Source organism: Streptomyces sp. NPDC059743 (assembly GCF_042732975.1).
In the GTDB taxonomy this organism is placed as follows: domain Bacteria; phylum Actinomycetota; class Actinomycetes; order Streptomycetales; family Streptomycetaceae; genus Streptomyces.
Window position 1 is genome coordinate 1 of record NZ_JBHWGS010000004.1, and the last position, 48384, is coordinate 48384.

Below are 48384 nucleotides of genomic sequence, written 5' to 3' on the forward strand. Positions count from 1 at the left end.
CCGGTGACACCACGAGAGCGGAACAGCCAGGAGGAATAATCCCGGCCGTTCACAGCGTCCTCGCTGTGTTTCTTCAAAGGAACCCAAACCCACCGAAACATTCCGGTCGGGCCCGGGGTATCAACATATCTGGCGTTGACTTTTGGCACGCTGTTGAGTTCTCAAGGAACGGACGCTTCCTTCGTACTCACCCTCTCGGGCTTTCCTCCGGGCTTTTCCCTTCGGTGTTGCTGTCTTGCGTCTCCGACTCTATCAGTCCTTTTCCCTCTCCCTGACCACCGATTCGCAGGCATGCGGATGCGGTGTCCGAAGAACGATCAAGAATTGATAGATGCCACCGGCCCCCGACTCAAAGTCGCACCGGGGCCAGGCAGGAGTACGACCCTACATGCCGTCCACCGACACAGGCAAATCGTTTCCGGTCTCCTCCATGGTCCGCCAACCGGCTGGTCTCCCGCGGAACCGGCACTTCCTATGACTTACCCTTCTGAACAGCACGTCGTCCCATCACAGGCGGTGACGGCGGCCTCGATCCCCCGCCCTCCTGGGAGGCTCCCCATGACCACCGTGACCGCCCCACTGTCCGGCCGTGCCATCGGGCTCGGCGCTGTACCCGATCCGGTTTTCGCCGGCGCGATGGTCGGACCCGGGATGGCCATCGATCCGGTCCGGGAGCCCGGCGAGGCTGTCTCTCCGGTCGACGGTGTCGTGGTGTCGCTGCATCCGCACGCCTTTGTCGTCGTCGACCCGGACGGTCGTGGAGTACTGACGCATCTGGGGATCGACACCGTCCAGCTGAACGGTGAGGGATTCGAGCTGCTCGTCAGCAAGGGAGACACGGTCACGCGCGGGCAGGGAGTCGTGCGCTGGAATCCGGTCGCCGTCGAAGAGGCCGGCAAGTCGCCGGTCTGCCCCGTCGTGGCGCTCGAAGCCACGGCCGACTCGCTCTCCGACGTCCGGGAGGACGGCGAAGTGAAGACCGGCGACACACTCTTCGGCTGGCAGTGACGCCGATGCCGTATGTCAGGGACGAGCGCGGAGCGCTTGTCGTACTTCCCTCGCGGCGATCGGATCGCCGCATAACCGGAGACGGGTGAGATGGAGACAACGCTGCGAGGCGTCGGGGTCAGCCATGGTGTGGCGATCGGCGAGGTCAGGCATATGGGAACCGCGGTGCTCGAACCGCCGGCCAAGCGGATTGCGCCGGAGGAGGCGGAGCGCGAGCAAGGGCGGGCCCGTCAGGCTGTCGACGCGGTGGCGGCCGATCTGATCGCTCGCGGCAATCTGGCCGGCGGAGAGGCCCAGGGCGTTCTTGAGGCCCAGGCGATGATGGCGCAGGACCCTGAGCTGATGGCCGATGTGGACCGGCGGATCGCGGTCGGGAGCACCGCCGAGCGCGGTGTGTACGACGCGTTCGCCTCGTACCGCGCGCTGCTCGCCAATGCCGGGGAGTATCTGGCCGGGCGGGTCGCGGATCTGGACGATGTGCGGAATCGTATCGTCGCCCGGCTGCTGGGCGTTCCGATGCCGGGTGTGCCGGACAGCGACGAGCCGTATGTACTGATCGCCCGCGATCTGGCCCCCGCGGACACGGCGTTGCTCGACCCGGCTCTGGTGCTGGGTTTTGTGACCGAGGAGGGCGGGCCGACGAGTCACAGTGCGATTCTGGCGCGTGCGCTCGGCGTGCCGGCCGTGGTCGCGCTGCCTGGTGCGCAGGAGCTGGCCGAGGGCACGGTGATCGCGGTCGACGGCAGTACCGGTGACATCTTCGTCGAGCCGAGCGCGGCGAAGCGGGCCGAGCTTGAGCAGGCCGCGATCGCGCGGAAGGCCGCGCTGTCCGCCTCCATCGGGCCCGGTGCGACATCGGACGGTCATACGGTGCCGCTGCTGGCGAACATCGGTGGTCCCGCGGATGTGCCGGCCGCCCTCGAAGCGGGTGCCGAGGGCGTCGGGCTGTTCCGTACCGAGTTTCTCTTCCTGGACGACAGCGAGCGGGCGCCGTCGGAGGAGAAGCAGATCGAGGCGTACCGCACAGTCCTCGAAGCGTTTCCCGAGGGCCGGGTGGTCGTGCGGGTGCTGGACGCGGGCGCGGACAAGCCGCTGGCCTTCCTCACTCCGGCCGACGAGCCGAACCCGGCGCTGGGAGTGCGTGGTCTGCGGAGTCTGCTGGACCATCCCGAGGTGCTGCGGACACAGTTGACTGCGCTGGCGAAGGCCGTCCAGGGGCTTCCGGTGCATCTGGAGGTCATGGCGCCGATGGTGGCGGACCGTACGGACGCGAAGGCGTTCGCGGACGCCTGCCGTGAGGCCGGGCTGAGCGCGAAGTTCGGTGCCATGGTGGAGATTCCGTCGGCCGCTCTGCGGTCGCGCTCCATTCTCCAAGAGGTGGAGTTCCTTTCGCTGGGAACCAATGATCTGGCGCAGTACACCTTCGCCGCCGACCGGCAGGTGGGCGCGGTGTCGCGGTTGCAGGATCCGTGGCAGCCCGCGCTGCTGGATCTGGTGGCGCTGTCGGCCGAGGGCGCCAGGGCCGAGGGCAAGAGCTGTGGTGTGTGCGGTGAGGCGGCCTCCGATCCGCTGCTCGCCTGTGTGCTCACCGGGCTCGGTGTGACCTCGCTGTCGATGGGCGCGGCGTCGATTCCGTATGTGCGGTCGGCGCTCGCGCAGCACACGCTGGCGCAGTGTGAGCGTGCCGCTGCCGCCGCGCGGGCCGCGGACACCGCCGACGAGGCCAGGACGGCCGCGCAGGCGGTGCTGTCCGGCGAGTGATCCGGGGAAGGGGCTTCGCGTCGTGGTGTGCGGCGGGAAGCCCCTTCCGCGTTCAGTGGTGGGTGCCGGTGTCGTCGAGGCCGAGGTCGAATCCCGCGCGGTACTCCACGCCCGGTTCCGGGGAGAGCGGCTCTCCGGTGTCCGCGTCGGTGCAGTAGGCGTTGAAGACCTCGGCCTCGGTGAGCGGGACGAGTTCGCCGCGGTCCAGTCGCCAGCCGTGCAGCCGGTCGGGCGTGCCGGTGCCGGGTCCTGTCGTACGCAGGACGACTCCGCCTGGGCTCTCCAGGGCGATGCCCAGGGCCAGCACGCTGACGAATTCGGCTCCTTCGGAGGAGCCGAGCAGCACGGGCGCTCCTTCGGGACTGTCGATGTGGAGGACGGCGAGGAGTTGTTCGCCGGCGGCGGGAACGCTGGAGACGAGATGGTGTGTGCCGGGTCCCGCCGCTTCGAGAAGCCTCAGCAGGATGTGGGAGGCACGGTCGAAGGCCGCGCGTCCGATGTCCTGTCCGCAGTCGGCGCACTCCCCGAGGTCGGCGAGGACCGTCGTCGCGTACTCCCAGGTCGCCCTGCGGACGGCGGTGCTGATCAGCAGTGGCACCAGATGGTCGATGGGCTGGCCCGCGTAGGCGACGGCGGCTCCGCTCCCTGGGAGCGTGGCCGTGAAGCGGCTGCGGCTGGCCGCGGAGTCCGGGTCGAGTCCTCTCTCCGCGCAGTACTCCGCGAACTCCTCGGGATCGAAGAGACCGACGGTGGTGTGCACGCCCCGGGACGCCAGGGATGTGAGCAGTCCGTCGATCTGCCGCAGGTAGGCGGCGTGGTCGTCGAAGGTGAAGGTGGCGTAGCGCCGCATCGCGGTGAAGTCCTGCTCGTCGGCGAGCAGGCCGACGGTGCTGGGGACTTCGCGGCGCAGTCTGCGCCGTGTGGTCCTGGCCGTCCGCCGTGGTCCTGGCCCGGCGGGCCCAGGCCTCTCTGTGCCACCGGTGCGCTGCCGCTGTCCGGTCTGCTGGTGCTGGTGCCGCTCGGTGTGCGCCATGTCTCCCCCTGAGTGCTGTCGGTCACTGCTCACTCACCGTAACCGGAGGGTCTGACAATGGTGATCCTGAATCGGTCGGCGGCCCGGCGACCGGGCAACGGTCGGTGTCAGTGGCGGGTGCGGGCGAGGTCCTCGTAGAAGCGCAGCAATTCGAGATTGTCGACGGAGCCCGCGTTGACGGCCTTGTCCAGTGCCGTGCCCTGGAGGAGGCGTTTGACCGGGACTTCGATGCGCTTGCCGGTCAAGGTGTGCGGGATGCCCGGGACTTCGATGATCTCGTCGGGAACATGGCGTGGCGAGAGCCGCTCACGGATTGTCTCCTTGACCCGTGCGCGCAGTGTGTCGTCGAGGACGGCGCCCGGTGCGAGATGGACGAAGAGCGGCATCCAGTATCCGCCGTCCGGCTCCTCCAGGCCGATGACCAGGGATTCACGGATCTCGGGGAGGCGTTCGACGGCTTCGTAGATATCGGCGGAGCCCATCCGGACTCCCTGGCGGTTCAAGGTGGAGTCGGAGCGGCCGTGGATGACGACCGAGCCGCGGTCGGTGAGGGTGATCCAGTCGCCGTGGCGCCAGATGCCGGGGAACATCTCGAAGTAGCTGTCGCGGTAGCGGCTGCCGTCGGGATCGTTCCAGAAGCGCACCGGCATGGACGGCAGCGGATTGGTGACGACCAGTTCGCCGACCTCGCCGATGAGCGGTTTGCCCTGTGGGTCCCAGGCCTGGAGGTCGGTGCCCAGGCAGGGCGCCTGGAGTTCACCGATCTCGACGGGAAGGGTGGGGACGGCTCCGGCGAAACAACTGCATACGTCGGTACCGCCGCTGACGGAGGCGATCCACAGATCCTCGGCCACATCGTCGTGGAGCCAGCGGAAGCCGTCGGGCGGCAGCGGTGAGCCGGTGGTGGCGACGCATTTGACGCGGGAGAGGTCATGGTCGCGGCCGGGATGCGCCTCCGCCTTGCGGCAGGCCATGACATACGCGGCGGAGGTGCCGAAGACCGTGGTGCCGGTCCGTTCAGCCACGCCCCACTGGGCGTCGACGGCGGGATAGCCCGGGCTGCCGTCGTACAGCACGATCGTGGTGCCGGTGAGCAGACCGGAGACGAGGAAGTTCCACATCATCCAGCCGGTGGAGGTGTACCAGAAGAAGCGGTCCTCGGGACCGAGGTCGAAGTGGAGGCCGATCTGTTTGAAGTGCTCCAGGAGGATGCCGCCCTGGGACTGGACGATCGCCTTGGGCAGTCCGGTGGTGCCGGAGGAGTAGAGGACCCACAGCGGATGGTCGAAGGGAACCTGCTCGAAGACGTCCCTGTCTCCCCTGTCCCCGCCCCCGTCCCCGTCACTGTCCTCGGCCCCGGCACTGTCGGCGGGCGCAGTGCCTGCAGTGAGGGCCGACCATTCGAGGGCTCCCTCCGGGGCCGGCGTGCCCAGGAGCGGGACATGGACGACGGCGCGCAGAGTGGGCAGCTCCCGGCGGAGCTCGGCAACCGTGCCCGTACGGTCGTGTTCCTTGCCGCCGTAGCGGTAGCCGTCGACGGTGATCAGCACGACGGGTTCGACCTGCTGGAAGCGGTCCAGAACACTGCGCGCGCCGAAGTCGGGCGCGCAGGAGGTCCAGACTCCGCCGACGGCGGCGGTGGCGAGCAGCGCGACGGCCGCCTGCGGAATGTTGGGGAGATAGCCGCTGACCCGGTCGCCCGGCCGCACACCGAGGGCGCGCAGTTCCCGGGCGAGGGAGATCACCTGGCGCCGTAGTTCGGACCAGCTCAACGCGATCTGTTCGTGTGTCTCGTCCACGTACAGGATGGCCGGCTCATGGGCGCGGGCCGGATCCTCGGCCGTACGCAAGGCGTGTTCGGCGTAGTTGAGGGTGGCGCCGGGAAACCACTCGGCGCCCGGCATGGTGCGATCGCCCAGGACACGGCTGTACGGAGTGGTGAAACGTACGTCGAACCAGTCGGCAACGGCTTTCCAGAAGGTGTCGAGCTCCTCGACGGACCAGCGGTGCAGCGCCGCGTAGCCGCCTTCGGCCGGAGCTCCGTACCGCTCGGCCGCCCAGGCCTGGAAGCGGGTGACACGCGCTGCGGCGATACGGCCGGGATCCGGCTGCCAGAGAGGGGCAGGGCTTGCTGCTGCTGCGGTCATGGGTCGGCTCCCGGCGGGCTCGGCACCGATGTACGGCGCTGGTGTACTCGTCGCTTCGTGCTCGACGCTGGTGTGCGCCGGTCGCGCGCACGTGCGGGGTGTGCGCGTGACGCGACTGACACGGACGATGCCATGTGATCGTCCCTCGCACCAGGTCTCGTCACCCATGGTCGGCAGGGCGGATATGTGCTCCGACCACGGGTGAACGGGAGTTGAACGATGCCCCACGCACCTAACCCGGATGGCAGGCTGAGCAGCATGGACGGTCGTGAACTGGTGCGTTCGATGAAAGTGGTCGGTTCGGTGCAGGGGCTGCGCGCCATACGGTCGGCGTGGCGCGGGCGGCGTACGGATGCCAGAGAGCTGGCACCGCGCGGCGCGGAGCGGGCCCGGGTGCCGGGACCGGTCAGCGGCGCTGAGCCGCTGCCGGGCGGCGGCACCGTACGGTTCGCGCGCGCGGAGCTGCATGTGTGTGTGACGGTGGGCGGCGCCGTGTTCTGGGGCTGGGACGGCGCCGAGCCCCTGCCCTCGTACGCGCTCGCCGACGCACCGCCCGAGCCGGACACCCGGGCCGGGCTGGAGCCGGACACCGACGGCGGCTGGCGGGTGGTGTCGGAGCGGGTGACGGTGGCGGTTTCACGCCACGGCGGGGTGGAGGTCCGTACACCGGGCGGTGTGGTGCTGCGCCGGGAGCTGCCGCCGCGCTGGTGGGAGCCGGTCGGCGGCGGTCCGGCGCGCTGGGTGCAGCGCAGCGAGGTGGCGGCGGACGCGCGGTTCTTCGGTCTGGGCGGGCGGGCGTCCGGGCCACGGCTGCGGGACGGTACGTACCGGTTGTGGAACACCGATCCCGGCGGTGGCTTCGGTCCGGAGGACGATCCGCTGTATGTGACGATGCCGGTCCAGCTCGTGGTGGCCGACGGCGGGACGCATCTCGCGTTCCACGACAACTCCTGGGACGGCCGGGTCACTCTGCGGGAGGGCGAGGAGGGCGCCGGCTCGGGACACGACCGGCCCGGCACGAGCGAGCTGCGGATGGACGGCGGGCCGCTGCGCTGCTGGGTGATGACCGGTACGCCCGCGCGGGTGCTGCACAGTTGGACGGCGCTGACCGGCGCGCCCACTCCCCCGCCGTCCTGGGCGCTCGGTCCGCAGCACGCGCGCTGGGGCTTCGGCAGTGAGCGGGAGGTGCGGCGGATCGTCGCCGGCTACCGGGAGCGTGGGCTGCCGCTCTCCGCGGTCCATCTCGACATCGATCACTATGACGCGCATCAGGTCTTCACCGTCGACCGTGAGCAGTTCCCGGATCTGCCGGGACTGGCGCGGGAGCTGCGCGCGGACGGCGTACGGCTGGTGTCGATCGTCGATCCCGCCGTGAAGGCGGAGCCCGGCAACGCGGTGTACGACAGCGGTGCCGCGGCCGGAGCGTTCGTACGGGACGCGCGGGAACGGGATGTCCAGGGCGTCGTATGGCCGGGCGAGTGCGTCTATCCGGACTTCACGGATCCGGAGGTGCGCGAGTGGTGGGGCGGTCTGTACGAGGAGCGGCTGGCGCAGGGCTTCGCCGGCGTGTGGCACGACATGAACGAGCCGGTGTCCTTCGCCCCGTTCGGTGACACAACGCTGCCGCGTTCGGCCAGGCATCGGCTGGAAGGTAGAGGCGGAGACCACCGTGAGGCCCACAATGTGTATGGACTCACCATGGCGCGGGCTGGTTTCGAGGGCCTGCGACGGCTGCGGCCGGACGAGCGTCCGTTCCTCTTCTCGCGTTCCGGCTGGGCCGGTATGCAGCGGTACGGAGGCACCTGGTCCGGCGATGTGTCGACGGGCTGGCCGGGACTGCGGGCCTCGCTCTCGCTGGTGCTGGGCCTCGGGCTCTGCGGAGTGCCGTACTCGGGCCCCGATGTGGGCGGTTTCGACGGCAGCCCGTCGCCCGAGCTGTATCTGCGCTGGTTCCAGCTCGGTGCGTATCTGCCGCTGTTCCGTACGCACGCGGCGATCGACGCGGGACGCAGGGAGCCGTGGGAGTTCGGTCCTGAGGTGCTGGCACACGCGCGGGCCGCGCTTGTCGAACGGGAGCGGCTGCGGCCGTACTTCGTGACTCTCGCCCAGCTCGCCCGGCTCACCGGCGCGCCGTACGCGCGTCCGCTGTGGTGGGGCGCTCCGGAGGACCGGGCGCTGCGTGACTGCGAGGACGCGTTCCTGCTCGGGGACGCGCTGCTGGTCGCACCGGTGCTGGAGCGCGGTGCGGACCGGCGGGCGGTGCGTCTGCCGCGCGGGCGGTGGTACGACACGGCCACGGAGCGGGCGTACGACGGGCCCGGTCAGGTGCTGCTGGACGCGCCGCGCTCCCGTATCCCGGTACTGGCGCGGGCCGGTGCGGTGATCCCCGTACAGGGCGCGGACGGCGGCCCGGAGCTGGAGGCATGGGCTCCGGCGGCGGGGCGCGCAGGCGGCGGTCTGGTGGTGCGGGATCCGGGCGACGGCTGGCGGAAGGCGGAGGTGGAGCGGTACACCTCGCGGATGGTGAACGGTGAGGTCCGGGTATCACGGGTGACGGAGAACGGGCCGGTGGAGCCGGAGTGGCCGGTACGGGTCAAGGGACGGTGAGATGACGGTGAGGTGAGGGCGGGAAGGACGGTGCTGGGCACCAGGGTCCCTCGCCACCGGAGGTCCCTCATGTCAGGCGCCTCCGGCGGTGTCGTAGCGACCCCCAAACCAGGACCGTACGGCCTCGGTGTGCAGTGGGAACGCCAGCTGCGTCGGCGCGCGCAGAAGGTGCCAGCCCGATGTCTCCTCCGTGGGCCGGGAGGGCGGCAACTGACCGGCCCGTCGCTCCGGGAGCAGACCGAAGAGCAGCAGATGGCCGCCGGGCGAGCTGAGCGCGTCGGCCAGCCGTACGTCCGCGCTGTCCGCCTCGATCCCGGTCTCCTCGCGCAACTCCCGTACGACCGCGTGCCGCCAGTCCTCGCCGTGGTCGATAAATCCACCGGGCAGGGCGATCCCGCCGTACTCGGGCTCGATGGTGCGGGTGATGACGACCAGTCCGCCGCCGCTGTCGTCCGTCACCGGTACCAGGGCGATGGCGACGGGCAGCGGATTGCGGTAGGCGGTGGCGCCGCAGGCCGCGCAGACACGAGGCCAGCCGGCCGTCGACGGATAGGGCGTGCCACAGCTTCCGCAGTGGGAGTAAGGCACGGGCCTCTTCCTCGGTTCTGATACGTGCTTGTCTGATACGTGCTGGGGCTCGGACACGCGCGGACTGTATCCGATCACTCTTTCCCTTGGTCCCTGGAGCTGATAGACGAAGGTGCCCATGACAAGACTTCAGTCCGTGCTCCGTGTCCTGGCCGCCTCGGCCGCCGCCGCGCTGTTCACCGTCATCGCGCCCGCGCCCGCCGCCCAGGCCGTACCCGAGCTGTCCGTACCGGAGCCCTCCGCGCCGAAGGAGTTCGTGGCCCTGCGCTCGGTCGCGCCGACGATCATCCAGGAGATGCGCTATCTCACTCCGCACAACTTCCTGGGCGAGCCCGTGGACGGCTACCGGCAGCCGGTCTGTATCGTCACGCGCTCCACTGCCGAGGCGCTGCGCCGGGCGCAGTTCCGTCTGCTCAGGCAGGGCTACTCGCTGAAGGTGTACGACTGTTACCGGCCGCAGCGGGCCGTCGATCACTTCGTGCGATGGGCGAAGGACCTCCAGGACGAGCGGATGAAGGCGGAGTTCTATCCGCGCGTCGACAAGTCGCGGCTGTTCGAGGACGGTTACATCGCGGAGAAGTCGGGACACAGCAGAGGCAGCACGGTGGATCTCACGCTCGTGAAGCTGCCGGCGCTGCCGACCCGGCCGTACCTGCCGGGCGAGACGCTGGCTCCCTGCTACGGCCCGAAGGCCGAACGGTTCCCCGACAACTCGGTGGACATGGGCACCGGCTTCGACTGTTTCGACACGCTCAGCCACACCGACGATCCCCGGGTCGAGGGCGAGCAGCGGGCGAACCGGCAGCTTCTGAAGGCGGCGCTGGCCGAGGCCGGATTCACCAATCTGCCCGAGGAGTGGTGGCACTTCACCCATAAGCCGGAGACGTTCCCGGACACCTACTTCGACTTCCCGGTGGCCTGGCGCTCGGTCGTACGGAACTGACGTCAGGAATGAACGCAGCGGCGAAGGGCAGGGCGACGGAATGAGCGGCGACGGACGGCCGGGACCACCCCCGTGGGCTCCGGCCGCCCGTCTCCGAGATGGACGCGGGAGTACCCGTATCCGGTTCTCCCATAAGCGGTTACGGTGCCTTTATGGCGCAGCAGGAGTTTGATTCGTACGAGGAGTTCTGGCCCTACTACGTCGCCATGCACTCCAAGGCGGCGACCCGCTGGGTCCATCTGACCGGCACGCTCACCGGACTCGCGATCAGCGCCTATGGCCTGGCGCGCGGGCGGAAGCGGTATGCGGCGGCCCTGCCGCTGATCGGTTACGGGACGGCCTGGCCCGCGCACTTCTTCATCGAGAAGAACAATCCCGCCTCCTTCGGGCATCCGGCCTGGTCGCTGCGCGGCGATGTGCAGATGATCCGGATGATGCTGGCGGGCCGTGACCATGAGCTGGCCGAGATCGCCGAGAAGTGGCTCGCAGAGCATCGCTGAACAGCGCTTGCTGTCAATGACCTTGACGCTCCCTCACGAGCCGGTGAACACTTCCTCTTCGCCGTCAGCGCCACAGGTCGGCGCGCTCAGCACGCTCGTCGAGGAGATCCGGGGCGGACGGCCCCGGGCCAGGTCTAGGAGCCGCTTTGAGCAATGGGGACATATTCGTCGGTGAGTTCATCGGAACAGCCATACTTATCCTCTTCGGCGCGGGAGTCTGCGCCGCCGTCACACTGCACCATTCCAAGGCGAAGGCCGCCGGCTGGGTGGCGATCGCCTTCGGCTGGGGCTTCGGCGTACTGGCGGGCGCGTACACCTCCGCGCCGCTGTCGGGCGGCCATCTCAATCCGGCCGTGACCGTCGGTATCGCGGTCGACACGGGCGAGTGGGACAAGGTACCGCTCTATATTCTCGGGCAGATGACGGGCGCGATCCTCGGCGCGGTGCTGTGCTGGCTGACGTACTACGCGCAGTTCCGGGCCAACGCCGACGCCACGCTCGCGCAGCCGACGCTCGGTATCTTCGCGACGGCGCCGGAGGTCCGCAGCCCGGTGGCCAACGTTGTCACCGAGGTGATCGCCACGACCGCGCTGGTCCTGCCGATTCTCGCCTTCGGCAGGAACGCGGGCATCGGGATCGGCGAACTCCCAGGAAGCGCCGGCGTGTACGGCTCCGGGATCTCCGTCCTGCTGGTCTCGCTGCTGGTCGTGGGCATCGGTCTGTCGCTGGGCGGGCCCACCGGCTATGCCATCAATCCGGCCCGCGATCTGGGCCCGCGTATCGCGCACGCGCTGCTGCCGATCCCCAACAAGGGCAGTTCGGACTGGGGTTACGCATGGGTCCCGGTGGCCGGGCCGCTCATCGGCGGGCTTCTCGCCGGAGTCGTCTTCAACGTGGCGTTCTGAGGGCGGTCCCGATCGGCACCACTGCCGTACGCCACCTTACATACGCCGCTTCACGCACGCCGTTTTCCGACCGACCGATCAAGGGGACGTCATGACGGAGAAGTTCGTCGCCGCCATCGATCAGGGCACCACTTCGAGCCGCTGCATCATCTTCGGCCACGACGGCGCGATCGTCGCCGTCGACCAGCGCGAGCACCGCCAGATCTTTCCCAGGCCCGGCTGGGTGGAGCACGACGCCACCGAGATCTGGTCCAAGGTCCAGGCCGTGGTCGCCGGAGCCCTGGACAGGGCGGGACTGCGGGCCGATCAGCTCAGCGCGCTGGGCATCACCAACCAGCGCGAGACCACCGTCCTGTGGGACCGCGCGACCGGCAAACCCGTGCACAACGCGATCGTCTGGCAGGACACCCGTACCTCCGCGCTCTGCCATGAACTCGGCGGCGAGGACGGCCAGGACCGGTTCCGTGACACCACCGGACTTCCGCTGGCCAGCTACTTCTCCGGTCCCAAGGCGGCCTGGCTGCTGGACGAGGTGCCGGGTCTGCGGCTGCGCGCCGAGCGCGGTGAGATCGCCTTCAGAACGATCGACTCCTGGCTGATCTGGAATCTGACGGGCGGCACGGACGGCGGCGTACATGTCACGGATGTGACCAACGCGTCCCGCACCATGCTGATGAATCTGGAGACTCTCCAGTGGGATCCGTCGATCCTCGCGGCAATGCGTGTGCCCGAGGCCGTTCTGCCGGAGATCAGGTCCTCGGCCGAGGTGTACGGGACGGCCGTCGGCCGGCTCGCCGGAGTGCCGGTGGCGTCCGCGCTCGGCGACCAGCAGGCGGCGGTCTTCGGCCAGGCCTGCTACGACACGGGCACCGCGAAGAACACCTATGGGACGGGCAGTTTTCTGCTGCTCAACACCGGTGAGCGGCCCGTGCCGTCCAAGAGCGGGCTCATCACGACACTCGGCTACAAGATCGGCTCGGCGGCGCCCGTCTACTGCCTGGAGGGATCGATCGCGATCACCGGAGCCCTGGTGCAGTGGTTCCGTGACCAGCTCGGTCTCATCCGCAGCGCCGACGAGATCGAACCGCTCGCGGCGAGTGTGGACGACAACGGCGGCGCTTATGTCGTACCGGCCTTCTCCGGGCTGTTCGCACCGTACTGGCGCTCCGACGCGCGCGGAGTGATCACCGGTCTGACGGGCTATGTCACCAAGGCGCATCTGGCCCGCGCTGTGCTGGAGGCGACAAGCTGGCAGACGCGTGAGGTGGTCGACGCGATGTACCAGGACTCGGGCGTACGGATCACCACGCTGAAGGTGGACGGCGGGATGACCGCCAACAATCTGCTGATGCAGCATCAGGCGGATGTGCTGGGCGTACCGGTGATCCGGCCGAAGGTCTCGGAGACGACCTGTCTGGGCGCGGCGTACGCGGCAGGGCTCGCGACCGGTGTCTGGTCGGATCTGGACGAGCTGAAGGCGCACTGGCAGCGTGATGCCGAGTGGTCGCCGCGGATGGCGGCGGAGGTGCGCGAGCGCGAGTACGGCAACTGGCGCAAGGCGGTGGAGCGCAGCTTCGGCTGGCACGAGGAGGCGGCCCGGTAGACCGTCGCGCCCGCCCGCGGCAGACCGTACGGCCGCGGGCGGGACGTACCGTACCGGCCTGCGGGCGGGGCGTACGGCCGCAGCTGGAGCGTACGGCCGCAGCGGTACGAGACGGCCTCGGCCCGTACCGCTCCGTCCGCTCAGGTGGTGGCGGCGTGTGCGCGTTGCAGCGCCGCGCGCGTCATGGCGTGCTCGACGACCGTCACCAGGACTTCCTTGACGGACTCGCGCTCGCGCGCGTCGCACATCACCAGCGGGACCTCGGGATCCAGGTCGAGCGCCGCCCGTACGGTCTCGGCCGGGAACAGGCCCGCGCCCTCGAAACAGTTGACGGCGACGGTGAACGGGATCGCGCGCCGCTCGAAGTAGTCGACCGCCGCGAACGAGTCCGCCAGACGCCGGGTGTCGGCCAGTACGACCGCGCCCAGCGCGCCCTGGGCCAGTTCGTCCCAGAGGAACCAGAAGCGGTCCTGGCCCGGTGTGCCGAAGACGTACAGCACCAGATCCTCGCGCAGGGTGATCCGGCCGAAGTCCATGGCGACCGTGGTGGTCGTCTTGCCCTCGACGCCGTCGACATCGTCGACGGGCCGGCCGGCCTCGCTCAGCATCTCCTCGGTACGGAGCGGTCTGATCTCGCTGACCGCGCCCACCATGGTGGTCTTGCCCACGCCGAAGCCGCCCGCGACCAGAATCTTCAGCGTCACCGGCTCGACCGGACGCTGCCGCTGGCTAGAGCGCCCGTAGACCATTGATCACCTCGCGCAGAATGTTCACGTCCGGCAGCTCGGCCGGCGGAACGGGACGGGTTACATGCACGATCTCGCTCTCGACGAGATCGCCGACCAGTACCCTGACCACCCCGACGGGGAGGTCGAGGCTCGCCGCCAGTTCGGCGATCGACTGGGGGCTGGCGAGGCAGCGTTCCACGATCTCCACATGTTCGGGAGAGAGCGTCTGGTCCCGGGCGGGATCGTCGGCCGCGGGCTCGGGGACGACGATCGCGATCAGGTCGAGCCGGTGGCGCGTCGCGCTGCTGGTGCGGCCACGCGTCATCGCGTACGGGCGTACTACCGGTCCGGCCTCGCCGTCGAACCAGTGCTGCGGATCCTGACCTGCGTCACTCATCCCAGCCCACTCACCCTCCGGCGGGCAGACCGGTCCGGGGCGCCGTGCCGAGATGGACACCGACGCGCTTGACCATCAGCGTCATCTCATAGGCGACCTGACCGACGTCCGAGTCCGCGTCGGAGAGCACGGCCAGACAGCTTCCGTCGCCCGCCGCGGTGACGAAGAGGAACGCGTCGTCCAGTTCCACGACGGTCTGCCGGACACTGCCCGCCTCGAAGTGCCGGCCCACGCCCTTGGCGAGACTGTGGAATCCGGAGGCGACGGCCGCGAGATGCTCGCCGTCCTCACGGGTGAGGTCCTTGGACGTGCCGGTGGCGAGGCCGTCGCCGGAGAGGACCACGGCCTTGCGGATGCTGGCGACCCGCTCGACGAGTTCGTCGAGGAGCCAGTTCAGCTCTCCCGAGCCGTTGGGGTCGGTGGAGTTGCGTACTGCGGCGTTCGGTGCGGTCATCGACCGTCCCCCTCCGATGTGGTTCCTTGTGTATCGCCGGGGCCGGTGGAGTCCTCGGCATCGTTCTGCCGACGACCGCGCTGCCAGCCCCGTTGGAGCGAAGCCATACGGCTGCGTACTTCGTCCGCGTCCCGTTCGGTGTCATGGGACGCGGCCGACGCCTGATCAGAGGAGCGGTCCGGCGTGATGTCCCGCAACTGGGGAGCGAGGCTGGCCTGCCGGATACGGCGAGGCAGACCGTCAAGCAGAGGCAGGGCCTCTTCGGTGGTTCGCGAAGCACCCGAACCGGCAGGTCGCGAGGCGCCGGAAACGAACGGCTGTGCCGGTACGCCGGACCAGGTGCGGCCCGTGCCGCCGGCGGTCTGTTCCCGGGAGTCCCGCGCCTCCTGGGCGTCCCGTGCGGAAGACGCACGGCCCGGCTCGTCCAGGCGCCGACCGCGGTCCACGACCAGCGTCGGAGGCTTGCGGCGAGGCAGGCCCACCGGATCCCCGGAGTGCTGAGGCCCGGGATCGGCGGTCTGCTGGTGCTGTTCGTGGAGTCCGCGCGGCTCCTGGGCCGCGCGGCCGTCACGCCGGTCGCGGAAGTCACGGCCGCCGTCGCGCGCATCACGTACATCGCGCACGTCCCGTACCTCACGTGTCTCGCGTATGTCCCGGGCGTCCCGCATGTCCCTCGGGTCACCGGCGGAGTCACGGAGATGCTCACGGGCGCGGAACAGCCCGCCGCGCTCGCTCTCGGTGTCGTCGAGATCGGCGATGCCGTCACCTCCGCCGAGAATGCCGTCGCCGCCGAGCACAGGGCCGCTCTCGATGCCCAGCGTGCCGACCGGCGCTTCCAGTTCGACCGGGCCGTCGAGCACGGACGGGCCGCTGCCGCGCCCGGTGGGAACCTGCGCCAGCGCGGTGCGCCGGCCGGTGCCGCCGTCGGCGCGATGGCGTCCGCCGCCCGCGGTCCTCTTGCGGTCGAGTCGGAAGCCGGTGCCCTCGGTCTCGGGCGCGTCGGTCAGCAGTGCGACGGGCAGGAAGACGATCGCGGTGGTGCCGCCGTACGGAGAGGGCTGGAGCGAGACGCGTACGTTCTGCCGCTGGGCGAGCCGGCTGACCACGAAGAGGCCCAGCCGGTCGGTGTCGGACAGTTCGAACTCGGGAGTCTCCGCGAGCCGCAGATTCGCGTCGAGCAGCACTTCGGGCGCCATTCCGAGACCGCGGTCGTGGATCTCCAGGGTGAAGCCGTTGGCGACCCGCTCGCCGTGCACCTGGACCGCGGTGTGCGGCGGTGAGAACACCGTGGCGTTCTCCAGGAGTTCGGCGATGAGATGCGTGAGGTCGGCGACCGCCGGGCCGCCGACGCCGATCCTGGGCAGCCTGCGGACCTCGATGCGCTCGTAGTCCTCGACCTCGGCCACGGCGGCCCGTACCACGTCCATGAGCTGGACGGGCTTGCGCCACTGCCGCGAGGGCGCGGCTCCGGAGAGGATCACCAGGCCTTCGGCGTGCCGGCGCATACGGGTGGTGAGATGGTCGAGCCGGAAGAGGTCGGCGAGCTCCTCGGTGTCCTCCGTACGGCGCTCCATGGTGTCCAGGAGCGTGAGCTGACGGTGCAGGAGGACCTGGTTGCGGCGGGCGAGGTTGACGAACACCTCGGAGACGCCGCGCCGGAGGTCGGCCTGCTTGACGGCGGCTTCGACGGCGGCGCGCTGGAGCGTGTTGAGCGCCTGGCCGACCTGGCCGACCTCGTCCCGTTCGTAGTCGAGCCGCGGCGCCTCGGTCTCCACGTCGACCTGCTCGCCCGCGGCGAGCCTGCGCATGACGCTGGGCAGTCTGACGCCGGAGACCTCGTGGGCCTCCTTGCGGAGCTGGGTCAGGTCGCGGACCAGGTCGCGGCCGACGCGTACGGACACGATCACGGAGACGAGGAGCGCGACGAAGCCCACGGTGCCGGCCAGGATGAGCCGGATGAAGACCTCCTGGCGCACCGGGTCGATATGGGCCCGGTAGAGGGCGTCGGCCTTGGCGCTCTCGCTGGTGAGGTCCTCCAGGACCGGCGCGGTCATCTTCTGCCAGTGCGCCATGTCGACGGCTTTGGGATCGTCGGAGGGCCCGGCCTCGACGAGGTCGTCCTCGGTCTGGCGCAGCGCGAGCGTGGCCGGAGTGCGCCAGTACTGTTCGAGCGTCACACGGTCCGTGAGCGGCAGGTCGGAGAGGTTCGTCTGGTAGAGGACGGTGCGGCCGGCGACCAGATCGGAGAGCGAGCGGATGTCCGTGGCGGTGAGCCTGCGCGCGGTCAGCGCGGAGGCGACCACCGCGTCCTCGCGGGAGAGCATCTCCTTGGCGCGGCCGAGACCGACCAGCGCGCGGCCCCAGTTGTCGCCGTCCACGTCCTCGTGGCCGTACAGGGACGCCAGGAAGGTGTGGCCGGGATCGACGAGCTGGTTGTAGAAGTCCAGCGCCCGCTCACGGGTGACGGTGCTCTCGTCCACGGAGCGGCGCATCAGGTCGAGCCCGTCCAGGGCGCCCGTGAGGATGGTGAACCGCTCGGACGTGGTGGGATCCATCCGGTCGCGGACCGTGAGGGTGGCGTTCCTCTTGACGAGGGCCAGGGCCGCGTCGGTGTCGGCCCGGCGGCTGCGGAGTTCGGTCAGCGAATCCGCGGCGCGCGGGTCGGAGAGATAGATGAGTGTCTGCCGGCGCTCGCTCTGGAGGACGAGGATGGCGTCCTCGACAGGGTGGCCGACCTTTTTGATGACATGGCCGACGTCGAGGAGTTGGTTGGCCTGGCTGCCGGTGAGGACGGAGATGAAGGCCCACATGACGGTGAGCGCGACGAGCGGCACGAGCAGCAGCGCCACGATCTTCCGGCGGATGGATTTCCCGCGAAAGCGCATGGCCTCCCCCAGCTCGATCCCCGCCCGGTGCGGGAGATACTCCGTCAGCAAACGGCGCGAGCCTACTACTGTCACACCGGCAACTCGAAGACACGTCCGGATGATTTTCGACCGCCGCATGGCGCCTTGATCATGAGTTGTCCTGGTTTTCGGTGAGATGACGTCCGTCACGAGAAGTTCGAGAGCCAGTCTCAACGACGGCTACCGGCCGAGTCAGTTGGCTTGAATCATTCGGTCGGTGCTTCTCCGGGAATCTTCAGGCGCCGCCATTCGTCCTTGTGTGCGGGGATCAGACGGAATCTGACGGGGATCAGGGGAAGCGGAGAGCGCCGCAGGCGGTTCGCGTATCACATTCGGTTCCATGGCCGGCGTGAAGCGCGACGAGACGGGCAATCACCCTTGAGTCGGACAGTGGACAGGTTGGGGAGTGACGTCCATGGAGACGGATGAGCGGCGTGACGCGGCGTCGGCGGGTGGGATCGCGGAGGTGTCCCGGGGGCTCTGGATCGAGGAGCCCGCGGCGCGGTATCGCATGCCGGATCCGGTCAGAACGGCGGCCGTGCGGGCGGTGATCATAGCGGCGGTGACACTGATTCAGGCCATGGTTGCCTTTCTCAGCACGCTCGCGGGCTCCTGGCTGGCGTTTCCGATGGTGCTGAGCAGTGTGGCCTCCACGGTGGTGGCGACCTGGGGCGTGCTGGACGTGTGGGTCACACGCCAGGTGTGGAACCAGCGCCATGGTGTGATCTCGGCGCCGAGCAGCACGGCCCGGCAGCTCCGCAGGGAGCGGCGCAGGGCCAGGCGCGCGGCGAGAAGCGCGGCGCGTGAGGCCGCGCGGATACGGCGGCGGGGCCGACGGCATCAGAACAGACTGAGCGAGGCCTGAGCGCGCCGCCGTAGCGGCGCTCCATGACAGGCTCTCGTTGCTCGATGACAGGCTCTCGTCGCTCAGCGATGGGCCGTCACTCGGTGATGGGCTCCGGCGTCCGTTTGAACATGCGTGTCGCGGTGATCTCGCCGTGCACGGGCTCGCCGTCCGGGTCCGGCTGCGGCAGTCCTGGGCGCAGATGCTCCTCGACGCTGATGTATTTGAGCCCCGCGCGCAGATCCGCGTCATTGCGCAGCCGGATGACCAGCGGGAATTCCGCGAGCGCCGTCGTGTCGAAGAGACCGGTGGTGTAGAGGAGTTGTACGCCCAGGGCGTCCGAGACCGCGCGCTGGAGCTCCAGCAGATAGGTGGCGTTGGCGCGGCCGATCGGATTGTCGAGGAAGAGCGTGCCCGCGTGACGGTGCTTGTCGCGGCCCCGGTCATTGCTGCGCAGGGCGGCCATCGTGCAGTACAGCGCGATCGCGGCGGTCAGCAGCTGACCACCGGAGAAGACATCGCCCATCTGTCCGACCGGGACCCGCTCGGCGCGCAGTACGGCGTCGGGCTTGAGGATCTCGACCGCGACTCCCTTGGGCTGGAGCGCCGCCTGAACACCGCGCAGCAGCAGGGACATTCCGTCCCTGCGCAGATCGGAGTTCTTCTTGAGGGCGGCGCGGGTGGCCTCGTCCACGACCTCGCCGAGCCGCTCGATGAGCGCCGTCCGGTCCGGCTCCTCGAAGCGGATCCGCAGGAACTCCTGGCCCGACCACTCCCCGAGCCCTTCGGGCAGCCGGGAGAGACGCTGTGCCGAGCGGAGCGTCGTCAGCGCGGACTCGACCAGACCGCGCAGCCGGTCGACAATCGAGTCGCGGTTGCGTTCGAGCTGCGCCAGTTCGTCCGTCAACACGCGCAGCCTGGGTGCGAAGGCCTGGGCCCAGGACGCGGCGTGCTCGGGCAGCGCGGACGCGGGCAGTTCACGGATCTGCTGGCGCGCGGGCGTGCGCACCTGCTCGTAGCGGGTCGCGTTGGCGTGCCGTACGAGCACATCACAGGCTTCCCGTACACCGGTCTCGGAGGCGGAGAGGTCGGCGGCACAGGCGCGCAGTGAGCGGCGGGCCTCGGCCGTGGCGAGCCGCGCCTCCGGCAGACCGCCGGGATAGGGCTCGGGCGGCTGAGGCGTCTCCTCGTCCCCGCCGTCCTCGGCCGCGGCGCCCCGGAGCAGATCGCGCAGGAGGGCGGCCGTCTCGTCGAAGCCGCCCGCCGCGTCCTCGGCGGCGCGGTGGGCATGGAGCAGTTCGCCGTGGGCGTCGCGCGCGGTCTCCAGCGCGTCGGTCCTGACGGCGAGTTCGGTGGTGGCGGTACGGAGAAGGCTCTGCGCCTTCTCGGCGTCGGCAGGCACCAGCTCCTCGGGCAGCTCGGTGTGCGCGTCGCCGTCGGCCGGCGCGAGCCGCTCGGCCTCGCCGCGGAAGCGGCCGAGCTGCTCGCTGGCGGCCGAGGCGCGCGACTCCAGCATCTGGACGAGCGATTCGGCGCGGGCCGCCGCCGCCTGGCGGGACGGGCCGTCGGCGCCGTCCGTCGATTCGAGGAGCTGCGCGGCCCGGTTGCGCACCTTGTTGGTGAGCCGGTCCAGCTCGGCGAGCGCGGCGCTCTCGTCGCTCTCGGCACGGGCCTGTTCGGCCCGCAGATCGGCGCCGACGCCCACCTTCTCGTAGAGCTGGGAGGCGGCGCGATAGGCCTCGCGGAGGGCGGGCAGCGCGGTACGAGGTGTGTCGGGCCCTTGCTCAGGAAGGTTCTCGGGCGCGCCGGCGATCTCGGCGCGTTCGGCGCGCAGGGCGCGGGCGGTACGGCGGGCGTCGTCGGCGGCGCGCTGGGCGGCCCTGCGGTCCTCGTCGGCGGCGCGGGCCCGCTCCAGACACACGGCCGCCCGTGCCTCGGACTCGGCGGCCTCGTCGGCCAGTTCGCGCAGTTTCGCCTGCCAGCCGGACCGCTCACGGAGCCGGAACGCGAGCCCGGCCAGGGCGTCGGCGGCCCGGCGGGCGCGCTGGGCGGCCTCCTGCCGTTCGTCACGGACATGCGCGGTGTCGGCGGCGGCCTCGTCCGCCTCGGCCCGTACCGTACGGGCCTCGGTGAGGGCCGCCGCGGCCGTCTCCGCCGCGGCCCTGGCCGTCCCGGCCGCCTCGGCGAGCTCCGCGAGCATGCCCGGCGGGCAGTCCGCGCGCCAGGAGCCGAGCCGGGCGGCGAGCGCGCGGTCACCGGCGAGCCGCGCGGCGAGCGACCGGATCTCCTCGTCACGGGCGGACGCGCGGCTGCGCAGCGCCTGCCGCTCCTCGTCGGCGGCGTGCTCGTCGTGCATGGCCGGGTTCGGCGGTACGAGAAAGACCTCGCTGTCGCCCGTGCCCTCCGCGCCGGGACGCGGGACGGGCGCCAGCAGCGCGGCGGCGGTGCCCACGGCGACAGTGGACCTCGGCAGCAGGGCGGCGCCCGCGAGAGTCTCCCGGGCGCGGGCGTGCGAGGCCGGATCGGTGATCACGACACCGTCGACCAGCTCGGGCCGTGCGGCCAGTACCGCCGCGTGGTCGGCCGGATCGACGGCCTGGGCGAGATAGCGCCAGCCGGGCAGGGCGGGAATACCGTGCTCGCCCAGATACTCGACGGTGGCGAGGACATCGGGGCCGGGCGGCAGCAGCCCGCCGTCACCGAGTGCGCCCAGGATGCGGGAGTCGTCGGCGGCGACCGTACGCAGATCGAAGAGCTGCCGCTCGGCGGCGGTGACACCCTGATCGAGCAGCTCACGCAGTTCGTCGGCGTATCCGTCCAACTCCTCGGCGCTCAGCGGCCCGTCGGCAGGGCGCGGACCGGCGAGCGCGGAACGGCCGGCGGCGACGGAGCCGAAAGCCGGGCCACGGTCCGCCGAGGTGCCATCGGCCGGCGAACGCCGGGCCACGGGCACACCGCGCCCGCCGTCCGCCGGTCCCTCCTGGTCGGGGCCGCCGGACGGGCGCCGGTCGCCGGAGGCATCCTCGTATCCGCGCGCTCCGGACGGACCGCCCTTCTCCGTGTCATCGGCCGAGCCACCGCGCGGGCCCGGAACTGCGGCCCGGACGGTGGCCGTCGCGGGCAGGCTCAGCAGCTCGGCGAGACGCTCGTCCGCGGCGATCGATTCCGCCGCGCGGCGCTCCGCGTCGTACGCGTGCTCGGCGGCCAGCGCCGCGTCGGCGGCGCGGGCGGCGGCCAGTTCGGCGCGGGACTCCGTGCCGGCCGTCTCCCTGGCCCGGTCGGCGGCCGTACGCGCGGCCTCGCGCGCCGTGTCCCAGCTCGCGACGGCGGACTTCTCGGCGTCGCTCGCGGCGAGCGCGGCACGGGCCGGGTCCGCGTCGGGCGCGGTGTCGTCGAGCCAGCCCGCCCGTACCGCCTCGGCCGTCTCCTGTCCGACCTCGGCGAGACGCTGGCGCAGATGCCCGGCCTCGCTGCGGGCGCGCTGTGCCTCGGTGGCGGCGGAGGTCGCGTCGCGGTGGGCGGCCTCGCCCGTCTCCTGGAGGACGGCCGAGCGCTCCTCCTCCTCGTTCGCCAGCCGCTCACCGTCCTCGGCCGCCGCGTGCAGGGCCCGTACGAGATCGGCCGCGGCGGTCGCCCGCGCGGCCAGCGCGGGCGCGGCGTCACGCTCGGCCTCACGGATAGCGACGGCCACGCGCGCGGAGCGGTCGGCGGCGGCGCGATGGCGCAGCACCGCCTCGGCCGCCTGCCAGGCGGAGTGCAGCGTACGGGCGTCGGTCAGCTCACGGCGCTGGGCGGCGGCGCGCTTCTCGGCGGCGGCGAGGGCCAGGGACGCGTGCCGGTAGGCCAGTTCGGCGGCGATCAGCGCACCGCGCCCGCGCGCCTGCTCGGCCGTGGTCACGGTGTGCGCGGCGGCGGTGACCCGCTGGGCGAGTTCGGCGGCGCGCCCGCGCTCCTCGGCGGCGCGCGCCTGGAGCCGCCGTACGAGCGTACGGGCGCGGCGCTCGGCGCCCGCGTGGATGTCCCGGGCCCGTGCGCGGCTCTCGGCGGCCTCGACGATCCGGCCGAGCAGATCGACCGAGCCCGCGGTGAAGTCGCGCTCGGCGGTGAGTTCGGCGCGGCGGCCCAGCTTGTTCCCGAACCCGCCGACGAGATCGGCCAGTCCGTCGGTGTCCCGAGTGTCGGTGACGGCGCGCAGCAGCAGATCGGTGAAGTCGGAGTCCTTCTTGACCGCGAAGAGGCCGGCCGCCTCGCCCTCGTCGGCGTTCATCTCGCGCTGGTAGCGGAAGAGTTCGGGATCGAGACCCAGTTCGCCGAGGTGTTCGTTCCAGCGGTCGTGGATCTCCTCCCAGTGGATGTCGAGATGCGGATAGAACTTGCCCGCCTCGGTGAGGGCGTCCCGGAAGCCCTTCATCGTGCGGCGCCTGCCGCGCGCGCCCGAGGCGCCCTCGACGGGCGGCCGTACGGCGGTGGACTCGGCGACCGGCAGGGAGTCCAGGCTCAGCCCCGGTCCGGGCCGGAAGGAGTACCAGCCCTCGGTGAACTTCCTGGGATCGCTGGACACTTGCCGACCGCGCCACTCACTGGCCTTGCCGACCACGACGAGTTCGCCGGTGAGCGTGTGCTGCCACTCCAGGGCGACATGGCCGCAGTCGTCGGCCAGCAGGAACTTGCGCAGTACGCCGGAGCTGGCGCCGCCGAGAGTGTTGCGGTGTCCCGGCAGCATCACCGAGAAGATCAGCTTGAGCAGTACGGACTTGCCGCCGCCGTTCTCCAGGAAGAGCACGCCCGCCGGGGCCGGGCGGCGCGGCGGCCCCACCGGCTCCTCCTCGAAGAACTCCGCCTGGGTGGGCGCCGGATGCGGCACGGGAGCGCCCACTCCGCGCAGATCGAGCACGGTGTCGGCGTAGCGCGCACCGGCAGGGCCGATGGAGTAGAGGCGGACCCGGGACAGCTCGTACATGGCGGCGGACTCTCGTTGTGGGGACTTGGGGGGGGCGGCAGAGGGTGCGGTCAGGCGTGGAAGGGCAGGCCCGCGTCGGCGGCCAGCTCCAGATCGTCGCCCTCGGGCGGCGGCAGCAGGGTGGCCGAGCCGTCGCTGACGGGCACGACGCCCAGTTCGAGCAGCTCGGCCATGGCCGCGTGGCCCGCCATGTCACGCACCTGGAGCTGATAGCGGGCCGTGGTGCGGTACGCGCCTCCGGCGTCGTCACCGGTGCGCTGGAGAAAACCGGAGTCGGTGAGGAACGCGACCGCCTTGCCGACGATGCCGGTGGTCGATCCGGCGAGCCTGCGGGCGTCCTTGGTGGCACCGGTGGCGCTGCGCCGTGCGTAGATCCGCCAGGCGGCTTCGAGGCCGGGCGCGTCGGTCGACGGATCGGTGTTCTCCCCCTCCGCCTCGGCACGCTCCTCCAGCCGGCGGCAGGCCTGCCGTACGAACGCGTCGACGCCGTTGACCGTGATCCGGCCGATGTAACCGTCGTCGGCGAGATCCTCGGGCCGGGGGAACGCCATGGCCGCGACGGCGAGATGGGCGAGGCCGTGCAGAAAGCGGTCGGCGGAGTCGGTGGAGGCGCGGCGGGCGTAGTCGCCCATACGCACCGCGAAGACCGAGTCCTCACCGGCGGTCACAGCCATACCCGCGCGAGCCGAGACCTCCAGCACGACGAGGCCGAATCCGGTGGCGACGGCATCGGCGACGCGCGCGAAGGCGGGGTCCTCGCGGTAGCGGCGCAGAAGTTCGGTGTACTCGATGTCGCGGGCGGGCAGCAGCTTGGGCTGAAGCCCAAAGGAAACAAGCCGGGCGGCGTCGGCGGCGTCTGCGGGTGTAAGGGGCGCGGGGATGGCGCCGGTCTCGGCGCCGCTACTGCTTTCCGGCGGGTACTGCTCGCTCACGAGGTGCGGGCTCCTGGTCTGTACGGGTATGTGGTGGGCGCGGGTGCATGGATCACCGGGTTCGTCCGGTGGCCGATTCGTCCTCAATCGCCGGACGGGCTTGATGTGGTCCACGGGCTGAACCCCGAGCGAGGGGGTGCCCGGCGCCGGGGTCACCGGTTCCGTCCTCAATCGCCGGACGGGCTGGATATGCGGCCCGGCACCGGACATGCGGCGGGAGGGGGACGGGGTCGGAGGAGGTGCGTGTCCGGACACTAAAGCGTGATTTGTGGCGCCAGGCCGCGTGATGCTTCGTACGCCTCAGGGCGCCGTAAATCATGCCGTCCGGACATGTGCCTCCGGAGGCCCCGGCCCCCGCACCCACCACCGGCCCCGCGCCGCAGGCGCACCCCGGCGCCGCCCGGCAAAACCCAGCCCGTCCGGCGATTGAGGACAGCCCACTACGCCGCCTCCAGCCGCGCTACGCCCACTATCAGGTCCGCTCCGCCGAATTCCGGGTCTTCCAGCGGCGTGCCGTCGTCGACGGCGAAGAGGAGGCGGTCCTCGCCCTGGCGGTGTGCCGTGCCGACCGGTGGGCTCGCGGCGTGGATGGCCAGCAGTGCGACCAGATACGGCAGTTCCGGATCGCGGCGGCGGGCCTCCGCCAGGAGGCCGGACAGGCGGCGTGGCGCGTCGTGTTCCAGGTCGAGCAGCTCCTTCGCGCTCGCGAGCTGCTCCTCGCTGAAGCGGCTGTCGTCCGGCGTCGCGATCAGATCGGGCTCGGGCATCTCCGCGCCCAGATGCTCGCGTTCCACCGGAGGCGTCAGCAGCAGGTCGATCAGATCTCCGACCCGGACGGCCGTGGGCGTCCGCAGCCCGGTGCCACGGGCGAAGAACGCGTCCGTCACGCGCGTGGCCCGCTCGACCGGCAGCGGCAGCAGCGGCGCGACGAGCTGTCCGTAGAGGTCCAGGCCGGTATGGGCCGTGGGCCGGGCGAAGGCCTGTCTGTCCTGCTCCGCGCGGAACAGCGGGCCCGCCTCCAGCAGCCGGGACTGGAGCTGGGTGTGCCGGCGGATGCAGTCCTTGACGATGTCGACCAGCTCGGCGGCGCGCCGCTTGTGCTCCGCCGTTCTGGGATCGGCGCCGGTCTCGGCCTCGTCGCGCGCTTTGCGGATATTGGTCAGGATCGCGTTCTCGTGGCGGTAGCGGTCGGCGACATGGTCGAGCGCCTCGTCGATCATGTCGGGAACGGAGTTGAGCCAGTCGACGGCCCGTACATTGCGGCGCGTCGCCTCCAGCGTCCTGCGCAGCGTCTCCGCGTACTGCACGGTGCGGTAGCGCGCCTGCTCGGCGGCGAGCTGGGCGTCGGCGAGCCGACCGCGGTTGATCAGCACCTCCAGCTTGACCTCGGCGGCGATCTGCGCGCTGGTGACATCCGTGTCGAGCGCGCCGACCAGGACATTGACCGCTTCGTCCGTCGTACGGAGATAAACGCTGCCGCCGTGTCCCGGGACCTCCTCGATGAGCTTGAAGTCGTAATCCCTGCGGGTGTAGACGCCGTCGGTGCCGAAGGTGCCGTACACCGCGCGGAAGCCGCGGTCCACGCTGCCGACGTTGATCAGATTCTCCAGCACCCAGCGGGCGACCCGCTCGTGCTCGGCGGCCGGGCGGCCCGGTGCCTGGGCGGCGACGCGCGGCAGCAGCCGGCCCACTATCTGCTCGTGGTCCGCGCCGGTGTCGAAGTCCATGTTCAGCGTGACGAGATCGATGGCGGCGAGGGCGACCTCCGCCATTCCGTAGACGGCGTACTCCCCGGCGAGATTGGCCTTGCGGGTGTCCAGGTCGTGCAGCGGCGCGGTGCACGCGAGCGCGCGCAGCCGACGCGCCAGCCCTTCGTCGGCGGCCGGGCCCTGCGCGAGCCGCGGCCCCGCGCTGAGCTGGGCCGGAACGGAGTCCGTCGAGGCAGGCGAAGTCACGGTGCACAGATTAGGTCCTCGCACTGACATCGGTCGAAACAGTGCGGAAGCGACCGCCGCGCAACCGGCCGCAAGAGGCGCCACAGGAGCGCCGCTACTGCGCCGCCAGGCCGCCGCTAAGGCGCCGTTTCGTCCGCCACGGCTCCCGCGTACACCTCCACGAGCCGCTCGCGGGAGTCGTCCAGATACTCCGCGAGCATCCGCTCCGTCCCGTCCTGGTCGCCCGACTTGAGCGACTCCAGAAGCTGCCGGTTCCGCAGGAGATACGGCTCGTGCAGTCCGCGCGGATCGTCCACCACATGGAAGGCGAGCCGCAGTTCGGCCAGGACTCCGCGCATCAGTTCGTCGGTGCGCGCGCTGCCCGCCAGCGCGACCAGCTCCCGGTGGAAGTGGATGTTCGCCGTCGAGACGCCCTTCCAGATCCCTTCCTCGGCGGCCCGCTCGCCCTGGGAGACCGCCTTCTCCAGTCCGCCCACCGGGAACGGCGGCCCGTCGAGCCCTCGTACGACGGCGCATTCGATCAGCCGGCGGGTGCGGTAGATGTCCTCGACGTCCTCGACCGCGAGCACCCGTACGAAGACTCCGCGGTTGAGTTCATGGACGAGCAGCCGCTCGTGCGTGAGCAGCCGGAACGCCTCGCGCAGCGTGTTGCGCGAGACGGCGAGCGCCTTGCCGATGGTCTCCTCCGAAAGGCGCTCGCCCGGCTGGAAGTATCCCTCCGCGATACGGGTGCGCAGGATGTCCGCGACCCGCTCCGCCGTACTGGTACGGCCCAGCAGCGGTCGGTCGTCCGCCAGTTCGCCGAGTTCGGCCCCGCTCGTCGTCCCCACAGCAGCCTCTCCCTGATGTCCGTTCGCGTACAGGACTCATCGTAGAAGCAAGAACGAAACAACAAAACTCTTGTCGGATCGTTGAACGATCCTCTACCGTCAAATCAGCTCACGGTCCCAGCACACTCACCCTCCTGCGAGGTGCAGATGAGCACGGCCCAAGCACGTCCGACCAAGGACGAACTCCCCGAGAACACCGGCGCCTTAGCCTGGCTGCGGGCCCTGGGGCCGCAAGGGCGCCGCGCGTTCGCGGGCGCGTTCGGCGGCTACGGCCTCGACTCCTACGACTTCTTCACCCTGCCGCTGAGCATGGTGGCGATCGCCGCCTACTTCAGTCTCGACAGCGGCCAGACCGGACTTCTCACCACCGTCACCCTGGTCGTCTCCGCCGTGGGCGGAGCGATCGCCGGAGTGCTCGCCGACCGCATCGGCCGGGTACGGGCCCTGATGATCACCGTCATCACCTACGCGGTCTTCACGGTGCTCTGCGGATTCGCGCCCAACTACGAGACTCTGCTGGTCTTCCGCGCCCTCCAGGGCCTCGGCTTCGGCGGCGAGTGGGCCGTCGGCGCGATCTTGGTCGCGGAGTACGCCTCCGGCAGACACCGCGGCCGTACGCTCGGCGCCGTCCAGAGCGCCTGGGCGGCCGGCTGGGCGCTCGCCGTCATCGTCTACACACTGGTGTTCCAGTTCCTCGACGCGGACACCGCCTGGCGCGTGATGTTCTGGACGGGCGCGCTGCCCGCCCTGCTGATCGTGTACGTACGACGGAACGTCAGCGACGCGCCGACGGCGGCCGAACAGCGCAGGACCAGCACGGAGAAGGGCTCGTTCACCGCCATCTTCCGCGGCGACCTGCTCCGTACGACGTTCTTCGCGACGCTGCTGTCCACGGGCGTCCAGGGCGGTTACTACACGCTCGCCACCTGGGTCCCGACCTATCTCAAGTCGGACCGGGGCCTGACCGTCATCGGTACCGGCGGCTATCTCACCTTCCTGATCACCGGGGCCTTCACCGGCTATCTGACCGGTGGCTATCTCACCGACCGGCTCGGCAGGAAGAAGAATGTCGCGATCTTCGCGGTGCTCTCCGCTCTCGCGATCCTCACCTATGTCAATATCCCGGACACGGCCGACTGGCTGCTGCTCCTTCTCGGATTCCCGCTCGGCTTCTGCATGTCGGCCATTTTCAGCGGCTTCGGCTCGTTCCTCAGTGAGCTGTATCCGACGGCGGTACGCGGTACGGGCCAGGGATTCACGTACAACACCGGCCGTGCCGTCGGCGCGGTCTTCCCCACGCTGGTGGGCTTTCTGGCCACGAGCTGGGGAGTCGGCGGCGCGCTGGTCTTCGGCGCCGTCGGTTACGGTCTCGCGGTACTCGCGCTGCTCGGGCTGCCCGAGACACGTGGCCGCGAACTGCTCTGACCCGATCCGATCGGAAGGTGACTCCATGACCTGGGCGTCCATCGATCTCAACGCCGACCTCGGCGAAGGCTTCGGCCGCTGGCGGCTGACGGAGGACGAGCAACTGCTGTCCGTCGTCACCAGCGCCAATGTGGCCTGCGGCTTCCACGCCGGGGACGCGGTCACCATGCGGCGGGTCTGCGACTGGGCCGCCGAGCGCGGAGTACGGATCGGCGCCCAGGTCTCGTACCGCGATCTGGCCGGCTTCGGCCGGCGGTCCATGGATGTGCCGCCGGACGAGCTGGCCGCCGAGATCGCCTATCAGATCGGCGCGCTGGAGGTGTTCGCGAGGGCGGCGGGCGCCCGGGTCGCCTATGTCAAACCGCATGGCGCGCTCTACAACCGGGTGGTGCGCGACGAGGAGCAGGCCGAGGCCGTCGTGGAGGGCGTCCTGCTGACCGGCGAGCGGCTGCCGCTGCTCGGACTGCCGGGCTCCCGGCTGCATCAGCACGCGGAGAAGGCCGGACTGCCCGTCGTCACCGAGGCGTTCGCCGACCGCGCGTACACGCCGGAGGGCACGCTGGTGCCGCGCGGTGAGGACGGCGCGGTGATCACGGATCCGGCGGCCGTGGTGGAACGGTCCGTCTCCATGGCACGGTTCGGTGTGCTGACCTCCCGGTGCGGGCAGTCCGTCGCCGTCCGTGCCCGCTCGCTCTGTGTGCACGGCGACACACCGGGCGCCGTCGATCTCGCCCGTCGCGTCCGCGGTCAACTGGAGGCCGCGGGCGTGCGGGTGGAGGCCTTCGTATGAGGACGCTGCCGGTCGGCGACCGGGCGCTGCTGGTCGAGCTGGCCGACGGCGAGGAGACCGCCGCGCTCCACGCCGAGCTGCTGCGCCGCCGCGCCGAGGGCACTCTGCCGCCGGTCGGGGAGATCGTGCCCGCCGCGCGGACCGTACTGCTGGACGGTCTTGACGATCCGGCCGGTTTCGCCGCGGGCCTGGCCGGCTGGGAGATCGCGCCGGCGCGCGCCGGTGTGACGGACACCGTCGAACTGCCCGTCCGTTACGACGGTCCCGATCTGGCCGAGGTCGCGGCGCTGTGGGGAGTGCGTGAGGAGGAGGTCGTACGGATCCACTCGACGGCCGAATTCCGTGTCGCCTTCTGCGGGTTCGCGCCCGGCTTCGGCTATCTGACCGGGCTCGGCGAGCGGTATGCCGTACCGCGCAGAGCCACTCCGCGTACGGCGGTGCCCGCAGGCTCTGTCGCGCTCGCGGGCCCGTACACCGGTGTGTATCCGCGCGCCTCCCCGGGAGGCTGGCAGCTCATCGGAACGACGGATGCCGTCCTGTGGGATCCGGCGCGCGCGCCCGCCGCGCTGCTCACGCCCGGCGCACGGGTACGGTTCACGCCGGTGGACGAGCACAACGAAGACGTAGGCAACGTAGGCGACGAAGACAACGAAGGCGCGGCCCGATGACGGACCGGGCCTTCGCGGTCGTCCGTGCTGGCGCGCTGACCACGGTGCAGGACTCCGGACGGTACGGACATGCCCATCTGGGCGTGCCGCGCTCCGGCGCCCTCGATCTGCCCGCGCTGCGGCTGGTCAACCGGCTGGTGGGCAATCCTGCGGGCGCGGCGGCGCTGGAGACGACGCTCGACGGCTGTGCGGTACGGCCGCGCTGTCCGGTGGTCGTGGCGGTGACGGGCGCGCCGTGCGCCGTGTCCGTCGACGGACGGCCCGTGGCCTGGGGCGCGGCCGTACGGGTCCCGGCGGGCGCGGTCCTCGACATCGGTCCCGCGGTCCGCGGTGTCCGCGCCTATGTGGCCTTCGGCGGCGGGATCGCGGTGGAGCCGGTGCTCGGCAGCCGCTCCACGGATCTGCTGTCGGGCCTCGGCCCGGCGCCGCTGCGCGACGGCGAGGTCATTCCGCTGGGCCCTTCGACGGGCCGGCCCGGGGCGGTGGACTGGACGCCGGTGCCCGCTCCGCCTGCCGAACTGGTGCTGCGGATACGGCTCGGCCCGCGCGACGGCTGGTTCACCGCGGCGGCGCTGCGCACTCTGGTCACCCGTGTCTACCACGTCTCGTCCGCGAGCAACCGCATCGGGCTGCGCACGGAGGGCCCGCCGCTGGAGCGTGCCGTACGGGACGAACTGCCCAGCGAGGGCGTGGTGACGGGAGCGGTGCAGGTGCCTCCGGACGGCCGTCCCGTGGTGTTCCTGTCCGACCATCCGACCACCGGCGGTTATCCGGTGGCCGCGGTGGTCATGGAACGGGATCTCCCGGCGGCGGCCCAGGCGGCGCCAGGCACACCCGTACGGTTCGTGCCGAGCGCTCCGCGCGCCGCGCGGCCAGGACAGTTCTCCGCCGTCCTCACACGCCATGGGCAAACCAGCGGTGGACGCGGTCAGGGCGCCGTGCCGTAACCACCGCCGCCCGGCGTGCGCATGACCAGCACATCGCCCGGGCCCAGCTCCGCCGAGTCGACGCCTCGCAGCGGTGTGACCGTACCGTCCGCGCGCTCCACCGCGTTGCGGCCGAGCGCTCCCGGCCGCCCGCCCGCCATGCCGTACGGCGGGACCTTACGGTGCCCGGTCAGCAGCGTCACCGTCATCGGCTCCAGGAAGCGGATGCGCCGCACCACACCGTCGCCGCCGTGCCACCGCCCGGCGCCGCCGCTGCCGTCCCGTACGGCGAAGGCGTCGACGCGGACCGGAAAGCGCCACTCCAGCACCTCGGGATCGGTGAGCCGGGAGTTGGTCATATGGGTCTGGACGGCATCGGCGCCGTCGAAGCCGTCACCCGCGCCGGAGCCGCTGGCCACCGTCTCGTAGTACTGCACCCGGTCATTGCCGAAGGTGAGGTTGTTCATGGTGCCCGAGCCCTCGGCCTGGACCTGGAGCGCCGCGTAGAGCGCGCCGGTGACCGCCTGCGAGGTCTCCACATTGCCCGCGACGGTCGCCGCCGGATAGACGGGCGCCAGCATCGAGCCTTCCGGTACGCGGACCTCCAGCGGTTCCAGACAGCCGCTGTTGAGCGGGATGTCGTCGGCCACGAGCGTCCTGAAGACATAGAGCACGGCGGCCATCACCACCGACTTCGGTGCGTTGAAGTTGCCCGGGAGCTGCGCCGAGCTGCCGGTGAAGTCCAGCACCGCGCCGCGCGCCGCCCGGTCGACCTTCAGCGCCACCTCGATCACCGCGCCGCCGTCGGTCGTGTAGCGGTACGAGCCGTCGTGCAGCCCGGCGACGATCCGGCGTACGGACTCCTCCGCGTTGCGCCGTACGTGTCCCATATAGGCCTGTACGACCTCGATCGAGAACTGGTCGACCATACGGGCGAGTTCGGCGATGCCCTTCTCGTTCGCCGCGATCTGGGCGCGCAGATCGGCGAGATTGGTGTCGGGATCGCGGGAGGGATGGCGCGCGGTGGTGAGCAGCCGCCTGGTCTCCGCCTCACGGAAGCAGCCGTCCCTGACGAGCAGCCAGTTGTCGAAGAGCACGCCCTCTTCGTGCACGGTCCTGCTGAAGGCGGGCATGGAGCCCGGAGTGATACCGCCGATCTCGGCGTGGTGGCCGCGCGAGGCCACCAGGAACCGCACCTGCGCGCCGACCTCGTCGAAGACCGGAGTCACGACCGTCACATCGGGCAGATGCGTGCCGCCGTGGTACGGATCGTTGATGGCGTACACATCGCCGGGCCGCAGCGTGCCCTCGTTGCGCCGCAGCACCTCCTTGATGGACTCGCCCATGGATCCCAGATGGACCGGGATGTGCGGCGCGTTGGCGATCAGATTGCCCTCGGCGTCGAAGAGCGCGCAGGAGAAGTCGAGCCGCTCCTTGATGTTGACGGAGTGGGCCGTGTTCTCCAGCCGTACGCCCATCTGCTCGGCGATCGCCATGAAGAGGTTGTTGAACACCTCAAGCAGCACCGGATCGACGTCCGTACCGACCGCGACGCGCGAGGGACGCGGCCGTACGCGCGTGAGCAGCAGATGGCCCAGTTCGCCCGCGCGCGCCTGCCAGCCCGGTTCGACCACGGTCGTGGCGTCGGACTCGGCGATCACGGCGGGCCCGGTCACGGTGTCGGCGGAACGCAGCTCCTCGCGGCGGTACAGCGGAGTGTCGTGGAGACGGCCTTCGCTGAACATCCTTACGGAGGCGTACGGTTCCGCCTCGCCGGACCGGCTCTCCGAGGGCCGGGGCGCGTACGAAAGATGCGCGCCCGAGGTGCCCACGGCCTCGACCGAGACCGCCTCCACCACCAGCGGCTTGTCCATGGTGAAGGCGTAGCGCGCACGGTGCTCGCCCTCGAAGGCCGCCGTCATGGCCGGGACGCTGTCCAGGGCGACCGGCAGACTGGCGTCCGTACCGGCGTACCGCAGCAGCACACGTGCGCGCGTGCTGATCGCGGAGTCCGGTACGGAGTCGGCGCGCAGCTCGGCGCGGGTGCGCCCGGCCAGGGAGTCGCACAGCTCACGCACCCGGCGCAGGGCCCGCTCGGTCAGCTCGGCCTCGACGGACTGCTCGCGCATGGCGGTGGCGTCGGCGAGCCCGATGCCGTACGCGGAGAGGACTCCGGCGAGCGGCGGCACGATCACCGTGTCGACTCCAAGGGCGTCGGCGACCGCGCACGCGTGCTGTCCGCCGGCGCCGCCGAAGCTGGTGAGCGCGTAGCGGGTGATGTCGTGTCCGCGCTGTACGGAGATCTTCTTGACGGCGTTCGCCATATTGAGCACGGCGATCTCCAGATAGCCGGCCGCGACCTCCTCGGGAGTGCGGCTGACGCCGGTGGCCTTCCGTACCTCCTCGGCGCGTTCCTCGAAGCGCCGCCGTACCACCTCGGCGTCCAGCGGCCGGTCGCCGTCCGGGCCGAACACCGCCGGGAAGTGGGCGGGCTGGACGCGGCCGAGCATCACATTGGCGTCGGTCACCGTGAGCGGGCCGCCGCGCCGGTAGCAGGCCGGGCCCGGCACGGCGCCCGCCGAGTCGGGGCCGACGCGATAGCGCTGACCGTCGAAGTGGAGGACGGAGCCGCCGCCCGCCGCGACGGTGTGGATGTTCATCATCGGAGCGCGCATCCGGACACCGGCCACCTGGGTGCCGAGCTCCCGCTCGAACTCGCCCGCGTAGTGCGAGACATCGGTGGAGGTGCCGCCCATGTCGAAGCCGATGACCCGGTCGAAGCCGGCCTGCCGCGCCGTACGGGCCATACCGACGACTCCGCCGGCCGGTCCCGAGAGCACGGCGTCCTTGCCGCGGAAGTGGGCCGCCTCCCGCAGCCCGCCGTTGGACTGCATGAACATCAGCCGGACACCGCGCAGTTCCTGGGCGACCTCGTCGACATAGCGGCGCAGGATCGGCGAGAGATAGGCGTCCACGACGGTGGTGTCGCCGCGCGGCACCAGCTTGATCAGCGGACTGACCTCGTGCGAACAGCTCACCTGGGTGAATCCGGCCGCGCGGGCGGCCTCGGCGACGGCACTCTCGTGCGCGGAGTGGCGGTAGCCGTGCATCAGGACGACGGCGGCGCTGCGGAAGCCGTCCCGGTGGGCCGCGCGCAGCCGCTCGGTGACGGTGTCCAGTTCGAGCGGCCGTACGGTCACGCCGTGCGCGTCGATCCGCTCCGGAACCTCGATGACACGCTCGTACACCGCTTCGGGCAGCACGATCCTGCGGTCGAAGAGCCGTGGCCGGTTCTGGTACGCGATCCGCAGGGCGTCGCGGAAGCCCTCGGTGATGAGGAGGACGGTCGGCTCACCACGTCTCTCAAGGAGCGCGTTCGTGGCGACGGTCGTCCCCATCTTCACGACGGCGATCCGGTCGGCCGGGACCGGATCGTACGGACCGAGCCCGAGCAGCAGCCGGACACCGGCGACCGCCGCGTCCCGGTACCGCTCGGGATGGTGCGAGAGCAGCTTCCTGGTGACCAGCTCTCCGTCGGGGCGCCTGCCCACCACATCGGTGAAGGTGCCGCCCCGGTCGATCCAGAATTCCCAGCGCCCGGTCATTCCCCCATTCTCGCGCGGGGAGCGCCCGGGGAGAGGGTGGCGAGCGCGCGGGAGAGCGCCTGTTCGGCATGGACGTCGAGACGGGCGCTGGTGCCGCGGGCCCAGTGCCGTAGCTCGTCCCCCGCGAGTCGCAGCAGCTCGGGCAGGAGGTCCTGGCAGCGGCGCGCCACCCAGGCCGCTCCCTTGGTCGCCAGCCACCGCATCACGGCGGCGCGGCTGGGCGAGGGCTGATCGGCCGTCAGGGAGGGCGGCGGGCCGATGGCCAGCCCCCGGGCGGCGAGCGGCGCGTGGAAACGCGCGGCGATCATTCGGTGGCCGCGCTCGCCGGGATGCAGCCGGTCGGCACTCCACAGGGACCGGTCGTTGACCCAGGCGGCGTCGGCCATGTGCAGATGGACGGTGTCGTACCGCGCGGCCAGGGCGTGTACGACGGCGTTGAGCGCGCGCTGCCGCCGGGCGAGCGGCCGGGCGAGCGGCAGAGGCAGCCCGAGCATGGTCCCCGGATCCGGCAGACAGGTGGTCAGCAGGACGGCCCCGCGCGCGGCGAGGGCGGCGCAGACGCGGTCGAGACGCTGGGCGATGTCCTGGATGTCGAAGGCGCAGCGGAGCGTGTCGTTGACGCCGACGACGACGGACGCGATGTCGGGCCCGAAGTCGAGGACGGCCGGGACCTGCTGCTCGTCGACATCGCGGGTCAGCGCGCCGCTGACGGCGAAGTTGTGGAACCGTACGCCGCTCTCGCCCTCGGCACCGGCGGGCCGGGCGGGCCCGAGGGCCCCGCCGAGCAGCGCGGCCCAGCCCCGCCATCCGCCGTCCACGGGATCACCGATCCCGGCGGTCAGCGAGTCCCCGAGCGCGGCGAACCGCAACGCCCGCACGGACGCGACGACGCCCTCCTTACGGAGGCCGACGCCGCCGTGCGCTTCGGGCCCGGGCGTGGCCACGGCCGGTGTCCCGACGCCGGGAGCCTCCCGCGTTTCCGACGGTGCCGCCTGGACCGCCGAGGCACCGTCAACAGCACCGCCGCCGCGGGCCCCCGGCGAGCCGTCCTTCGTGGCGAGGACCGCGGCACCGGCAGGGCCGGGCTCCACCGGGGATTGCCCGGGGAGCACCGGTCCTGCGAGCGTCTCGTCGGCGAGCACCGGACCCGTGCCGACGGCGCCGACAGGGCCGAGGGTCTGCGCGGCGGTCGGGAGCGGCCGGGCCGGTGCCGTCGACGCGACGGCACCGGGCTTCGTCGGCGTCTCACCGACGGACGTCTGCGTGGCCGCCTCCGCCGGGGCCATGGGCTGTTCTCCTCCTCGTACGACGATGCGCGGCACCGTGTCCGAGTCCTCGCCGGTGCGTTCTCCGCCCGGCAGCGACTCCGCGATGTCCGCGCCCGTGGTCATCTCTGCGCTCCGTCCGGCCGGCGGATCTGCGAGGGCACCTTGTTCAGCAGCGGGGCATCGTGCGCGGCCAGGAATCCGGCCACCGCGTTGTCCCAGCTGAAGAGCTCCGCGCGGGCGCGGGCCGCGGCGCGGCGGTCCTCCTCCGGGCGCGTCAGCAGCTCCTGGATCGCGTCGGCGAAGGACACGGCGCTGTCCACGGCGGCCACTCCCGCGTCCCCGATCACCTCGGGCAGCGCCGACGACGCGCTCGGGACGACCGGTGTGCCGCAGGCGAGCGCCTCCAGGGCCGACAGTCCGAAGGTCTCGGCCGGTCCCGGCGCCAGACAGATGTCCGCGGCTGCCTGGAGATCGGCCATCTCCTCGCGGTTGGCCACATGGCCGAGGAAGAGCGCGGGCAGCCGCTGGGCCCGGGCCCTGCGGACCAGTCCGGCCCGCAGCGGGCCCTCGCCCGCGACGACCAGCACGGCCCGTACGCCTCGGTCCCGCAGCTCGGCGAGCGCGTCCAGCGCGGCGCCCGGCCGCTTCTCCACCGAGAGCCGGGAGCCGAGCACCAGCAGCACATCCGCGCCGCGCGCGTAGCGGGCGCGCAGGGCCTCGCTGCGCCGCTCCGGCCTGCACCGGGTCAGATCGACGCCGAGCGGCGCGCGCACCACATTGCGGGCGCCGATACGCAGGAACTCGCGCTCCGCCCACTCGGTGGTGCACACGATCCGCGAGTACGCCCACGCGCTGCGCGTGTTGAGCCGGTCCGCGGTCCGTCCGGCCGCGACGCCGGGTACGCCCCAGGTGCGCAGCACTCCGTCCGCCGTCTCGTGGGAGACCATCACCGAGGGAACGCGATGGCGCCGCGCCCACTCGCCCGTCCACCGCAGCGTGGTCCGGTCGGAGACTTCGAGCCGGTCGGGCCCGAGCGATTCGAGCACCTGCCGCAGCCGCTTCCGGGCGGTCAGCACCCGGTAGCCGCCGGTGCCGGGGATGACGGGACCCGGCAGGGTGATCACCCGTCCCTGCACGGTGTCCTCGTCGGACTCCCGCTCGCCCGGCACGATGAGCACTGGCTCGTGCCCGGCCGCGAGATAGCCGCTGCCGAGCTCCTGGAGCGCGGTACGCAGCCCGCCCGAGGCCGGGGTCACGAAGTTCGCCAGCCGTACGATGCGCAAGCCGCTCACGCGACCACCGCCGTGCGCGCGCCGAGCACCTCGTCGTAGTGGCCCAGAAGCTGGTCGCCGACGACGGCCCAGGTCCTGCCCTCCACGGTGGTGCGCGCCGCCTGCCCGTACGCCTCACGGAGCGCGGGAGCATGGGCGAGGTCCCGTACGGCCTCGGTGACGGCGTCGGCGTCGTGCGGCTTCACCAGCGTGCCGGTGTATCCGTGGGCGACGAGGTCGAGCGGTCCGCCCGCGGCGGGCGCGATCACCGGTACGCCGCTGGCCATGGCCTCCTGCACGGTCTGACAGAAGGTCTCGTACGGTCCGGTGTGCGCGAACACGTCGAACGAGGCGAACGTACGCGCGAGCGCGTCGCCGGTCGTACGGCCCAGGAAGACCGCGCCGGGCAGCGCGCTCCGGAGCGTGGTCTCGCTGGGACCGTCGCCGACGATCACCACCCGCACGCCCGGCAGCTCGCAGACGCCCGCGAGGAGTTCGACATGCTTCTCGGGCGCCAGCCGGCCGACATATCCGACGATCAGCTCGCCGTTGGGCGCGAGCCGACGGCGCAGTTCCTCGTCACGCAACTCGGGCCGGAACCGTACGGTGTCCACGCCGCGCGGCCAGAGCCGTACCCGCGGAATGTTGTGCTCGGCGAGGTCGCGTACGGCCGCGCTGGACGGTGCCAGGGTGCGGTCGGCCGCGGTGTGGACGGTACGGATCCGGCGCCAGGCCGCCGCCTCGCCCGCGCCCACATAGGTACGGGCGTAGCCGGCGAGATCGGTCTGGTACACGGCGACGGCGGGGACTCCGAGCCGTGAGGCGGCCGTCATGCCGCGCACGCCGAGCACGAACGGTCCCGCCAGATGGACCAGCTCGGCGCGGTGCGCGGCGATGGTCGCCGCGACGCGCCGGCTGGGCAGCGCCACCCGTACCTGGGGATAGCCGGGCAGCGGTACGGAGGGCACGCGTACCACGGGGCACGGTGCGTCGATCTCGGCATCACCGGCGACTGCCGGAGCGATGACGAGCGGGTCATGGCCGCGCACGGCGAGGTGCCGGGCGGTCTGGAGGGCGCAGTGGGCTACGCCGTTGACATCCGGTGGGAAGGACTCGGTAACTATGACGACACGCATATTCGTGTTGTCGTCCTACCGAGCGTGTCCCTGCCAACGTGGATCTTTCCGCGTGGGGAACGTCCCGTGAGCATTGGACGCGGGTCGCCTGCGGCGGGCGGGCGTGATGCACGGAGGGTGTGCGCGCGCTCACGGATCGGTACCCGCGTCCCGGTGGGCGGTGCGGTGCGCGCCTGCGGCGCGGTGCCGCCTCCCGGCGGGGGGCCGGTGCGGTGGTGGGTGCGGGGTGCGCCCCCCAGCGGGGGCCGCCGTGCGGCGGGGGCTTTTACGCGCCTGCGGCGCGGGGCCGGGTGCGTGGTGGGTGCGGGTGCCGGGGCCTCCGGAGGTACATGTCCGGACGGCATGATTTACGCCGCGTGCGGACCGGTTGTCTGGTGCGGGTTTCGTGTGCGGCACAAATCACGCTTTAGTGTCCGGACACGCACCTCCTCCGACCCCGACCCCCTCCCGCCCGGACCCCGGCTTCCCGTCCGGTCCGGGCACCCACCAAGCCCGTCCGGCGATTGAGGACGGAACGGCCAGCCCGGACGGGTCCGGGTTGCAGAGACGTTCTGGCTGCACACGGCCGCCGGCGAGTGAGCCGAAGGGCGCGCCGCTGTCGAAAGGGAGAGCGCGCGGAGGCCCCGAGGTACGAGGGGTCGAGCACGGTCGACCGTCGACAGTGGCAGAAAGCGCCCGGAGGCGAACCGAGCCCTCAATCAAAAGGCCAGTCGGCTGCGGACCGCCGTTTGGACTTCCGCCTCCTCCGCCGGGTCCGCCGCCAGCCTCCGTAGCCGTTCCGCCACCCGTACGTCCCCGGTCTCCGCGTGCAGCGCGGCGACCTCTCGGGTGGTCTCCTCGCAGTCCCAGAGGCATTCGACGGCGAAACCGGTCGCGTAGGAGGGATCGGTCGCGGCGAGCGCGCGTGCCGTTCGGCCGCGCAGGTGTGAGGAGGTGGTCTCGCGGTAGACATGGCGCAGTACGGGAGCCGCGCAGACAATGCCGAGGCGGCCGGTGCCGTCGACGAGTGTCCACAGTCCTGGTGCGTCGGGCCCGTCGGCCCGTACGGTCTCGCGCAGCGCGCCCAGCACCAGTTGGGTGTCGCGCGTGCCGCCGCGCCCGGCGAGCACACCGGCGGCGGACGCGCCGAGGGCGTCGGGCCGGTGCACCCAGCCGCGGGCCCGGTCGACGGCCTCCTCGCCGCACATCCGCTCGAAGGCGGAGACCGCGGCGTCGGCGACGGTACGGTCCGCGCCGACCGCCGCTTCGATCAGATCGAGGACGACGGGATCGGCCGCCTCGGCGAGATAGTGGAGCGCCGCGCATCGGGCGCCGTCGGGTCCGCCACGGGCGGCCTCGATGATCATCGGGCGGTCCTCGGGCCCGGCGACCGCGCTCAGACAGCGTGCGGCGGGCACATGGAGCACCGAGCCGCGCTCCAGGGCCTGCTGGGCCCAGTCGAAGACGGCCTGTACGCTCCAGCCGGGCCGTGGGCCGCTCGGCCGGAGCTGGCGCTGCCAGCGGTCGAAGGAGCCCTGTTCACCGGCGGCCCTGATGCGGGCGCCGATCTCCCGCCGCGGATCGTCGGCCCAGAGCCGCCACGGCCGGGGCTCGAAGGCGTCGCGTACGGCGGTCGCCAGTTCGGTGTCGCCCTCGGGAGTGGCCGGGAATCTGGCGAGGACCGGCAGCGCCAGCGAGCGCAGACCGGTGTCGTCGTCGCGCAGGGCCAGCTCGTCCAGGGCCCAGGCCCAGTTCGAGCCGGTCGCCGCGTAGCGCCGGAGCAGTTCCAGGGCGTCGCGCCTGCCGTACGAGGCGAGATGGCCGAGCACGGCGAGCGCGAGCCCGGTCCGTGACTCCTCGGTGTCGAAGTGGTCCTCGGCCAGGAAGAGATGGTGCTCGATGGCGTCGAGACCGCCGTGGAGATCCAGATACAGGCGCGCGTAGTACAGCGACCGGTTCTCGACCTGCCAGTCGTGCCGGGGGTCGTTCAGTACGCAGTGGTTGAGGGCGGCGAGCGCCTCCGCGCGGGGCGCCGCGAGCGCGTGCAGCGTGCCGTCGCCGCGGCCCCTCTGCAACAGGCCGAGCAGAGTGCCGCTCGGCGCTATGACTGGATCGAACATGGGAAAAGCCTCACATCAAGCTGTTGACGCAACCGGGGTGTGATGCGGCGCCGCAACCGGCGCCGACCCTCTGGGCCTAGGCCGTGTTTCAGAAGTCCCGTCTGCCCCGCGACGCCCGGCACGCACGCTCGCCGCGTTGTCGGAGTCGCCCGAGTACGTCCAGTACGCGAGCGATCCTCCGCCTTGCGATCGCACGCACCGGACGCCGCGGGGCCCGCCCTGGGGGCGGACGACGTTACTTCTGAAACACGGCCTAGGCCGTGCGACAACATGTTCGGCCGCCCGTCGTCTCCCGCTCAACGCAGACCATCTTTCCTGCCTCTCGTCGGTGGCCCACTGCGGGCCCGACGTCATGATGACCCAGCCATTTCGCCACCGCGACCACATTTACGACGTCTCTCACCTGGCGCCGAACAGCTCCAGAAGGTCCGTCTTCCCAAACATTCGCGCGGTATCCACGGCGGACGGGCTCCCTTCCCTCGGATCCGCGCCGCCCGCGAGCAGCGTCCTGATGACCTCGTCCTCGCCCTTGAAGACCGCGCCCGCGAGCGGCGTCTGGCCGCGGTCGTTGGGCCGGCTCGCGTCGGCGCCGCGCTCCAGCAGGGCCGCCACCGCCGGCGCGTGGCCGTGGTAGGCGGCGAGCATCAGCAGGGAGTCGCCTCGGTCGTTGGTGAGATTCGCGGGCACACCGGCGTCGACATACGCGGCGAGCGCCTCGGCCTCGCCGCGCCGGGCCAGGTCGAAGATCCTCGTGGCCAGCTCCACCACCTCGGGATCCGGGGTTTCGCTCATCGGTGGACCACCTTTCACGTCGTTGACCTGGTACGTACAGCTCGTTGACGCCATACGAGTGAACCGACAGGGTACTGGCCCCCGGCGCCCGCCGCAGACGGGACGTACGGCGTCCCGGCCGGGCGGCGGCACCTCATGGACCAGTGCAGTGAAATACCTGACATTTCACTCATTTGCACCTTTTGTCGCATAGATACTTGCGGTGATTCTGGAAGAACTCATGGTGACTGTCCCCTCTCCCAGGAGAACCCTCATGATTCTTTCCATGTCGGGCGTCGTGCTGCTCGGAATCATCGTCTTCCTTTTCTTCCGGAAGGACGGACTCAAGGCCTCGCACGCGATGGTCTGCTCACTGTTCGGCTTCTATCTCGCGGGCACCGCCATCGCCCCGAGCATCACCGCCGGCGGCGCCAGCCTCGCCGGCCTTCTGGGCGGGATCAAATTCTGACTCCCGCCCATCCTCTTTCCGCATCCAACAGGAGACAGACGTGGCCCGGCGACCACTCCCCCGCATTCTGAGCAGCGGCAGCGACCGGATCGCGCGCGGGCGCGAGATGGCCCGTACAGCCGCCGACGGCGCCACCGACGTGCTCCATCCGCTGATCACGATCACCCGTGGTCTGCGGTTGCTGGCCGCCGCAGGGCGCCAGAAGTGGGCCGGTACGCCCAAGGACCGGCGCGGTCCCGCGCTGTTCCTGGTCGCGGCCTGTGTCCTGGTGACCGCGCTCATCCCGTACGGGCCGATGCTGGCCCTGATCACGGTGATGGCCGTGGCCGCCTGGAAGGGACGCGACCGAACGCCGCCGGCGCGGACCGGGCCCGACGAAGCGGAGGCGAAACGACTCCAGTCCCTCTACGAGGCACTGGTGCCGTATCTCTCCGTTCCCGAGGACCCGAGTCCGCTCTTCGCCCATGGCGGCGACTGGAGCACGGCGTTCGTCGAGCACGCGTTCGACGGCGAGGGACGGATCATCCGGCTCCAGCTCGCCTATCCTCCGTACTTCACCGACGGCGAGCCCGACGCGCGGGCCCGGATCGAGCAGTTGCTGTACGCCAAGTCCGGGCGCGGCCGGGAGTATCACTTCGACTGGCAGGAAGAGGCCAACCAGCTGGTGATGACCGTCCTGCCCGCTCTCTCCACCGCCATCGCCGCCCAGCGTTTCATCACCGCTCCCGGCGAGACCGTCCTCGGCTTCACCGACGACGGAGCGGTGCCGCGCACCGTGCCGGTCCTCGCGCGCGACGGAAGGCGGGACGCGCCTCCGGTGCTCTGGCGGACCGGACCGCGCTCGACGGAGCCCCATCTGCTGGTCGCGGGGACACCGGGCAGCGGCGCCACGACTCTGCTGCGCTCCATCGCCCTCCAGGCCCTCGCGCACGGGGACGTACTGATCGTGGAGGGCAGCGGCACCGGCGAGTTCGGCGCTCTGACCGGACGCACCGGTGTGCTCGCCGTGGAGTGCGGACTGGCCGGCGCGCTCTCCAGCCTCGAATGGGCGGCGAACGAGACGGAGCGGCGGCTGATCGCCGCCAACAACGCCCGCCAGTCGGGCCGACCCGTGCCCGAGGACGCCAGAAGGCCACTGTGGATCCTGGTGGACCGGCCGAGCGTCTTCGGGCATCTCGCGGCGGCCGACGGACGGCGCGATCCGCAGGAGCTGCTCCATGTACCGCTGCGGCACGGCAGGACCGTCCATATCACCGTGGTGGTGGCCGATCAGCTCGACGGTCTGGACGCGCTCGACGAGACCGTACGGAGCCACACGCGCGCCCGGGTGATCCTCGGGCCGGTCGCGGCGCCGCAGGTGGAAGCGGTACTCGAGGCGCCGCCGCACACCACGCCCACGCCGGACGTCCCACCCGGCAGAGGCTATGCGCGGCTCGGTGCGGGCCCGGTGCTCAGGCTCCAGGTCCCGGCGACGCCGGACCCGTACGACGACGGCACGAGCGACGCCCACCGCCGTGCCGTCCTGGAACTCCTGCCGGAGCCTCTCGCGCGGGAGCGGGTGCCCGAGCAGGAGCAGATGCCGCACCGTACGGTCGAGTCACCGCAGGCGTCAGGGCCGATCGGCCGTCAGGTGCCGGCCGAGGGCTGAGGGCGAGGGCTGAGGGCCCTTCGTCTCCTCTCCGTTCCGTTACGCGACAAAGGTGCGCGGCGCGTCCGTTCCCGTGCTCGCGCCCGTCTCCACCAGCCGCGCCGCCGCCGCCAGCCGGGCCGCCGCCTCGACGGCGACCGGGCCGCCCACGGTGAACGGAAGCCGTACGTATCCCTCGAACGCGCCGTCGACCCCGAAGCGCGGCCCCGACGGCACCCGTACACCGACGCGTTCGCCCACCTCGGCCAGCCGCGAGCCGGAGAGTCCGCCCGTACGCACCCACAAGGTCAGCCCGCCGCGCGGCACCTCGAACTCCCAGCCGGGCAGCTGCTCGCGTACCGCCGCCACCAGCGCGTCCCGGTTCTCGCGCGCCTGGACCCGGCGCAGGGCGACCGCGTTCTCCCAGCCTCCGGTCCGCATCAGCCAGTTGATGGCGAGTTGCTCCAGCACCGGAGTGCCGAGATCGGCGTACGCGCGTGCCGCGACCAGCGACCGGATCACATCCGGCGCCGCACGCACCCAGCCGATCCGCATCCCCGCCCAGAACGCCTTGCTGGCCGAGCCGACCGTGAGAACCGTGCTGCCCGCCGGATCGAAGGCACAGACCGGCCTCGGCATATCGACATCCGCGTCGAGATACAGCTCCGACATGGTCTCGTCCACGACCAGTACCGTGCCCGCCGAGCGTGCCGCGTCGACAAGCTGCCGCCGCTGGTGCTCGTCGGCCAGCGCGCCCGTCGGATTGTGGAAGTCGGCCACCACATAGGCGAGCCGAGGCGCGGCCTCCCGCAGCACCTGGCGCCAGCGCGGCAGATCCCAGCCGGTCAGCCCTTCCGCCATGGCGACCGGCACCAGCCGGGCGCCCGCCTCCCGCATCAGCTGGAGGATATTGGCGTACGAGGGCGACTCCACCGCGATCCGCTCGCCGCGGCCCGCGAAGAGATGGCAGATCGCGTCGATCGCGCCCATCGCGCCCGTGGTGACCATGATCTGTTCGGGCATGGTCGGGATGCCGCGCTCGGTGTACCGGTCGGCGAGCATCTGCCGCAACGCGGGCAGCCCGGCCGGATAGTCGCCATGGGTGTGCGCGTACGGCGGCAGCTCCTCCAGCGCGCCCTGTACGGCCCGGGTCAGCCAGGGCTCGGGAGCGGGCAGGGCGGCGGTGCCGAGATCGATCATCGAGCCCAGTGACTCCGGCGGCAGCGGTTCGAGTCCGCGCGCGGGCAGTGGATTGCCGGCCGGTACGGCGGTCCAGCTCCCGGCACCTCTGCGGGACTCCAGAAAGCCTTCGGCGCGCAGCGCCTCGTACGCGGCGGCCACGGTCGTACGGCTCACCGAGAGGGAGAGGGCGAGTTCGCGCTCCGCGGGCAGCCGCGCGGCGACGGGAACGCGCCCTTCGAGGACCAGCAGCCGGATGCCGTCGGCGAGGGCCCGGTAGGCCGGCGGTCTGCGGGTGCCGGGGCCCGCGGGCGTGGGCTGCTGGGTGGTGAGCTGCCGCGCGAGCTGAGCCGCGCCGACGGCCGAGGTCCACTGCGCCATGAAAATCAGTCCACCTTCCTTGAATTGGCCATGGATGGCATCGATCGGCCAGCCACAGAGTGACGCGTACCAGTCCACCATCGCATCAAGGGGCCGCGTCGTGTCCAATCTCCCTCGCCCTGCCCGGCGTCCCGCCCGGCGTCTCACCCGCAGGGTGACGCAGCTCTCCGTCGGTCTCGCGCTGTACGGAGCGAGCGCGGCGCTGCTGGTGCGCGGCGGGCTCGGGCTGGAGCCCTGGGGTGTGCTGCACCAAGGGCTCTCCGAGCTGACCGGACTGACCATGGGCGTCGTCTCGATCATCGTGGGCGCGGTCGTGCTGCTGCTCTGGATCCCGATCCGGCAGCGCCCGGGACCGGGCACGGTCGCCAATGTCTTCGCGGTCGGTATAGCGATGGACGCCACGCTCGCGCTCGTTCCCGACGGCCATGGCCTGACCACCCGTATACCGCTGCTGATCACCGGCATCGTCCTCAACGGAGTGGCCACCGGGCTCTACATAGCGGCCCGGTTCGGTCCCGGGCCGCGCGACGGTCTGATGACGGGCCTGCACCGGCTGACCGGCCGCTCGGTGCGGCTGGTCCGTACGGCGATCGAGGTCGCCGTCGTCGCCACCGGCTTCGTGCTCGGCGGCTCGGTGGGCATCGGCACGATCGCCTACGCCCTGGCCATCGGACCGCTCGCCCAGCTCTTCCTGCGCGTCTTCGCCATCCCGACGGCGGGCACCGGCAGTACGGCCGTCGCCGCCGGGACACCGGCGCGGGCCATACTGCGGCGGTGACTCGCGTACCCCACCCCTATCTCGACCGGCCGACTCCGATCCCGTTCGCCCATCGCGGCGGCGCGGCGGACGGTCTGGAGAACACCGCGGCGGCCTTCCGGCGCGCCGCCGGACTCGGCTACCGCCACTTCGAGACCGATGTGCACTCCACGGCGGACGGCCGGCTCGTCGCCTTCCACGACGCGACTCTGGACCGTGTGACCGACAGCCGCGGCCGGATCGTGGATCTGCCCTGGACGGAGGTGCGCCGGGCACGGGTGGCGGGCAGCGAGCCGCTGCCGCTCTTCGAGGAGCTGCTCGAAGAGTTTCCCGAGGCGCGCTGGAACGTGGACATCAAGGCCGCTCCCGCATTGGTCCCGCTGGTCGAGCTGATCCGCAGGACCGGGAGCTGGGACCGGGTGTGCGTCGGCTCGTTCTCCGAGGCCAGAGTGACCCGCGCGGCCCGGCTCGCGGGCCCGCGGCTGGCCACCTCGTACGGCGTACGCGGTGTGCTGGGCCTGCGGCTGCGCTCGTACGGAATCCCGGCCCCGGTCCGTCCCGGCGCCGTGTGCGCACAGGTTCCCGAGACACAGAGCGGTATCCGGGTGGTGGACGAGCGCTTCGTCCGTATGGCACACGCGCGCGGCCTTCAGGTCCATGTCTGGACGGTCAATGAACCGGATCGGATGGAGGCGCTGCTCGATCTCGGCGTGGATGGCATCATGACGGATCAACTGGAAGCGCTGCGCACGGTGTTGACCGCGCGAGGAGCCTGGCACTGACCGGGCGTGGCGTCGGCACGCAAGGCACGCAAGGCACGCAAGAAATGAGGACACCCGGGGTGACCGCTGAGACCGCCGTGGACCGGACCGACGGGACGGCGGACCGCAGACGCGAGCAACGCGGCTGGTACTTCTACGACTTCGCGTGCTCCGTCTACTCGACGAGTGTGCTGACGGTCTTCCTCGGCCCTTATCTCACCTCGGTGGCGAAGGCCGCGGCCGACGCCGACGGCTTCGTCCGGCCGCTGGGCATACCGGTGCGCGCGGGCTCGGTCTTCGCGTACGCGGTCTCCGTCTCGGTGGTGGTGGCGGTGCTGGTGATGCCGCTGGTGGGCGCGGTGGCCGACCGTACGGGACGCAAGAAGCCGCTGCTGGCCGCCGCCGCGTATCTGGGCGCGACCGCCACGGCGTGCATGTTCTTCCTGGACGGCGACCGCTATCTGCTGGGCGCGCTGCTGCTGATCGTGGCGAACGCCTCGATCTCGGTGTCGATGGTGCTCTACAACGCGTATCTGCCGCAGATCGCCGGGCCCGAGGAGCGCGACGCGGTCTCCTCGCGCGGCTGGGCGTTCGGCTACACCTCTGGCGCGCTGGTCCTGGTCCTCAATCTGGTGCTCTACACCGGCCATGAGTCCTTCGGTCTCTCCGAGTCGACAGCGGTACGGATCTGTCTGGCCTCCGCCGGAGTCTGGTGGGGCGCCTTCACGATCGTGCCGCTGCGCCGGCTGCGGGACCGGAAGATCGCGCGGGAGGGCGGCGGTTCCGCGGGCGAGGGCGCGGTGGGAGCGGGCTGGCGTCAACTGATGGCCACGCTGCGGGACATGCGGCGCCATCCGCTGACGCTCTCGTTCCTGCTCGCCTATCTCGTCTACAACGACGGTATCCAGACGGTGATCTCACAGGCCTCGATCTACGGCTCCGAGGAACTGGGCCTGGACCAGACGACGCTGATCACCGCCGTGCTGCTGGTGCAGATCCTGGCGGTCGGCGGTGCGCTCGGCATGGGCCGGATGGCCAGGGTGTACGGCGCCAAGCGCACGATCCTGGCCTCACTGGCCGTCTGGACGCTGATCCTCGCGGCCGGCTACTTCCTGCCCGCCGACGCACCGGTGGCGTTCTATCTGCTGGCCTCGGCGATCGGTCTGGTGCTGGGCGGCAGCCAGGCGCTGTCCCGTTCGCTCTTCTCCCATCTCGTACCGCACGGCAAGGAGGCCGAGTACTTCTCCGCGTACGAGATGAGCGACCGCGGGCTGAGCTGGCTGGGACCACTGGTGTTCGGGCTGGCGTATCAGCTCACGGGCAGCTACCGGGATGCGATCATCTCGCTGGTGGTCTTCTTCGTGCTCGGGTTCGGCCTGCTGGCGAGGGTCCCGGTCGGCCGGGCGATCATGGCCGCGGGAAATCCCGTACCGGAGCGGATTTAGACGTTGAAGTGAAAGGGCGGTAGTGTACGCGTTTGGCCTGCCAGGCGGACCGTTACTGCGTATGCGGGAATCGGAATCGCTGGGTGACATCTCCTGTTAGATGTGACAAACCGGGCGCTGGTGGGTACAACAAGGGCGGCACGACGGGCGACGCATGACTCGGAACGGGAATCTTTACCGCCGACCGGACGTTGACCGGATGACGACGACAGCGACACCTGTCCTGTGGGCGACAAGCCCGGGAGGCACGATTCATGAGTGAGCGAGCTCTCCGCGGCACGCGACTCGTGGTTACCAGCTACGAGACGGACCGCGGCATCGATCTGGCCCCGCGCCAGGCGGTGGAGTACGCATGCCAGAACGGCCATCGATTTGAGATGCCGTTCTCGGTAGAGGCGGAAATTCCGCCGGAGTGGGAGTGCAAGGCGTGCGGCGCCCAGGCACTCCTGGTGGACGGGGATGGTCCCGAAGAGAAGAAGGGCAAGCCTGCGCGTACGCACTGGGACATGCTCATGGAGCGGCGCACCCGCGAGGAGCTGGAGGAGGTGCTGGCCGAGAGGCTGGCCGTCCTGCGCTCCGGCGCCATGAACATCGCTGTGCACCCGCGGGACAGCCGGAAGTCCGCCTGACCGCGTAACCGATCGCATACGACAAGCGAGACAACAGCACAGAGCCGCGGGCCGCGTCACACCATGTGTGCCGCGG

Annotated in this window: 36 protein-coding genes; 18 read left to right on the top strand and 18 right to left on the bottom strand. The window is 71.1% G+C overall.

Annotated features, from left to right (window positions below):
• Nucleotides 1-558: 558 nt before the first annotated feature.
• Together ACFV6H_RS08250 and ptsP are read left to right on the top strand one after the other, a co-directional pair.
• Entirely contained in the window at nt 559-1008 is a 450-nt protein-coding gene (locus tag ACFV6H_RS08250; RefSeq protein ID WP_093602683.1) for a PTS glucose transporter subunit IIA, read from the top strand.
• A 90-nt stretch (nt 1009-1098) separates the two neighbouring features.
• Nucleotides 1099-2769 carry a phosphoenolpyruvate--protein phosphotransferase gene (ptsP, locus tag ACFV6H_RS08255; protein ID WP_385539819.1) on the top strand — a complete coding sequence of 557 codons (1671 nt, stop codon included), beginning with the start codon at nt 1099-1101 and terminating at the stop codon, nt 2767-2769.
• Nucleotides 2770-2821: 52 nt separating this feature from the next.
• On the opposite strand, the gene ACFV6H_RS08260 is transcribed toward ptsP, so the two are convergent.
• Complete coding sequence (locus tag ACFV6H_RS08260) at nt 2822-3802, bottom strand: hypothetical protein (RefSeq protein ID WP_385539821.1); 981 nt, start codon at nt 3800-3802, stop codon at nt 2822-2824.
• Nucleotides 3803-3909: 107 nt separating this feature from the next.
• Nucleotides 3910-5949, bottom strand: a complete 2040-nt coding sequence (locus ACFV6H_RS08265) for an acetoacetate--CoA ligase (protein ID WP_385539822.1) — start codon at nt 5947-5949, stop codon at nt 3910-3912.
• A 258-nt stretch (nt 5950-6207) separates the two neighbouring features.
• Between ACFV6H_RS08265 and ACFV6H_RS08270 the strand changes: the two genes are divergently transcribed.
• A complete protein-coding gene (locus ACFV6H_RS08270) occupies nt 6208-8556 on the top strand; it encodes a TIM-barrel domain-containing protein (protein ID WP_385540383.1) in 2349 nt (782 codons plus the stop codon).
• A 72-nt stretch (nt 8557-8628) separates the two neighbouring features.
• Here the strand turns inward: ACFV6H_RS08270 and ACFV6H_RS08275 are convergent, their stop codons facing one another.
• Complete coding sequence (locus tag ACFV6H_RS08275) at nt 8629-9201, bottom strand: NUDIX domain-containing protein (protein ID WP_385539824.1); 573 nt, start codon at nt 9199-9201, stop codon at nt 8629-8631.
• A gap of 61 nt (nt 9202-9262) precedes the next feature.
• Here ACFV6H_RS08275 and ACFV6H_RS08280 point away from each other — a divergent pair, with 61 nt between their 5' ends.
• The 4 genes from ACFV6H_RS08280 (at nt 9263) to glpK (ending at nt 13095) form a co-directional block, all read left to right on the top strand.
• Nucleotides 9263-10087 (top strand): M15 family metallopeptidase, encoded by an 825-nt coding sequence (locus ACFV6H_RS08280; protein WP_385539826.1) that lies wholly within the window; start codon nt 9263-9265, stop codon nt 10085-10087.
• A gap of 152 nt (nt 10088-10239) precedes the next feature.
• Entirely contained in the window at nt 10240-10587 is a 348-nt protein-coding gene (locus tag ACFV6H_RS08285; protein WP_384976850.1) for an Mpo1-like protein, read from the top strand.
• Between the two features lie 146 nt (nt 10588-10733).
• Nucleotides 10734-11492, top strand: a complete 759-nt coding sequence (locus ACFV6H_RS08290) for an MIP/aquaporin family protein (protein ID WP_385539829.1) — start codon at nt 10734-10736, stop codon at nt 11490-11492.
• A gap of 91 nt (nt 11493-11583) precedes the next feature.
• Nucleotides 11584-13095 (top strand): glycerol kinase GlpK, encoded by a 1512-nt coding sequence (glpK, locus tag ACFV6H_RS08295; protein WP_385539831.1) that lies wholly within the window; start codon nt 11584-11586, stop codon nt 13093-13095.
• A gap of 140 nt (nt 13096-13235) precedes the next feature.
• On the opposite strand, the gene ACFV6H_RS08300 is transcribed toward glpK, so the two are convergent.
• The 4 genes from ACFV6H_RS08300 to ACFV6H_RS08315 are packed head-to-tail and all read right to left on the bottom strand — an operon-like array spanning nt 13236 to nt 17559.
• Nucleotides 13236-13844: an ATP/GTP-binding protein gene (locus ACFV6H_RS08300; RefSeq protein ID WP_384776965.1), complete on the bottom strand. Its 609-nt coding sequence runs from the start codon at nt 13842-13844 to the stop codon at nt 13236-13238.
• A complete protein-coding gene (locus ACFV6H_RS08305) occupies nt 13825-14220 on the bottom strand; it encodes a DUF742 domain-containing protein (RefSeq protein ID WP_066955975.1) in 396 nt (131 codons plus the stop codon). Before ACFV6H_RS08305 ends, ACFV6H_RS08300 begins: the two co-directional genes overlap by 20 nt.
• Before the next feature lie 10 nt (nt 14221-14230).
• Complete coding sequence (locus ACFV6H_RS08310) at nt 14231-14674, bottom strand: roadblock/LC7 domain-containing protein (protein ID WP_093601843.1); 444 nt, start codon at nt 14672-14674, stop codon at nt 14231-14233.
• Nucleotides 14671-17559, bottom strand: coding sequence for a nitrate- and nitrite sensing domain-containing protein (locus tag ACFV6H_RS08315; protein WP_385540385.1), 2889 nt, complete (start codon nt 17557-17559; stop codon nt 14671-14673). The genes ACFV6H_RS08310 and ACFV6H_RS08315 overlap by 4 nt, the downstream gene beginning before the upstream one ends.
• A 436-nt stretch (nt 17560-17995) precedes the next feature.
• Here ACFV6H_RS08315 and ACFV6H_RS08320 point away from each other — a divergent pair, with 436 nt between their 5' ends.
• Entirely contained in the window at nt 17996-18445 is a 450-nt protein-coding gene (locus tag ACFV6H_RS08320) for a hypothetical protein (RefSeq protein ID WP_385539834.1), read from the top strand.
• 76 nt (nt 18446-18521) lie between these two features.
• Here ACFV6H_RS08320 and ACFV6H_RS08325 read toward each other — a convergent pair whose 3' ends face one another.
• The 4 genes from ACFV6H_RS08325 to ACFV6H_RS08340 form a co-directional block, all read right to left on the bottom strand.
• A complete protein-coding gene (locus tag ACFV6H_RS08325) occupies nt 18522-23384 on the bottom strand; it encodes a hypothetical protein (RefSeq protein ID WP_385539836.1) in 4863 nt (1620 codons plus the stop codon).
• Nucleotides 23385-23434: 50 nt separating this feature from the next.
• A complete protein-coding gene (locus ACFV6H_RS08330; protein WP_385539838.1) occupies nt 23435-24316 on the bottom strand; it encodes a hypothetical protein in 882 nt (293 codons plus the stop codon).
• Between the two features lie 440 nt (nt 24317-24756).
• Nucleotides 24757-26271, bottom strand: a complete 1515-nt coding sequence (locus ACFV6H_RS08335; protein WP_385539840.1) for a hypothetical protein — start codon at nt 26269-26271, stop codon at nt 24757-24759.
• A 116-nt stretch (nt 26272-26387) separates the two neighbouring features.
• A complete protein-coding gene (locus ACFV6H_RS08340) occupies nt 26388-27101 on the bottom strand; it encodes a GntR family transcriptional regulator (protein WP_385539842.1) in 714 nt (237 codons plus the stop codon).
• A gap of 147 nt (nt 27102-27248) precedes the next feature.
• On the opposite strand from ACFV6H_RS08340, the gene ACFV6H_RS08345 reads away from it, so the two are divergent.
• The 4 genes from ACFV6H_RS08345 to ACFV6H_RS08360 are packed head-to-tail and all read left to right on the top strand — an operon-like array spanning nt 27249 to nt 30931.
• Nucleotides 27249-28526, top strand: coding sequence for an MFS transporter (locus tag ACFV6H_RS08345; protein WP_385539844.1), 1278 nt, complete (start codon nt 27249-27251; stop codon nt 28524-28526).
• A 25-nt stretch (nt 28527-28551) separates the two neighbouring features.
• Nucleotides 28552-29316: a LamB/YcsF family protein gene (locus ACFV6H_RS08350; RefSeq protein WP_385539846.1), complete on the top strand. Its 765-nt coding sequence runs from the start codon at nt 28552-28554 to the stop codon at nt 29314-29316.
• Complete coding sequence (gene pxpB, locus ACFV6H_RS08355; protein ID WP_385539848.1) at nt 29313-29984, top strand: 5-oxoprolinase subunit PxpB; 672 nt, start codon at nt 29313-29315, stop codon at nt 29982-29984. Before ACFV6H_RS08350 ends, pxpB begins: the two co-directional genes overlap by 4 nt.
• Entirely contained in the window at nt 29981-30931 is a 951-nt protein-coding gene (locus tag ACFV6H_RS08360; RefSeq protein ID WP_385539850.1) for a biotin-dependent carboxyltransferase family protein, read from the top strand. Before pxpB ends, ACFV6H_RS08360 begins: the two co-directional genes overlap by 4 nt.
• Here ACFV6H_RS08360 and ACFV6H_RS08365 read toward each other — a convergent pair.
• The 6 genes from ACFV6H_RS08365 to ACFV6H_RS08390 all read right to left on the bottom strand — a co-directional run bounded on the left by ACFV6H_RS08365 (nt 30913) and on the right by ACFV6H_RS08390 (nt 41081).
• Nucleotides 30913-34515 (bottom strand): hydantoinase B/oxoprolinase family protein, encoded by a 3603-nt coding sequence (locus ACFV6H_RS08365; protein ID WP_385539852.1) that lies wholly within the window; start codon nt 34513-34515, stop codon nt 30913-30915. The two genes, ACFV6H_RS08360 and ACFV6H_RS08365, sit on opposite strands and share 19 nt — an antisense overlap.
• Entirely contained in the window at nt 34512-35393 is an 882-nt protein-coding gene (locus ACFV6H_RS08370; RefSeq protein WP_093604865.1) for an SGNH/GDSL hydrolase family protein, read from the bottom strand. Before ACFV6H_RS08370 ends, ACFV6H_RS08365 begins: the two co-directional genes overlap by 4 nt.
• Before the next feature lie 509 nt (nt 35394-35902).
• Nucleotides 35903-37075 carry a glycosyltransferase gene (locus tag ACFV6H_RS08375; protein WP_093602858.1) on the bottom strand — a complete coding sequence of 391 codons (1173 nt, stop codon included), beginning with the start codon at nt 37073-37075 and terminating at the stop codon, nt 35903-35905.
• Entirely contained in the window at nt 37072-38190 is a 1119-nt protein-coding gene (locus ACFV6H_RS08380; RefSeq protein WP_384976334.1) for a glycosyltransferase family 4 protein, read from the bottom strand. Before ACFV6H_RS08380 ends, ACFV6H_RS08375 begins: the two co-directional genes overlap by 4 nt.
• A 698-nt stretch (nt 38191-38888) precedes the next feature.
• Nucleotides 38889-40289 carry a hypothetical protein gene (locus ACFV6H_RS08385; RefSeq protein WP_093602862.1) on the bottom strand — a complete coding sequence of 467 codons (1401 nt, stop codon included), beginning with the start codon at nt 40287-40289 and terminating at the stop codon, nt 38889-38891.
• A 399-nt stretch (nt 40290-40688) separates the two neighbouring features.
• The gene (locus tag ACFV6H_RS08390; RefSeq protein WP_384777000.1) at nt 40689-41081 is read right to left on the bottom strand and encodes an ankyrin repeat domain-containing protein; all 393 of its coding nucleotides are present in this window, start codon (nt 41079-41081) and stop codon (nt 40689-40691) included.
• A 253-nt stretch (nt 41082-41334) separates the two neighbouring features.
• On the opposite strand from ACFV6H_RS08390, the gene ACFV6H_RS08395 reads away from it, so the two are divergent.
• A complete protein-coding gene (locus ACFV6H_RS08395) occupies nt 41335-41529 on the top strand; it encodes a hypothetical protein (protein WP_066952367.1) in 195 nt (64 codons plus the stop codon).
• A gap of 40 nt (nt 41530-41569) precedes the next feature.
• Nucleotides 41570-43177 (top strand): hypothetical protein, encoded by a 1608-nt coding sequence (locus tag ACFV6H_RS08400; RefSeq protein WP_385539856.1) that lies wholly within the window; start codon nt 41570-41572, stop codon nt 43175-43177.
• 39 nt (nt 43178-43216) lie between these two features.
• Here the strand turns inward: ACFV6H_RS08400 and ACFV6H_RS08405 are convergent, their stop codons facing one another.
• Entirely contained in the window at nt 43217-44716 is a 1500-nt protein-coding gene (locus tag ACFV6H_RS08405; RefSeq protein ID WP_385539858.1) for a PLP-dependent aminotransferase family protein, read from the bottom strand.
• A gap of 34 nt (nt 44717-44750) precedes the next feature.
• Here ACFV6H_RS08405 and ACFV6H_RS08410 point away from each other — a divergent pair, with 34 nt between their 5' ends.
• From ACFV6H_RS08410 to ACFV6H_RS08425, 4 genes are all read left to right on the top strand, one after another.
• A complete protein-coding gene (locus ACFV6H_RS08410; RefSeq protein WP_385539860.1) occupies nt 44751-45494 on the top strand; it encodes a YitT family protein in 744 nt (247 codons plus the stop codon).
• Nucleotides 45491-46255 (top strand): glycerophosphodiester phosphodiesterase, encoded by a 765-nt coding sequence (locus ACFV6H_RS08415; protein WP_385539862.1) that lies wholly within the window; start codon nt 45491-45493, stop codon nt 46253-46255. The genes ACFV6H_RS08410 and ACFV6H_RS08415 overlap by 4 nt, the downstream gene beginning before the upstream one ends.
• 44 nt (nt 46256-46299) lie before the next feature.
• Nucleotides 46300-47679 (top strand): MFS transporter, encoded by a 1380-nt coding sequence (locus ACFV6H_RS08420; protein WP_385539864.1) that lies wholly within the window; start codon nt 46300-46302, stop codon nt 47677-47679.
• Between the two features lie 254 nt (nt 47680-47933).
• Nucleotides 47934-48308 (top strand): RNA polymerase-binding protein RbpA, encoded by a 375-nt coding sequence (locus ACFV6H_RS08425; protein ID WP_003959706.1) that lies wholly within the window; start codon nt 47934-47936, stop codon nt 48306-48308.
• Nucleotides 48309-48384: the final 76 nt, after the last annotated feature.

Bases quoted from the DNA above. Each gene is read 5' to 3' on its own strand.
- ACFV6H_RS08345 (WP_385539844.1), top strand. From the start codon at position 27,249: ATGAGCACGGCCCAAGCACGTCCGACCAAGGACGAACTCCCCGAGAAC.
- ACFV6H_RS08390 (WP_384777000.1), bottom strand. From the start codon at position 41,081: ATGAGCGAAACCCCGGATCCCGAGGTGGTGGAGCTGGCCACGAGGATC.
- glpK (WP_385539831.1), top strand. From the start codon at position 11,584: ATGACGGAGAAGTTCGTCGCCGCCATCGATCAGGGCACCACTTCGAGC.
- ACFV6H_RS08265 (WP_385539822.1), bottom strand. From the start codon at position 5,949: ATGACCGCAGCAGCAGCAAGCCCTGCCCCTCTCTGGCAGCCGGATCCC.
- ACFV6H_RS08395 (WP_066952367.1), top strand. From the start codon at position 41,335: ATGATTCTTTCCATGTCGGGCGTCGTGCTGCTCGGAATCATCGTCTTC.
- ptsP (WP_385539819.1), top strand. From the start codon at position 1,099: ATGGAGACAACGCTGCGAGGCGTCGGGGTCAGCCATGGTGTGGCGATC.
- ACFV6H_RS08385 (WP_093602862.1), bottom strand. From the start codon at position 40,289: ATGTTCGATCCAGTCATAGCGCCGAGCGGCACTCTGCTCGGCCTGTTG.
- ACFV6H_RS08270 (WP_385540383.1), top strand. From the start codon at position 6,208: ATGGACGGTCGTGAACTGGTGCGTTCGATGAAAGTGGTCGGTTCGGTG.
- ACFV6H_RS08300 (WP_384776965.1), bottom strand. From the start codon at position 13,844: ATGGTCTACGGGCGCTCTAGCCAGCGGCAGCGTCCGGTCGAGCCGGTG.
- ACFV6H_RS08260 (WP_385539821.1), bottom strand. From the start codon at position 3,802: ATGGCGCACACCGAGCGGCACCAGCACCAGCAGACCGGACAGCGGCAG.
- ACFV6H_RS08280 (WP_385539826.1), top strand. From the start codon at position 9,263: ATGACAAGACTTCAGTCCGTGCTCCGTGTCCTGGCCGCCTCGGCCGCC.
- ACFV6H_RS08425 (WP_003959706.1), top strand. From the start codon at position 47,934: ATGAGTGAGCGAGCTCTCCGCGGCACGCGACTCGTGGTTACCAGCTAC.
- ACFV6H_RS08320 (WP_385539834.1), top strand. From the start codon at position 17,996: ATGGAGACGGATGAGCGGCGTGACGCGGCGTCGGCGGGTGGGATCGCG.
- ACFV6H_RS08325 (WP_385539836.1), bottom strand. From the start codon at position 23,384: ATGTACGAGCTGTCCCGGGTCCGCCTCTACTCCATCGGCCCTGCCGGT.
- ACFV6H_RS08365 (WP_385539852.1), bottom strand. From the start codon at position 34,515: ATGACCGGGCGCTGGGAATTCTGGATCGACCGGGGCGGCACCTTCACC.
- ACFV6H_RS08405 (WP_385539858.1), bottom strand. From the start codon at position 44,716: ATGGCGCAGTGGACCTCGGCCGTCGGCGCGGCTCAGCTCGCGCGGCAG.
- ACFV6H_RS08410 (WP_385539860.1), top strand. From the start codon at position 44,751: ATGGCATCGATCGGCCAGCCACAGAGTGACGCGTACCAGTCCACCATC.
- ACFV6H_RS08315 (WP_385540385.1), bottom strand. From the start codon at position 17,559: ATGCGCTTTCGCGGGAAATCCATCCGCCGGAAGATCGTGGCGCTGCTG.
- ACFV6H_RS08305 (WP_066955975.1), bottom strand. From the start codon at position 14,220: ATGAGTGACGCAGGTCAGGATCCGCAGCACTGGTTCGACGGCGAGGCC.
- ACFV6H_RS08420 (WP_385539864.1), top strand. From the start codon at position 46,300: ATGAGGACACCCGGGGTGACCGCTGAGACCGCCGTGGACCGGACCGAC.
- ACFV6H_RS08250 (WP_093602683.1), top strand. From the start codon at position 559: ATGACCACCGTGACCGCCCCACTGTCCGGCCGTGCCATCGGGCTCGGC.
- ACFV6H_RS08360 (WP_385539850.1), top strand. From the start codon at position 29,981: ATGACGGACCGGGCCTTCGCGGTCGTCCGTGCTGGCGCGCTGACCACG.
- ACFV6H_RS08310 (WP_093601843.1), bottom strand. From the start codon at position 14,674: ATGACCGCACCGAACGCCGCAGTACGCAACTCCACCGACCCCAACGGC.
- pxpB (WP_385539848.1), top strand. From the start codon at position 29,313: ATGAGGACGCTGCCGGTCGGCGACCGGGCGCTGCTGGTCGAGCTGGCC.
- ACFV6H_RS08350 (WP_385539846.1), top strand. From the start codon at position 28,552: ATGACCTGGGCGTCCATCGATCTCAACGCCGACCTCGGCGAAGGCTTC.
- ACFV6H_RS08285 (WP_384976850.1), top strand. From the start codon at position 10,240: ATGGCGCAGCAGGAGTTTGATTCGTACGAGGAGTTCTGGCCCTACTAC.
- ACFV6H_RS08380 (WP_384976334.1), bottom strand. From the start codon at position 38,190: ATGCGTGTCGTCATAGTTACCGAGTCCTTCCCACCGGATGTCAACGGC.